The 54,562-nt window shown below is 70.1% G+C and carries 56 protein-coding genes and 1 pseudogene (2 of these 57 only partly in view); 35 read left to right on the forward strand and 22 right to left on the reverse strand.

The window, feature by feature from the left end; genetic code table 11:
- From prmC to ACZ39I_RS14785, 15 genes are all read left to right on the forward strand, one after another.
- Nucleotides 1–638, forward strand: the 3' portion of a protein-coding gene (gene prmC / locus ACZ39I_RS14715; RefSeq protein WP_007384714.1) for a peptide chain release factor N(5)-glutamine methyltransferase. Its footprint begins 208 nt before the window's first position; only the last 638 of its 846 coding nucleotides appear in the window; the start codon falls outside the window, past its left edge; the stop codon is at nt 636–638.
- 52 nt (nt 639–690) lie between these two features.
- Nucleotides 691–1,338 carry an L-threonylcarbamoyladenylate synthase gene (locus tag ACZ39I_RS14720; protein WP_352391220.1) on the forward strand — a complete coding sequence of 216 codons (648 nt, stop codon included), beginning with the start codon at nt 691–693 and terminating at the stop codon, nt 1,336–1,338.
- Nucleotides 1,335–2,006 carry an arsenate reductase/protein-tyrosine-phosphatase family protein gene (locus tag ACZ39I_RS14725; RefSeq protein WP_467244799.1) on the forward strand — a complete coding sequence of 224 codons (672 nt, stop codon included), beginning with the start codon at nt 1,335–1,337 and terminating at the stop codon, nt 2,004–2,006. Before ACZ39I_RS14720 ends, ACZ39I_RS14725 begins: the two co-directional genes overlap by 4 nt.
- 161 nt (nt 2,007–2,167) lie before the next feature.
- Nucleotides 2,168–3,409 (forward strand): serine hydroxymethyltransferase, encoded by a 1,242-nt coding sequence (locus tag ACZ39I_RS14730; protein ID WP_467245118.1) that lies wholly within the window; start codon nt 2,168–2,170, stop codon nt 3,407–3,409.
- Between the two features lie 129 nt (nt 3,410–3,538).
- Complete coding sequence (locus ACZ39I_RS14735) at nt 3,539–4,852, forward strand: MraY family glycosyltransferase (protein WP_467244800.1); 1,314 nt, start codon at nt 3,539–3,541, stop codon at nt 4,850–4,852.
- A 307-nt stretch (nt 4,853–5,159) separates the two neighbouring features.
- Nucleotides 5,160–5,591 (forward strand): hypothetical protein, encoded by a 432-nt coding sequence (locus ACZ39I_RS14740; protein WP_467244801.1) that lies wholly within the window; start codon nt 5,160–5,162, stop codon nt 5,589–5,591.
- 210 nt (nt 5,592–5,801) lie between these two features.
- Nucleotides 5,802–6,638 (forward strand): F0F1 ATP synthase subunit A, encoded by an 837-nt coding sequence (gene atpB / locus ACZ39I_RS14745; protein ID WP_079141321.1) that lies wholly within the window; start codon nt 5,802–5,804, stop codon nt 6,636–6,638.
- Nucleotides 6,639–6,712: 74 nt separating this feature from the next.
- On the forward strand, nt 6,713–6,949 hold the full coding sequence (locus ACZ39I_RS14750; protein WP_033285402.1) for an ATP synthase subunit c family protein: 237 nt from the start codon (nt 6,713–6,715) through the stop codon (nt 6,947–6,949).
- Nucleotides 6,950–6,990: 41 nt separating this feature from the next.
- Nucleotides 6,991–7,536: a F0F1 ATP synthase subunit B gene (locus ACZ39I_RS14755; RefSeq protein ID WP_390005528.1), complete on the forward strand. Its 546-nt coding sequence runs from the start codon at nt 6,991–6,993 to the stop codon at nt 7,534–7,536.
- Nucleotides 7,533–8,348, forward strand: a complete 816-nt coding sequence (locus ACZ39I_RS14760; RefSeq protein WP_467244802.1) for a F0F1 ATP synthase subunit delta — start codon at nt 7,533–7,535, stop codon at nt 8,346–8,348. The genes ACZ39I_RS14755 and ACZ39I_RS14760 overlap by 4 nt, the downstream gene beginning before the upstream one ends.
- A 125-nt stretch (nt 8,349–8,473) precedes the next feature.
- A complete protein-coding gene (gene atpA, locus ACZ39I_RS14765; protein WP_451475238.1) occupies nt 8,474–10,063 on the forward strand; it encodes a F0F1 ATP synthase subunit alpha in 1,590 nt (529 codons plus the stop codon).
- Nucleotides 10,064–10,084: 21 nt separating this feature from the next.
- Nucleotides 10,085–11,002: a F0F1 ATP synthase subunit gamma gene (locus tag ACZ39I_RS14770; protein ID WP_306976287.1), complete on the forward strand. Its 918-nt coding sequence runs from the start codon at nt 10,085–10,087 to the stop codon at nt 11,000–11,002.
- Complete coding sequence (gene atpD / locus ACZ39I_RS14775; RefSeq protein ID WP_352391230.1) at nt 11,002–12,438, forward strand: F0F1 ATP synthase subunit beta; 1,437 nt, start codon at nt 11,002–11,004, stop codon at nt 12,436–12,438. Before ACZ39I_RS14770 ends, atpD begins: the two co-directional genes overlap by 1 nt.
- Nucleotides 12,439–12,571: 133 nt before the next feature.
- On the forward strand, nt 12,572–12,946 hold the full coding sequence (locus ACZ39I_RS14780; RefSeq protein WP_037721615.1) for a F0F1 ATP synthase subunit epsilon: 375 nt from the start codon (nt 12,572–12,574) through the stop codon (nt 12,944–12,946).
- Nucleotides 12,947–13,088: 142 nt separating this feature from the next.
- Complete coding sequence (locus ACZ39I_RS14785) at nt 13,089–13,535, forward strand: DUF2550 domain-containing protein (RefSeq protein WP_352391231.1); 447 nt, start codon at nt 13,089–13,091, stop codon at nt 13,533–13,535.
- Nucleotides 13,536–13,541: 6 nt separating this feature from the next.
- Here ACZ39I_RS14785 and ACZ39I_RS14790 read toward each other — a convergent pair whose 3' ends face one another.
- From ACZ39I_RS14790 to ACZ39I_RS14800, 3 genes are all read right to left on the reverse strand, one after another.
- On the reverse strand, nt 13,542–15,365 hold the full coding sequence (locus ACZ39I_RS14790; protein ID WP_467244803.1) for a glycosyl hydrolase family 18 protein: 1,824 nt from the start codon (nt 15,363–15,365) through the stop codon (nt 13,542–13,544).
- Between the two features lie 118 nt (nt 15,366–15,483).
- On the reverse strand, nt 15,484–16,125 hold the full coding sequence (locus ACZ39I_RS14795; RefSeq protein WP_467244804.1) for a response regulator: 642 nt from the start codon (nt 16,123–16,125) through the stop codon (nt 15,484–15,486).
- Nucleotides 16,122–17,291 (reverse strand): sensor histidine kinase, encoded by a 1,170-nt coding sequence (locus tag ACZ39I_RS14800; RefSeq protein WP_467244805.1) that lies wholly within the window; start codon nt 17,289–17,291, stop codon nt 16,122–16,124. Before ACZ39I_RS14800 ends, ACZ39I_RS14795 begins: the two co-directional genes overlap by 4 nt.
- A 150-nt stretch (nt 17,292–17,441) precedes the next feature.
- On the opposite strand from ACZ39I_RS14800, the gene ACZ39I_RS14805 reads away from it, so the two are divergent.
- A complete protein-coding gene (locus tag ACZ39I_RS14805; protein WP_467244806.1) occupies nt 17,442–17,972 on the forward strand; it encodes a hypothetical protein in 531 nt (176 codons plus the stop codon).
- On the opposite strand, the pseudogene ACZ39I_RS14810 reads toward ACZ39I_RS14805, so the two are convergent.
- The 4 genes and pseudogenes from ACZ39I_RS14810 to ACZ39I_RS14825 all read right to left on the reverse strand — a co-directional run.
- A pseudogene (locus tag ACZ39I_RS14810) lies at nt 17,969–18,034 on the reverse strand (cob(I)yrinic acid a,c-diamide adenosyltransferase); the annotation flags it as partial. The gene ACZ39I_RS14805 and the pseudogene ACZ39I_RS14810 sit on opposite strands and share 4 nt — an antisense overlap.
- A 53-nt stretch (nt 18,035–18,087) precedes the next feature.
- Entirely contained in the window at nt 18,088–18,660 is a 573-nt protein-coding gene (locus ACZ39I_RS14815; RefSeq protein WP_467244808.1) for a cob(I)yrinic acid a,c-diamide adenosyltransferase, read from the reverse strand.
- A 13-nt stretch (nt 18,661–18,673) separates the two neighbouring features.
- The gene (locus ACZ39I_RS14820) at nt 18,674–19,423 is read right to left on the reverse strand and encodes an ABC transporter permease (RefSeq protein ID WP_467244809.1); all 750 of its coding nucleotides are present in this window, start codon (nt 19,421–19,423) and stop codon (nt 18,674–18,676) included.
- Between the two features lie 7 nt (nt 19,424–19,430).
- Nucleotides 19,431–20,216: an ABC transporter ATP-binding protein gene (locus tag ACZ39I_RS14825; protein WP_467244810.1), complete on the reverse strand. Its 786-nt coding sequence runs from the start codon at nt 20,214–20,216 to the stop codon at nt 19,431–19,433.
- 80 nt (nt 20,217–20,296) lie between these two features.
- On the opposite strand from ACZ39I_RS14825, the gene ACZ39I_RS14830 reads away from it, so the two are divergent.
- The 4 genes from ACZ39I_RS14830 (at nt 20,297) to ACZ39I_RS14845 (ending at nt 25,170) form a co-directional block, all read left to right on the forward strand.
- Nucleotides 20,297–20,938, forward strand: a complete 642-nt coding sequence (locus tag ACZ39I_RS14830; RefSeq protein WP_403660592.1) for a TetR/AcrR family transcriptional regulator — start codon at nt 20,297–20,299, stop codon at nt 20,936–20,938.
- A 137-nt stretch (nt 20,939–21,075) separates the two neighbouring features.
- Nucleotides 21,076–21,924 carry a 3-hydroxyacyl-CoA dehydrogenase family protein gene (locus tag ACZ39I_RS14835; protein ID WP_451475247.1) on the forward strand — a complete coding sequence of 283 codons (849 nt, stop codon included), beginning with the start codon at nt 21,076–21,078 and terminating at the stop codon, nt 21,922–21,924.
- A gap of 171 nt (nt 21,925–22,095) precedes the next feature.
- Nucleotides 22,096–22,419 carry an STAS domain-containing protein gene (locus tag ACZ39I_RS14840; RefSeq protein ID WP_352391241.1) on the forward strand — a complete coding sequence of 108 codons (324 nt, stop codon included), beginning with the start codon at nt 22,096–22,098 and terminating at the stop codon, nt 22,417–22,419.
- A gap of 228 nt (nt 22,420–22,647) precedes the next feature.
- Nucleotides 22,648–25,170 (forward strand): ATP-binding protein, encoded by a 2,523-nt coding sequence (locus tag ACZ39I_RS14845; protein ID WP_467244811.1) that lies wholly within the window; start codon nt 22,648–22,650, stop codon nt 25,168–25,170.
- 27 nt (nt 25,171–25,197) lie between these two features.
- On the opposite strand, the gene ACZ39I_RS14850 is transcribed toward ACZ39I_RS14845, so the two are convergent.
- Together ACZ39I_RS14850 and nucS are read right to left on the reverse strand one after the other, a co-directional pair.
- On the reverse strand, nt 25,198–26,751 hold the full coding sequence (locus tag ACZ39I_RS14850; protein WP_467244812.1) for an alpha/beta hydrolase: 1,554 nt from the start codon (nt 26,749–26,751) through the stop codon (nt 25,198–25,200).
- A 133-nt stretch (nt 26,752–26,884) separates the two neighbouring features.
- On the reverse strand, nt 26,885–27,556 hold the full coding sequence (nucS, locus tag ACZ39I_RS14855; protein WP_403660604.1) for an endonuclease NucS: 672 nt from the start codon (nt 27,554–27,556) through the stop codon (nt 26,885–26,887).
- 255 nt (nt 27,557–27,811) lie between these two features.
- On the opposite strand from nucS, the gene ACZ39I_RS14860 reads away from it, so the two are divergent.
- The gene (locus tag ACZ39I_RS14860) at nt 27,812–28,204 is read left to right on the forward strand and encodes an SCO5389 family protein (protein ID WP_007384741.1); all 393 of its coding nucleotides are present in this window, start codon (nt 27,812–27,814) and stop codon (nt 28,202–28,204) included.
- An 85-nt stretch (nt 28,205–28,289) separates the two neighbouring features.
- On the opposite strand, the gene ACZ39I_RS14865 is transcribed toward ACZ39I_RS14860, so the two are convergent.
- On the reverse strand, nt 28,290–29,318 hold the full coding sequence (locus ACZ39I_RS14865) for an LLM class flavin-dependent oxidoreductase (protein WP_403660607.1): 1,029 nt from the start codon (nt 29,316–29,318) through the stop codon (nt 28,290–28,292).
- 223 nt (nt 29,319–29,541) lie between these two features.
- Between ACZ39I_RS14865 and ACZ39I_RS14870 the strand changes: the two genes are divergently transcribed.
- Nucleotides 29,542–29,883, forward strand: a complete 342-nt coding sequence (locus tag ACZ39I_RS14870; protein WP_037721485.1) for a hypothetical protein — start codon at nt 29,542–29,544, stop codon at nt 29,881–29,883.
- Between the two features lie 6 nt (nt 29,884–29,889).
- On the opposite strand, the gene ACZ39I_RS14875 is transcribed toward ACZ39I_RS14870, so the two are convergent.
- The 7 genes from ACZ39I_RS14875 to mce all read right to left on the reverse strand — a co-directional run bounded on the left by ACZ39I_RS14875 (nt 29,890) and on the right by mce (nt 39,850).
- Complete coding sequence (locus ACZ39I_RS14875; protein WP_467244813.1) at nt 29,890–30,765, reverse strand: ABC transporter permease; 876 nt, start codon at nt 30,763–30,765, stop codon at nt 29,890–29,892.
- Nucleotides 30,762–31,961, reverse strand: coding sequence for an ABC transporter ATP-binding protein (locus tag ACZ39I_RS14880; RefSeq protein WP_467244815.1), 1,200 nt, complete (start codon nt 31,959–31,961; stop codon nt 30,762–30,764). The genes ACZ39I_RS14875 and ACZ39I_RS14880 overlap by 4 nt, the downstream gene beginning before the upstream one ends.
- A 112-nt stretch (nt 31,962–32,073) precedes the next feature.
- Nucleotides 32,074–32,844, reverse strand: coding sequence for an ABC transporter permease (locus ACZ39I_RS14885; RefSeq protein WP_467244816.1), 771 nt, complete (start codon nt 32,842–32,844; stop codon nt 32,074–32,076).
- A gap of 2 nt (nt 32,845–32,846) precedes the next feature.
- On the reverse strand, nt 32,847–33,809 hold the full coding sequence (locus ACZ39I_RS14890) for an ABC transporter ATP-binding protein (RefSeq protein ID WP_467244817.1): 963 nt from the start codon (nt 33,807–33,809) through the stop codon (nt 32,847–32,849).
- Between the two features lie 371 nt (nt 33,810–34,180).
- The gene (locus tag ACZ39I_RS14895) at nt 34,181–35,116 is read right to left on the reverse strand and encodes a coiled-coil domain-containing protein (protein WP_403660622.1); all 936 of its coding nucleotides are present in this window, start codon (nt 35,114–35,116) and stop codon (nt 34,181–34,183) included.
- A gap of 183 nt (nt 35,117–35,299) precedes the next feature.
- The gene (gene scy, locus ACZ39I_RS14900) at nt 35,300–39,178 is read right to left on the reverse strand and encodes a polarized growth protein Scy (RefSeq protein ID WP_467244819.1); all 3,879 of its coding nucleotides are present in this window, start codon (nt 39,176–39,178) and stop codon (nt 35,300–35,302) included.
- Between the two features lie 231 nt (nt 39,179–39,409).
- On the reverse strand, nt 39,410–39,850 hold the full coding sequence (gene mce / locus ACZ39I_RS14905) for a methylmalonyl-CoA epimerase (protein WP_007384751.1): 441 nt from the start codon (nt 39,848–39,850) through the stop codon (nt 39,410–39,412).
- A gap of 148 nt (nt 39,851–39,998) precedes the next feature.
- Here mce and ACZ39I_RS14910 point away from each other — a divergent pair, with 148 nt between their 5' ends.
- Together ACZ39I_RS14910 and meaB are read left to right on the forward strand one after the other, a co-directional pair.
- Nucleotides 39,999–41,201, forward strand: coding sequence for an acetyl-CoA C-acetyltransferase (locus tag ACZ39I_RS14910; protein ID WP_467244820.1), 1,203 nt, complete (start codon nt 39,999–40,001; stop codon nt 41,199–41,201).
- Between the two features lie 34 nt (nt 41,202–41,235).
- A complete protein-coding gene (meaB, locus tag ACZ39I_RS14915; RefSeq protein ID WP_467245119.1) occupies nt 41,236–42,192 on the forward strand; it encodes a methylmalonyl Co-A mutase-associated GTPase MeaB in 957 nt (318 codons plus the stop codon).
- Nucleotides 42,193–42,336: 144 nt separating this feature from the next.
- On the opposite strand, the gene ACZ39I_RS14920 is transcribed toward meaB, so the two are convergent.
- Complete coding sequence (locus tag ACZ39I_RS14920; protein ID WP_467244821.1) at nt 42,337–42,960, reverse strand: PepSY domain-containing protein; 624 nt, start codon at nt 42,958–42,960, stop codon at nt 42,337–42,339.
- Between the two features lie 125 nt (nt 42,961–43,085).
- On the opposite strand from ACZ39I_RS14920, the gene ACZ39I_RS14925 reads away from it, so the two are divergent.
- Complete coding sequence (locus ACZ39I_RS14925; RefSeq protein WP_352391255.1) at nt 43,086–43,754, forward strand: response regulator transcription factor; 669 nt, start codon at nt 43,086–43,088, stop codon at nt 43,752–43,754.
- On the forward strand, nt 43,751–45,145 hold the full coding sequence (locus ACZ39I_RS14930; protein ID WP_467244822.1) for a sensor histidine kinase: 1,395 nt from the start codon (nt 43,751–43,753) through the stop codon (nt 45,143–45,145). The genes ACZ39I_RS14925 and ACZ39I_RS14930 overlap by 4 nt, the downstream gene beginning before the upstream one ends.
- Nucleotides 45,146–45,159: 14 nt before the next feature.
- Here ACZ39I_RS14930 and ACZ39I_RS14935 read toward each other — a convergent pair whose 3' ends face one another.
- The 4 genes from ACZ39I_RS14935 to ACZ39I_RS14950 form a co-directional block, all read right to left on the reverse strand.
- Complete coding sequence (locus tag ACZ39I_RS14935; RefSeq protein ID WP_352391257.1) at nt 45,160–45,636, reverse strand: MarR family winged helix-turn-helix transcriptional regulator; 477 nt, start codon at nt 45,634–45,636, stop codon at nt 45,160–45,162.
- 96 nt (nt 45,637–45,732) lie between these two features.
- Nucleotides 45,733–46,530: an AIM24 family protein gene (locus ACZ39I_RS14940; protein WP_467244823.1), complete on the reverse strand. Its 798-nt coding sequence runs from the start codon at nt 46,528–46,530 to the stop codon at nt 45,733–45,735.
- A complete protein-coding gene (locus tag ACZ39I_RS14945) occupies nt 46,527–47,177 on the reverse strand; it encodes an AIM24 family protein (protein WP_467245120.1) in 651 nt (216 codons plus the stop codon). The genes ACZ39I_RS14940 and ACZ39I_RS14945 overlap by 4 nt, the downstream gene beginning before the upstream one ends.
- 1 nt (nt 47,178) lies before the next feature.
- Nucleotides 47,179–47,811, reverse strand: a complete 633-nt coding sequence (locus tag ACZ39I_RS14950; RefSeq protein WP_393600764.1) for an AIM24 family protein — start codon at nt 47,809–47,811, stop codon at nt 47,179–47,181.
- 529 nt (nt 47,812–48,340) lie between these two features.
- Here ACZ39I_RS14950 and ACZ39I_RS14955 point away from each other — a divergent pair.
- The 9 genes from ACZ39I_RS14955 to ACZ39I_RS14995 form a co-directional block, all read left to right on the forward strand.
- On the forward strand, nt 48,341–48,697 hold the full coding sequence (locus ACZ39I_RS14955; RefSeq protein ID WP_467244824.1) for a DUF3817 domain-containing protein: 357 nt from the start codon (nt 48,341–48,343) through the stop codon (nt 48,695–48,697).
- Entirely contained in the window at nt 48,694–48,987 is a 294-nt protein-coding gene (locus ACZ39I_RS14960; RefSeq protein WP_467244825.1) for an MTH1187 family thiamine-binding protein, read from the forward strand. The genes ACZ39I_RS14955 and ACZ39I_RS14960 overlap by 4 nt, the downstream gene beginning before the upstream one ends.
- Before the next feature lie 142 nt (nt 48,988–49,129).
- Nucleotides 49,130–49,882: a hypothetical protein gene (locus ACZ39I_RS14965; RefSeq protein WP_467244826.1), complete on the forward strand. Its 753-nt coding sequence runs from the start codon at nt 49,130–49,132 to the stop codon at nt 49,880–49,882.
- Entirely contained in the window at nt 49,879–50,559 is a 681-nt protein-coding gene (locus tag ACZ39I_RS14970; protein WP_467244827.1) for a DUF4166 domain-containing protein, read from the forward strand. Before ACZ39I_RS14965 ends, ACZ39I_RS14970 begins: the two co-directional genes overlap by 4 nt.
- Nucleotides 50,556–51,206 carry a TetR/AcrR family transcriptional regulator gene (locus tag ACZ39I_RS14975; protein WP_403671282.1) on the forward strand — a complete coding sequence of 217 codons (651 nt, stop codon included), beginning with the start codon at nt 50,556–50,558 and terminating at the stop codon, nt 51,204–51,206. The genes ACZ39I_RS14970 and ACZ39I_RS14975 overlap by 4 nt, the downstream gene beginning before the upstream one ends.
- Before the next feature lie 34 nt (nt 51,207–51,240).
- Nucleotides 51,241–52,146, forward strand: coding sequence for an SMP-30/gluconolactonase/LRE family protein (locus ACZ39I_RS14980; protein ID WP_467244828.1), 906 nt, complete (start codon nt 51,241–51,243; stop codon nt 52,144–52,146).
- A 581-nt stretch (nt 52,147–52,727) separates the two neighbouring features.
- Nucleotides 52,728–53,237 (forward strand): MarR family winged helix-turn-helix transcriptional regulator, encoded by a 510-nt coding sequence (locus ACZ39I_RS14985; RefSeq protein ID WP_352392151.1) that lies wholly within the window; start codon nt 52,728–52,730, stop codon nt 53,235–53,237.
- Nucleotides 53,238–53,293: 56 nt separating this feature from the next.
- Nucleotides 53,294–53,626 carry a DUF3817 domain-containing protein gene (locus ACZ39I_RS14990; protein WP_467244829.1) on the forward strand — a complete coding sequence of 111 codons (333 nt, stop codon included), beginning with the start codon at nt 53,294–53,296 and terminating at the stop codon, nt 53,624–53,626.
- Nucleotides 53,627–53,701: 75 nt separating this feature from the next.
- Nucleotides 53,702–54,562: the 5' portion of an acyl-CoA mutase large subunit family protein gene (locus ACZ39I_RS14995; RefSeq protein WP_467244830.1), read on the forward strand. It continues 840 nt past the right edge of the window; 861 of the gene's 1,701 nt are visible here — the first part of the coding sequence; it begins with the start codon at nt 53,702–53,704; its stop codon lies beyond the right edge, outside the window.

Consider the following 54,562-nt stretch of genomic DNA (forward strand, 5'->3'; position numbering starts at 1 on the left):
TCACCGGCCTCGCCTACTTCCGGTACCTCGAACTCCAGGTGGGGCCCGGTGTGTTCGTGCCGCGCCCCGAGACCGAGTCCGTGGTCGGCTGGGCCATAGACGCGGTGCGCGCGATGGACGTCGTCGAGCCGTGCATCGTCGACCTGTGCACAGGCTCCGGCGCCATCGCGCTCGCCCTCGCCCAGGAGGTCCCGCGCTCCCGCGTACACGCCGTGGAGCTGTCCGAGGAAGCCCTGCGGTGGACCCGCAAGAACGTCGAGGGGTCCCGGGTCGACCTGCGGCAGGGCAACGCCCTGGACGCCTTCCGCGACCTCGACGGCCATGTCGACCTGGTCATCTCCAACCCGCCGTACATCCCGCTCACCGAGTGGGAGTACGTCGCTCCCGAGGCGCGGGACTACGATCCCGAACTCGCCCTGTTCTCGGGGGAGGACGGCCTCGACCTCATCCGCGGTCTGGAACGGACCGCACACCGGCTGCTGCGCCCGGGCGGTGTCGTCGTCATCGAGCACGCCGACACCCAGGGCGGCCAGGTGCCGTGGATCTTCACCGAGGAGCGGGGCTGGGCCGACGCGGCCGACCACCCCGACCTCAACAACCGCCCCCGGTTCGCGACGGCCCGCAGGGCGATGCCGTGAGCCACACCCCCAAGACTCCAGAGCAGTACGTGTACGAGGAGGCCCGCTAGATATGGCACGGCGATACGACACCAACGACGCGACCGACCGCACGACCGGTCTGCGCGAAGCCGCGTCCGCCGTCCGCCGTGGCGAGCTCGTGGTCCTCCCGACCGACACGGTGTACGGCATCGGCGCCGACGCGTTCTCCTCCGAGGCCGTCTCCGACCTCCTGGAGGCCAAGGGCCGGGGCCGCAACATGCCCACCCCCGTGCTGATCGGCTCCCCGAACACCCTTCACGGTCTCGTCACCGACTTCTCCGAGCTGGCCTGGGAACTCGTCGACGCCTTCTGGCCGGGCGCGCTCACGCTCGTCGCCAGGCACCAGCCGTCCCTGCAGTGGGACCTGGGTGACACGAGGGGCACGGTGGCCGTCCGGATGCCGCTGCACCCGGTCGCCATCGAGCTGCTGACCGAGGTCGGCCCCATGGCCGTCTCCTCCGCCAACCTGACCGGTCACCCCTCGCCGGAGACCTGCGACGCCGCGCAGGAGATGCTCGGCGACTCGGTCTCCGTCTACCTCGACGGCGGCCCGACCCCGGGCAACGTCCCGTCCTCGATCGTCGACGTCACCCGCGAGGTGCCCCTGCTGCTGCGCGCGGGCGCGATCTCCGCGGACGAGCTCAGGAAGGTCGTACCCGACCTCGAGGTGGCGAATTGACGGCCCCTGACGCGGGGCGTGGCATATGGGACGGGGAAGAGACGCGGACCTTCACAGGGCTCCCGCGTGACAGCTTCCGCATCCTCCACGTCAGCACCGGCAACGTCTGCCGCTCGCCGATCACCGAGCGGCTGACCCGGCATGCCCTGGCGGACCGGCTGGGCGACCCGCTGTGGGGCGGCCTGGTCGTGGAGAGCGCGGGGACCTGGGGCCACGAGGGCGCGCCCATGGAGGCCAACGCGGAGGCAGTGCTGGCCGAGTTCGGCGCGGACGCCTCCGGCTTCACCGGGCGCGAGCTCCTCGACGAACACGTGATCATGGCCGACCTGGTCCTGACCGCCACCCGCGACCACCGCCAGCAGGTCATCTCGATGGGCCACTCGGCGGGCCTGCGCACCTTCACCCTGAAGGAGTTCACCCGTCTGGTGAAGGCGATAGACCCGGCGACCCTGCCTCCCCTGGAGGAGGGCCTGGTGATCCGCGCACGCGCCCTGGTCCGCGCCGCGGCGGCTCTACGCGGGTGGCTCCTGGCCCCGACCGCGGAGGCCGACGAGGTCTTCGACCCGTACGGGGCACCACTGCCCTTCTTCCGCTCGATCGGGGACGAAATACACGAGGCGCTGGACCCGGTGGTGACGGCGCTGACGGGGGTTCCCGCGCGCACGTAAACGCCGGGCGGGGGCGCGGCGCGTGGGGGATGGGGCTGCACGAGGCGCTGCCGGTCGTCACCGCGCTCACCGGTGTACCCGCAAGGACGCAACGACCGGGCACCCGGCGGGCCCCGGGCCTACATTGGACGTACGTCATCGTCGACGCCCCGGAGTCCACCATGTCGGTCACCCATGCGCACCGGACCGCAGACGTCCTCACGCGGCAGGACCCCGAGCTGGCCGAGATCCTGCTCGGGGAGCTCTACCGGCAGTCGTCGGCGCTTCAGCTCATCGCCGCCGAGAACTTCTGCTCGCCGGCCGTGCTGGCCGCGCTGGGCTCCGCGCTGGCCAACAAGTACGCCGAGGGTTATCCGGGGTCCCGGCACCACGGCGGCTGCGAGATCGTCGACGTCGCCGAGCGGCTCGCCGTGGACCGGGCGAAGTCCCTGTTCGGCGCCGAGCACGCCAACGTGCAGGCCCACTCCGGCTCTTCGGCGGTCCTGGCCGCCTACGCCGCGCTCCTGCGCCCCGGCGACACCGTCCTCGCCCTCGGCCTGCCCTACGGCGGCCACCTCACCCACGGCTCGCCCGCCAACTTCTCCGGCCGCTGGTTCGACTTCGTTCCCTACGGCGTCGACGCCGAGACCGGACTCATCGACCACGACCAGGTCCGGACACTGGCCCGCACCCACCGGCCCAAGGCCATCGTGTGCGGCTCCATCGCCTACCCCCGGCACATCGACTACGCCTTCTTCCGCGAGGTCGCCGACGAGGTGGGCGCCTATCTCATCGCCGACGCCGCCCACCCCATCGGGCTCGTCGCCGGGGGAGCGGCGCCCAGCCCGGTGCCGTACGCCGACATCGTCTGCGCCACCACCCACAAGGTGCTGCGCGGCCCCCGCGGGGGAATGATCCTCTGCGGGAGCGAACTGGCCGAGCGGGTCGACCGGGCCGTCTTCCCGTTCACGCAGGGCGGCGCGCAGATGCACACCATCGCCGCGAAGGCGGTCGCGTTCGGCGAGGCGGCGACACCGGCGTTCTCCGCGTACACCCATCAGGTGGTCGCCAACGCGCGGGTGCTGGCGGCCGTGCTGGCCGACGAGGGGCTCGTCGTCACCACCGGCGGGACCGACACCCACCTCGTGACGGCCGATCCGGCGCCGCTCGGCGTCGACGGGCGCGCGGCGCGGGGACGGCTCGCGGCCGCGGGGATGGTGCTCGACTGCTGTGCGCTGCCTCACGCGAACACCCGCGGACTGCGCCTGGGCACCGCCGCGGTGACCACCCAGGGCATGGCCGAGAAGGAGATGGCGAGGATCGCCGCCCTGCTCGCGGGGGTGGTGCGCGGCGAGGTCGAGAGCGCCGGGGCACGTGAAGAAGTGCGGGATCTGGTCGGCGGATTTCCGCCGTATCCGGCCTGAGCGAGGGTATTCGCACCTGGGTGCACAGCCGCACGTGCAACCATCGGCCATACCCGGAAGTCCACAACCATATGCGTGCGTCGCTAGGGTGTGGGGCTGAGATGGCCAGCGAGACCTGTGGGGAAGCCTGTGCGTGAATACCTGCTGACGCTCTGCATCACGGCCGCGGTGACGTATCTGCTGACAGGGCCGGTACGGAAGTTCGCGATCGTGGCCGGAGCGATGCCGGAGATCAGGGCCCGTGACGTGCACCGGGAACCGACTCCGCGGCTCGGCGGTATCGCCATGTTCTTCGGACTGTGCGCGGGCCTGCTGGTCGCCGACCACCTGACCAACCTCAGCGAGGTCTTCGAGAAGTCGAACGAACCGCGCGCCCTGCTCTCCGGAGCGGCCCTGATCTGGCTGATCGGTGTCCTGGACGACAAGTTCGAGATCGACGCCCTGATCAAGCTGGGCGGCCAGATGATCGCCGCGGGCGTGATGGTCATGCAGGGTCTGACGATCCTGTGGCTGCCCATCCCCAGCGTCGGTTCGGTCGCGCTGACCCAGTGGCAGAGCACCCTGCTGACGGTCGCGCTCGTCGTCATCACCATCAACGCGGTGAACTTCGTCGACGGCCTCGACGGTCTCGCGGCCGGCATGGTCTGCATCGCGGCGGCGGCGTTCTTCCTGTACGCCTACCGGATCTGGTACTCGTACGGCATCGAGGCGGCCGCCCCGGCCACGCTGTTCGCGGCGATCCTGATGGGCATGTGCCTGGGCTTCCTGCCGCACAACATGCACCCCGCGCGGATCTTCATGGGCGACTCCGGCTCGATGCTCATCGGCCTGGTGCTGGCCGCGGGCGCGATCTCCATCACCGGGCAGATCGACCCGGACGCGCTGAAGCTGTTCGCCGGGTCCGAGAAGGCGGCCGTGCACCAGACGGTCCCCGTCTACATCCCGCTGCTGCTGCCGCTGACCATCATCGCGGTGCCGGCCGCCGACCTGATCTCCGCCATCGTGCGCCGCACCTGGCGCGGCCAGTCGCCGTTCGCCGCCGACCGCGGGCACCTGCACCACCGGCTCCTGGAGATCGGGCACTCGCACAGCCGGGCAGTGTGGATCATGTACTTCTGGTCGGCGCTGATCGCGTTCGGCTCGCTCGCCTACTCGGTGAACTCCGCGTCCATGTGGATCGTGCTCGGTGTCGTGTTCCTCAGCGCGATCGGGCTCGTCCTGCTCCTGCTGCCGCGCTTCACCCCGCGCGTCCCGGTGTGGGCCCAGGCCGTCGTGCCGCCGCGCTACCGCCGCCGCAGGCGTGCCGTGGCCGCGGAGCCGGTGGAGGCGGAGGTGGAACAGCGCACTCCGGTGGCCGTGGGAGTGGCGGGTGTCAACGGCGCGACCGCGCTGAGCACCCGTCAGCACGTCCAGGAGAGGCGTACGGCGGAGACCTCGCGCTGACGCCCAAGGTAAGAATCTGACTAAAGCATTGCCAACGCGTGGGAGTTCGCCGGGGCGACAAATCGCCCTTACACCAGACAACTCGGCCGTGTTTCCGCACAGACGGGCAGCTTCACTCTCATGTGTGACAGTGGGCACACCTTCTAGGTAAAGACCGCATCAAATAGTTTGTGATACGGTTCACGAGAACCCAGGGCGGAGCCGAAGGGCCGTTAGTGCGACGGTCCACCGGCGTGAGGGTCACCCTCAGCCCGGGACTACGCTCGTCCATGACGACACACCCCCCCTTGAAAGCGGAGTTGCCGCCATGCCGTCCAACGACGTCCGGATCCTGGCTCAGGCCGCCGTGCCCACGGCTGCCGTCGGCGCGATCGCCGCCGTCGTCAGTGGTGTGGTCGCCGGTGGCAAGGGTGCGATCGGGGCGGGAGTGGCGACGGTGATCGTGATCCTCTTCATGGGTCTCGGTCTCTACATCTTGCAGCGCACTGCCAAATCGCTTCCGCACCTGTTCCAGGCGATGGGTCTGATGCTCTACACGACTCAGATCCTGCTGCTGTTCGTCTTCGTCGCGGTGTTCAAGAACACCACGCTGTTCCACCCCAAGGCTTTCGCTCTCACGCTCGTCGCCGGCACCCTCACCTGGATCGCCGCACAGACACGCGCCCACATGAAGTCCAAGATCCTCTACGTCGAACCCGATTCGGGCACCAAGCCCGAAAAAACGGGGCACTCGTCGTGAGAGGTAGGGCCGGGATAAATGCGACTGAGAGACCCTGCTATCGTCCGGTGCCAACTGCGGCATCGCGGGCGCGGGCATCCGAGCTGACGCCTGCTCGAACGCGAGGCTCGATGCCCCCCGGCCGCCCCCACATCCGTAACACCAGTCCAGTGCCGAACCGCGGCTGTGCGCCGCGCCGACACAACGAGGTTGCCGTACCTATGCGCCACGCTGAAGGAGCCCGCGGTGAGTGCTGACCCGACGCAGGTGCTCGCCTTCGAGACCGATTGCCACATCTTCGACGGTTGTGGCTTCCCGGCACCCGGCCTGCACTCGTTCCTGTTCGAGCCCCTCCTGGGGGATGGCGACAGCAACGTGTACTTCAACAAGCCGATGCTGCTGGCGCTGATCGGCTCGGTCATCGTTGTCGGCTTCTTCTGGGCCGCCTTCCGTAAGCCGAAGGTCGTCCCCGGCAAGCTGCAGATGGTCGCCGAGTCCGGCTACGACTTCATCCGCCGCGGTGTCGTCTACGAGACCATCGGAAAGAAGGAAGGCGAAAAGTACGTACCGCTGGTCGTCTCGCTCTTCTTCTTCATCTGGATGATGAACCTCTGGTCGATCGTCCCGGTGGCCCAGTTCCCGGTGACCTCGATCATCGCGTACCCGATCGTCCTCGCGGCGATCGTCTACATCCTCTGGGTCTCGCTGACGTTCAAGCGGCACGGATTCGTCGGCGCCTTCAAGAACTTCACCGGCTACGACAAGTCGCTCGGCCCGGTTCTCCCACTGGCCATGACGATCGAGTTCTTCTCGAACCTGCTCGTCCGGCCGTTCACCCACGCCGTGCGACTCTTCGCGAACATGTTCGCGGGACACACCCTGCTGCTGCTCTTCACGATCGCCAGCTGGTACCTGCTCAACGGTATCGGCATCGCCTACGCGGGTGTCTCGTTCATCATGGTCATCGTGATGACGGCCTTCGAGCTGTTCATCCAGGCCCTGCAGGCGTATGTGTTCGTGCTGCTGACCTGCACCTTCATCCAGGGCGCGCTCGCCGAGCATCACTGAGCACCGCCTCCCGAACCCCCCTTGGTGTCCGGCGGCCAACCCCCGCCGGTCCGTACAGATAAGGAAGAATCAGCATGGCTGCCACTGAGACCCTCGCTGCCGTCTCCGGTTCGCTCGGCTCCATCGGCTACGGCCTCGCCGCCATCGGTCCCGGCGTCGGCGTCGGCATCATCTTCGGCAACGGCACCCAGGCTCTTGCCCGTCAGCCCGAAGCTGCCGGCCTGATCCGTGCCAACCAGATCCTCGGCTTCGCCTTCTGTGAGGCGCTCGCCCTCATCGGTCTGGTCATGCCGTTCGTCTACGGCCAGTGATCTGCCGTTCAGCGACAGCCCACTAGACGAAAGGCACTGACATGAGCCAGATGCTCATTCTGGCGGCCGAGGCGAAGGAAAACCCCCTCGTCCCGCCGATCCCCGAGCTCGTCATCGGCCTGATCGCCTTCGTCATCGTCTTCGGCTTCCTCGCCAAGAAGCTCCTCCCGAACATCAACAAGGTTCTGGAAGAGCGTCGTGAGGCCATCGAGGGCGGTATCGAGAAGGCCGAGGCCGCGCAGACCGAGGCCCAGAGCGTCCTTGAGCAGTACAAGGCACAGCTCGCCGAGGCCCGCCACGAGGCCGCGCGCCTGCGCCAGGAGGCTCAGGAGCAGGGCGCCACGCTCATCGCCGAGATGCGCGCGGAAGGCCAGCGGCAGCGCGAGGAGATCGTCGCCGCCGGGCACGCGCAGATCGAGGCCGACCGCAAGGCCGCCGCGTCCGCGCTGCGCCAGGACGTCGGCAAGCTCGCCACCGACCTGGCCGGCAAGCTCGTCGGCGAGTCCCTCGAGGACCACGCCCGGCAGAGCCGCGTCATCGACCGCTTCCTCGACGACCTCGAGGAGAAGGCCGAGGCCGCGCGATGAACGGAGCGAGCCGCGAGGCCCTGGCAGCCGCACGCGAGCGTCTCGACGCGCTGACGGACAACACGTCCGTGGACGCCGGCTCGCTCGCCGACGAGCTGGCCGCCGTCACCGCGCTGCTCCACCGCGAGGTGTCCCTGCGTCGGGTCCTGACCGACCCGGCGCAGCCCGGCGAGGCCAAGGCCGAACTGGCCCAGCGCCTGATCGGCACCCAGGTCGGCGGCCCCGCCGTGGACCTGGTGTCCGGCATGGTGCGCTCGCGCTGGTCGCAGTCGCGCGACCTGGTGGACGCCATGGAGCAGCTGGCCGCCGTCGCCGACCTCACCGCCGCGCAGCGGCGGGGCAGGCTCGACAACGTCGAGGACGAGCTGTTCCGGTTCGGCCGGATCGTCGCCTCCAACACCGAGCTGCGTGCCGCGCTGACCAACCGCTCCGCGTCGGCCACGGCCAAGGGCGAGCTGCTCCGCAGCCTGCTCGGCGGTCGCGCCGACGCCGTGACCGAGCGTCTGGTGACGCGCCTTGTGGCCGCGCCCCGGGGACGTAGCCTGGAGACGGGACTGGAGTCCCTGTCCAAGCTCGCCGCCGAGAGCCGTGACCGCATGGTGGCCGTCGTCACCTCGGCGGTCCCGCTGAGCGACCAGCAGAAGCAGCGCCTGGGCGGTGCCCTGGCGAGGCTCTACGGCCGCCCGATGCACCTCAACCTCGACGTGGACCCCGAGGTCCTCGGCGGGATCCGGGTGCAGGTCGGCGACGAGGTCATCAACGGCTCGATCGCGGACCGCATCGAGGACGCCGGCCGCCGCCTGGCGGGCTAGCAGCAACTTCATAGCAGTACGTACGGACGACGGCCCTGGTTGGGCCGTACATGAAGAATCCTGGGGGTCGCCCCCAGACCCCCAAAGTGAAACTTCGGGCCCAACAAGGAGAGCAGGGAACCCAGATGGCGGAGCTCACGATCCGGCCGGAGGAGATCCGGGACGCGCTGGAGAACTTCGTCCAGTCGTACAAGCCGGACGCGGCCTCGCGCGAGGAGGTCGGTACGGTCACCCTTGCCGGCGACGGCATCGCGAAGGTCGAGGGTCTGCCCTCGGCCATGGCCAACGAACTGCTGAAGTTCGAGGACGGCACCCTCGGCCTCGCGCTCAACCTGGAAGAGCGCGAGATCGGCTGCGTCATCCTCGGTGAGTTCAGCGGCGTCGAGGAGGGTCAGCCGGTCACCCGTACCGGCGAGGTCCTCTCCGTGGCCGTCGGCGAGGGCTACCTCGGCCGCGTCGTCGACCCGCTCGGTGCCCCGATCGACGGCCTCGGCGAGATCGAGACCAGCGGTCGTCGCGCGCTTGAGCTGCAGGCTCCGGGCGTCATGGCCCGTAAGTCGGTGCACGAGCCGATGGAGACCGGCTACAAGGCCGTCGACGCGATGACCCCGATCGGCCGTGGCCAGCGTCAGCTGATCATCGGTGACCGTCAGACCGGCAAGACCGCCCTGGCCGTCGACACGATCATCAACCAGCGTGACAACTGGCGCTCCGGCGACCCGAAGAAGCAGGTCCGCTGCGTCTACGTCGCCATCGGCCAGAAGGGCTCGACCATCGCCTCCGTGCGTGGCGCCCTCGAAGAGGCCGGCGCGCTGGAGTACACGACCATCGTCGCCGCCCCGGCGTCCGACCCGGCCGGCTTCAAGTACCTGGCGCCGTACACCGGTTCGGCCATCGGCCAGCAGTGGATGTACGAGGGCAAGCACGTCCTCATCATCTTCGACGACCTCTCGAAGCAGGCCGACGCCTACCGCGCCGTGTCCCTGCTGCTGCGCCGCCCGCCGGGCCGTGAGGCCTACCCGGGTGACGTCTTCTACCTGCACTCCCGTCTGCTGGAGCGCTGCGCCAAGCTCTCCGACGACATGGGCGCCGGTTCGATGACGGGTCTGCCGATCGTCGAGACCAAGGCCAACGACGTCTCGGCGTTCATCCCGACCAACGTCATCTCCATCACCGACGGCCAGTGCTTCCTGGAGTCGGACCTGTTCAACGCCGGTCAGCGCCCCGCGCTGAACGTCGGTATCTCCGTCTCCCGAGTCGGTGGTTCCGCGCAGCACAAGGCGATGAAGCAGGTCTCGGGTCGTCTGCGCGTGGACCTCGCCCAGTTCCGTGAGCTGGAGGCGTTCGCCGCCTTCGGTTCCGACCTGGACGCCGCGTCGAAGGCGCAGCTGGAGCGCGGTCAGCGCATGGTCGAGCTGCTGAAGCAGGCCCAGTACCAGCCGATGGCGACCGAGGACCAGGTCGTCTCCGTCTGGGCCGGCACCACCGGCAAGATGGACGATGTCCCGGTCAACGACATCCGCCGCTTCGAGAAGGAGCTCCTGGAGTACCTGCACCGCAAGGAGCAGGGCCTCATGACCTCCATCAAGGAGGGCGGCAAGATGTCGGACGACACCCTCACCGCTGTTGCCGACGCGATCGCCGACTTCAAGAAGCAGTTCGAGACCTCGGACGGCAGGCTTCTCGGCGAGGACGCCCCGGCCGCGGCCAAGTGACGTAAGGAAGGGACCTGACTCATGGGAGCCCAGCTCCGGGTCTACAAGCGTCGCATCCGATCCGTCACCGCGACCAAGAAGATCACCAAGGCGATGGAGATGATCGCCGCCTCGCGCGTCATCAAGGCGCAGCGCAAGGTGGCGGCCTCCACGCCGTACGCGACCGAGCTCACCCGCGCGGTCACGGCGGTCGGCACCGGCTCGAACACGCGGCACCCGCTGACCACGCAGGCCGAGACGGTCACGCGGTCCGCGGTGCTGCTCCTGACGAGCGACCGCGGTCTCGCGGGCGCCTTCAACTCCAACGCCATCAAGCAGGCGGAGCGGCTCACCGAGCGGCTGGAGCGCGAGGGCCAGGAGGTCGACATCTATGTCGTCGGCCGCCGTGGTGTCGCCCACTACAACTTCCGTGAGCGCAAGATCTCGGAGTCGTGGACCGGGTTCACCGACGAGCCCACGTACGCGGACGCCAAGAAGGTCGCGGGTCCGCTGATCGAGGCCATCGAGAAGGACACGGCCGAGGGCGGCGTGGACGAGCTCCACATCGTCTTCACCGAGTTCGTCTCGATGATGACGCAGACGGCGCTCGACGACCGCCTGCTGCCGCTCAGCCTCGAAGAGGTGGCGAAGGAAGCGAAGCCGCAGGGCGAGATCCTCCCGCTCTACGACTTCGAGCCCTCGGCGGAGGACGTCCTCGACGCCCTGCTGCCGCGCTACGTGGAGAGCCGTATCTACAACGCGCTGCTCCAGTCGGCCGCCTCCAAGCACGCCGCCACGCGGCGCGCGATGAAGTCGGCCACCGACAACGCCGGAGAGCTCATCACCACGCTCTCCCGACTTGCCAACGCGGCCCGCCAGGCCGAAATCACCCAGGAAATCAGCGAGATCGTCGGTGGCTCCGCAGCCCTGGCCGACGCGTCCGCGGGGAGTGACAGGTAATGACGACGACAGTTGAGACGGCCGTTGCCACGGGCCGCGTCGCCCGGGTCATCGGCCCGGTCGTCGACGTGGAATTCCCCGTCGACGCCATGCCGGAGATCTACAACGCCCTTCACGTCGAGGTGGCCGACCCGGCCCTCGCCGGCGAGAAGAAGACGCTGACCCTGGAGGTCGCCCAGCACCTGGGTGACGGCCTGGTCCGCACCATCTCGATGCAGCCCACCGACGGTCTGGTCCGTCAGGCCGCCGTCACCGACACCGGCACGGGCATCACCGTCCCGGTCGGCGACTTCACCAAGGGCAAGGTGTTCAACACCCTCGGCGAGGTGCTGAACAGCGACGAGACCTACGACGGCGAGCGCTGGTCCATCCACCGCAAGGCCCCGAACTTCGACGAGCTCGAGTCGAAGACCGAGATGTTCGAGACCGGCGTCAAGGTCATCGACCTTCTCACCCCGTACGTCAAGGGTGGAAAGATCGGTCTGTTCGGTGGTGCCGGCGTCGGCAAGACGGTGCTCATCCAGGAGATGATCTACCGCGTCGCCAACAACCACGACGGTGTCTCCGTGTTCGCCGGTGTCGGTGAGCGCACCCGTGAGGGCAACGACCTCATCGAGGAGATGTCCGACTCGGGCGTCATCGACAAGACCGCGCTGGTCTTCGGCCAGATGGACGAGCCCCCGGGCACCCGTCTGCGCGTGGCCCTCGCGGGTCTGACCATGGCGGAGTACTTCCGCGATGTGCAGAAGCAGGACGTGCTGTTCTTCATCGACAACATCTTCCGCTTCACGCAGGCCGGCTCCGAGGTCTCGACCCTGCTCGGCCGTATGCCCTCCGCGGTGGGTTACCAGCCGAACCTGGCCGACGAGATGGGTCTCCTCCAGGAGCGCATCACCTCGACCCGTGGACACTCGATCACCTCGATGCAGGCGATCTACGTCCCCGCGGACGACCTGACCGACCCGGCCCCGGCCACCACCTTCGCCCACCTCGACGCGACGACGGTTCTGTCCCGTCCGATCTCCGAGAAGGGCATCTACCCGGCCGTGGACCCGCTGGACTCCACGTCCCGGATCCTGGACCCGCGCTACATCACGGCGGACCACTACAACACCGCCATGCGTGTCAAGGGGATCCTCCAGAAGTACAAGGACCTCCAGGACATCATCGCGATCCTCGGCATCGACGAGCTCAGCGAGGAGGACAAGCTGGTCGTCCAGCGTGCCCGCCGCGTCGAGCGCTTCCTGTCCCAGAACACCCACGTCGCCAAGCAGTTCACCGGCGTGGACGGTTCGGACGTGCCGCTGGACGAGTCGATCACCGCGTTCAACGCGATCTGTGACGGCGAGTTCGACCACTTCCCGGAGCAGGCGTTCTTCATGTGCGGTGGCCTGGAGGACCTCAAGGCCAACGCCAAGGAGCTCGGCGTCTCCTGAGCTCACTGAGTTCGAAGTGAATCCTGTGGTTCACACCTGAGGGGGCGGGGCAAGTCCCGCCCCCTCATCCACGCCTACTAGACTTGTAACCAACACCCGGCAGAACCGCCGGGTGGTGACCCGAGGAGCCACCTTGGCTGCTGAGCTGCACGTCGCGCTGGTCGCGGCCGACCGAGAGGTCTGGTCCGGCGAGGCCACCCTGGTCGTCGCGCGCACCACGTCCGGCGACATCGGCGTCATGCCCGGTCACCAGCCGCTGCTCGGTGTGCTGGAGTCGGGCCCGGTGACCATCCGTACGAGCGATGGCGGGACGGTCGTCGCCGCGGTGCACGGCGGTTTCATCTCGTTCGCCGACAACAAGCTGTCGCTGCTGGCCGAGATCGCCGAGCTGTCGGACGAGATCGACGTCCAGCGCGCGGAGCGGGAGCTGGAGCGCGCGAAGGCGGAGGGCGACGCCGCCGCCGAGCGTCGCGCGGACGTACGACTGCGCGCGGCGACTTCGCGCTGAACCAGCGCGGAGCCGTATGACGTCACTCAGCCGCGGCCGGCACCGGAGCGATCCGGAGCCGGTCGCGGCTGAGGCAGATCTGGATGTTTTTTCCGTTCCGTTACCTATTGAAGGTACCTAGGAGACGAGGAGGTCGGTGTCGATGGTCCTCGCTCTGACTGTGTGCGGAATCGTCGTGGCCCTGGTGGTACTGGGCCTGTTCGTCTTCGGCCTGCGCCGCAGGCTCATCCAGCGCTCCGGCGGCACCTTCGACTGTTCCCTGCGCTGGGACGTCCCGGAGAAATCCGACACCAGCGGCAAGGGCTGGAGCTACGGCGTCGCCCGCTACAACGGCGACCGCGTCGAGTGGTACCGCGTCTTCTCCTACGCCTATCGCCCGCGCCGGGTCCTGGAGCGTGCCGCGATCGAGGTCGCCGGCCGGCGTCTGCCCGACGGGGAGGAGGAGATGGCCCTGCTCTCCGACGCCGTGATCCTGACCTGTGTGCACCGGGGCACGCGTCTCGAACTCGCCATGAGCGACGACGCGCTGACCGGTTTCCTCGCGTGGCTGGAGGCAGCCCCGCCCGGACAGCGCGTCAATGTGGCGTAAGGGGATTTACTGGAGCCCGCTGTTGATGGCGCTCACCAGCTCTCCGTTGCCGGTGTCGCCGCTGAACTCCCAGAAGAACGCGCCGCCCAGGCCCTGGTTCTTGGCCCAGGTCATCTTTCCGGCGATCGTCGCGGGGGTGTCGTAGGACCACCAGTTGTTGCCGCAGTAGGCGTACGCCGTACCCGCGATGGTGCCGGTGGCCGGGCAGGACGTCTTGAGGATCTTGTAGTCCTCGATGCCCGCCTCGTAGGTGCCGGGTGCCGCTCCGGTCGCCGAGCCGCCGGGGGCGGCCTGGGTGACGCCGGTCCAGCCGCGGCCGTAGAAGCCGATGCCGAGCAGCAGCTTGTTGGAGGCCACGCCCTTCGACTTCAGCTTGGCGATCGCGTCGGCCGAGTTGAAGCCCGCCTGCGGGATGCCGGCGTACGACGTCAGCGGCGAGTGCGGGGCGGTCGGGCCCTGCGCGTTGAAGGCGCCGAAGTAGTCGTAGGTCATCACGTTGTACCAGTCGATGTACTGGGAGGCGCCGCCGTAGTCGGCCGCGTCGAGCTTGCCGCCGGAGGAGCCGTCGGCGGTGATGGCCGCGGTGACCAGGTAATTGGAGCCGAACTCCGAGCGCAGTGCGCCCATCAGGTTCTTGAAGGCCGCGGCCCCGCTGGTGTCGCAGGTCAGACCGCAGGCGTTCGGGTACTCCCAGTCGATGTCGATGCCGTCGAAGACATCCGCCCAGCGCGGGTCCTCGATGACCGACTTGCAGGAGGCGGCGAAGGCGGCGGGGTTGGCCGCGGCCTGCGCGAAGCCGCCGGAGTAGGTCCAGCCGCCGAAGGAGTACAGCACCTTGATGTTCGGGTACTTGGCCTTGAGCTCACGCAGCTGGTTGAAGTTGCCGCGCAGAGGCTGGTCCCAGGTGTCGGCGACGCCGCTGACGGACTGGTCGGCGGTGTACGCCTTGTCGTAGGCGGCGTAGGTGTCGTCGACGACGCACTTGCCGTCCTTGACGTTGCCGAACGCGTAGTTGATGTGGGTGATCTTCGAGGCGGAGCCCGAGGTCACCAGGTTCTTGACGTGGTAGTTGCGGCCGTAGACGCCCCACTCGGTGAAGTAGCCGAGCTTGACCTTGGAGCCGGTGGGCGGCGGGTCGGTGGTACCGCCGGTGGTGTGCACCGCGACCGCGCCGCTGGCCGGTCCGGTCTGGTCGGCGGTGTCACGGGCCTGCACGGTGTAGGAGTAGTCGGTGCCGGCACTCAGGCCGGTGTCCGTGTACGAGGTCGTCGTCACGGTCGCCACCTTGGCACCGTCGCGCAGCACGTCGTAGTTCTTGATGCCCTTGTCGTCGGTGGCGGCGCTCCAGGCCAGTTTCACCGAGGTGTTGGTGATACCCGAGGCGGTGGGGGTGCCGGGGGCGGACGGTGCCGCGTCCCCGGGAGTGGAGCCGCCGTCACAGCTGCCGCCGTTCAACTTGCAGTTGGCCGGGGAGCCCGCACCGGCGCCGTTGAAGCCGAAGGAGACGGAGGCGCCGGGGGCGAGGCTGCCGTTCCAGGACTTGTTCTTGGCGGTCCAGTGGGTGCCGGAGGAGGTGACGTCGGCGTCCCAGGCGGAGGTGACGGAGGTGCCGGAGGGGAAGTCCCACTCGACGGTCCAGGAACTGAGGCTGGTGGTACCGGTGTTCTTCACCGTCCACTTGCCTTCGAATCCGGTACCCCAGTCCTGGGTCTTGGCGTAGGTCGCCGTGGCGGAGGTCGCGGCCTGGGCGGGGCTCGCGAGGCCGACCAGACCGGCGAAGGGGAGCAACAGTGTCGCGAATCCTGCCGCGGCTCTGTGTCTGAAGCGCATCGTGCGCCTCCTAGGGGAGTTGGGGGCGTGACTGAGCCTTCACACCCACGGTGCCGCGAGAATAGAAAGGTCTGGACCACAGGTCAATAGGTCTGGACCACTCTGGTTCACGGCGCAACTAGACGCCCAACTCCTGTGCCAGTACGGCCGCTTGCACCCGGCTTCGCAGCTCCAGCTTTCCCAGCAACCGGCTGACGTGCGTCTTCACCGTGGCCTCCGCCATGTCGAGGCGGCCGGCGATGTCGGCGTTGGACAGGCCCTCCCCGAGACAGGAGAGCACCTCGCGTTCGCGGCGGGTGAGGGTGTCGAGGACGGCGGGATCGGTGCCCGCCCCGCGGACCGGCCGCGCGGCGAACTCGGCGATCAGACGACGGGTGACGGCGGGTGCGATCAGCCCCTCCCCGCGCGCCACGGTCCGCACCGCCTCCAGCAGATCCCTGGCCTCGGTGTTCTTGAGCAGGAACCCGGACGCGCCCGCGCGCAGCGCCCCGAACACGTACTCGTCGAGGTCGAACGTCGTCAGCACGAGGACATCGGCCAGCCCCTCCGAGACGACCTTCCGGGTCGCCGACACCCCGTCCAGGCGCGGCATCTGAATGTCCATCAACACCAGGTCGGGCCGCAGCTCCCGGGCGCGCTCCACCGCCTGCTCACCGTCGGCCGCCTCGCCGACCACCTCGATGTCGGGTGCACTGCGCAGGATGAGGACGAGCCCGGCGCGTACGGCGGACTGGTCCTCGGCGACGAGGACACGGATCATGCGGATTCTCCTTCCGACACGGGCAGCGTGGCGTGTACGACCCACAGCGCGTCCTGCGGTCCGGCCCGGAAGGTGCCGCCGAGCAGCGCGGCCCGCTCCCGCATGCCGGCCAGTCCGGCGCCGGATCCGGGGGCCCGCGGGCCGTCGCGATGGCCGTAGGGGCTGGTCACCCGGATGTCGAGCACACCGTCGCGTCGGCCGAGGGCGACGGTGACGCGGCCGGGGCAGGCGTGCTTGAGGGCGTTGGTCAGGGACTCCTGGACGATGCGGTAGGCGGCGAGCTCGACCGGTGCGGGAACCCTGCCGTGGTCGTCGGTGTCGAGGCGCACGTCGAGGCCGTTGGCGCGGGCGCCGTCGACCAGTGCGGTGAGGCCGTCCAGGGTGGGGGAGGCGGCGGGCTCGGTGTCGCCGCCGGCGTCGCGCAGGATGCCGATCAGCCGCCGCATCTCGGCGAGGCCCGCCACGCTGTTCTCCCTGATGACGGTCAGCGCCTGCCGTGAGGTGGCCGGTTCGTCGATGGACAGCGCGGCCGTGGAGTGGATGGCGATCGCGGACAGGTGGTTGGCGACCATGTCGTGCAACTCCCTTGCCATCCGGGCCCGTTCCGCGGTCACGGCCTGGGCGCGGTCCATCTCCGCGAGCAGCGCGGTCTGTTCGGCGCGCAGGCGGGCGGCCTCGGCGGCGTCACGATGGTCGCGCACGATCCACCCGGTGGCGGCGGGCCCGTACGCCACGACCCCCACGACCACGCCGATCAGCAGCGCCTCCGGCTCCCGCCACACCGCGAACGGCACCAGCGTCCCGGCCACCGTCAGCAGCCCGGTGATCCACTGGATGCGGCGGGCCGAGGCGAGCGGGCCGTAGAGCACGGCCGCGTAGACGACGTCGGTGAACATCAGGACGGTGGCGAGACTGCCCTGGGTCACGAGGTCGGCGCAGATCGCGGCGGTGGCGGTGAGCAGGGCCGCGCGCGGGGCCGTGCGGCGCAGCAGTTCGCAGCCGGCCAGCACGGTGAGCGGCACGAGGACCGGCCAGGGGCCGTCGAAGAGGGTGATCGGGTCGCTGGACGGCCGGGTGCCCAGGCCGATGCCCACCAGCAGCAGGCCGCCGAGCAGCCCGCCGGCCGCGATGTACACGTCGAAGCGGTGCGGGCGGGGGAGGGCCATGCCTCCATCCAACACGGTGGCCGCGCGCCACGCCTGACCCCCGGGAACGGTCCTGGACTGCATCTTTCGATGTACCGCGGTTTCGTCACCGACGACGACGAAAGCGGGCGCGCGCGTCGGGAGCCTTGAGGGGAGACGAAGGGAGTGGTCGTGGTCGTCGGACTGATCGTCGCCTGTGAGGTGGCCTTCTGGGTGCTGCTGGCAGCCGGACTGACCTTCCGGTACGGGCTGCGCATGCCGCGTGTCGGACTGGCCCTGCTGCTGTGCGAGCCGCTGCTGGAGCTCGTGCTGTTCACGGTCACCGCGATCGACCTGAAGAACGGTGCCGAGCCCGACTGGAAGCACGGCCTGGCCGCCGTCTACATCGGTTTCACCGTGGGCCTCGGCCACTCGACGATCAGGTGGGCGGATGCCCGGGTCGCCCACCGGTTCGCCGGCGGGCCGCCGCCGGTGAAGCCGCCGAAGTACGGCACGGCCCGCGCCCTCCACGAGTGGAGGGTCGCGGGCCGCTGGATCCTCGCCGCGGTGGTCGCGGTGGCGCTGCTCCAGGCCGCGGTCTGGTACGTCGGCGACGGCCAGGCCGACTCGTTGCGCGCCTGGCAGCAGCGCATGCTGTGGCTGATCGTCATCAACCTGGTCATCGCCGCCAGCTACACGCTGTTCCCCAAGCGCGAGCGCTAACGCTCCCCGCCCGGGACCCAGAGCACGTCCCCGACGTCCTTGTTGGCCGTGCGCGCCAGGATGCTGCATCCTCCGGGGGGCAACCCCCGGACCCCCGGCCGGGCAGGAGTCTTCGCTAGCGATCGCCGCCAGGCACCCACAAGACGTCCCCCACATCCTTGTTGGCCGTGCGCGCCAGGATGAACAGCAGGTCCGACAGGCGGTTCAGGTAGGTCGCGGTGAGTGCGTTCATCGTCTCGCCGTGGACCTCCAGCGCCGCCCACGTCGAGCGCTCGGCCCGGCGTACGACCGTGCAGGCCTGGTGGAGCAGGGCCGCGCCCGGAGTGCCGCCGGGGAGGATGAAGGAGCGGAGCTTCTCCAGCCGCTCGTTGAAGCGGTCGCAGTCCGCCTCCAGCTTGTCGATGTAGAACTGCTCGACCCTGAGGGGCGGGAACTGCGGGTTCTCGACCACGGGCGTGGACAGGTCGGCTCCGACGTCGAACAGGTCGTTCTGCACCCGGGTGAGGACCTTGACGACCTCCTCGTCGAGCCCGCCCAGGGCGATCGCCGTGCCGATCACCGCGTTCGCCTCGTTGGCGTCCGCGTACGCGGAGATCCGCAGATCGGTCTTGGCGACCCGGCTCATGTCGCCGAGGGCGGTGGTGCCCCGGTCGCCGGTCCTGGTGTAGATGCGCGTCAGATTGACCATGAGGCCAGCGTAGTTACGCCCCGGACGTCCGGAAGACCCGTGTGCCCACCGTCACGGCGAGTCCCGCGAGGGCCACGGCGACCAGGGCGCCGTACAGCATGTGAGGCGTCGTGTACGAGCCGATGTACGCGTCCCGCACGGCGTCCACCAGATAGCGCAGCGGCATGAGGTGGGAGAGGACGTCCAGCCAGGCCGGGCCGAGGGTCATCGGGAGCATGAGGCCGGACAGCAGCATCGACGGCATCGACACGGCGTTGATCAGCGGGCCGAACTCCTGGGGGGTCCGGACCTTCATCGCCAGCGCGTACGACAGCGAGGCCAGCGAGACGGTCAGCAGAGCGACGAACGCGAAGCCGATCAGGATGCCGGTCAACGGGGCCCGGAGCCCCATCGCCACCGCGGCGAGGACCAGCAGCACTGCCTGGAGGACGAACACCGTGGCGTCGCGCAGCACCCGGCCCAGCAGCAGGGCGAGCCGGCTGACGGGGGTGACCCGCATCCGCTCCACCACGCCCTGACTTTTCTCGATGATGATCAGGAAGCCGGCGAACAGCGCCCCGAACAGCCCCAGCTGGAGCAGCAGCCCGGGCACGAGGACCTGCCAGGAGCTGCCCTGTCCGCCGAGCGGCAGATCGGTGAGCAGCGGGCCGAAGAACAGCAGATACAGCAGCGGCGTCAGCACACCGAAGAGCAGGGCGATGCGGGAGCGCAGCGACTGGCGCAGGTAGCGGCCGTAGATGAGAGCGGTGTCCTGGAGAAGCATGGGGTTCCTATACGGCTACGGGGGCGGCGTCGGTCGGCGTGGCGCTGCGGCCGGTGATCGCGAGGAAGGTGTCCTGGAGCGAGGCATCGATGGAGCCCGCGAACTCCAGCTTCAGCGCGGCCGGTGTGCCCTCCGCCACGACCACGCCCTGATCGACGATCACCAGTCGGTCGGAGAGGGCGTCGGCCTCGTCGAGGTAGTGGGTGGTCAGGAAGACGGTCGTGCCGTACTCGTCGCGCAGACGGCGGATCAGGTCCCACAGGCCGGCGCGGCCGGCGGGGTCGAGTCCGGTGGTCGGCTCGTCCAGGAACAGCACCTTCGGCCGGTGCGTGAGCGCCATCGCGATGTCCAGGCGGCGGCGCCGGCCGCCGGAGAGCATGCCGCACCTGCGGTCGAGCAGTTCGGTGAGGCCGAGGTCGCGGGCCAACTCGGCGGTACGGGCGACGGCCTGGTTTTTCGTCAGCCGGTAGAGCCGCCCCTGCGTGACCAGCTCCTCCCGCACGGAGATCTGCGGATCCACCCCGCCCGACTGGGCCACGTACCCGCACGCCCGCCGTACCCCCGCGGCGTCGGTCGCGAGGTCGCAGCCGGCGACGGTGGCCGCGCCGCCGGTGGGTGCCAGGAGGGTCGTGAGCATCCGCAGGGTGGTCGTCTTCCCGGCGCCGTTCGGGCCCAGGAAGCCGAGGATCTCGCCCTCGCGGACGGCGAGATCGATTCCGCGGACGGCCTCGACGGGGCCGTGCTTGGTCTGGAAGGTGCGGGCCAGTCCGGCCGCGCTGATGACGGTTGCCATGGAGCCAGAAAAACAGAGTCACTGAAATTTTGCAATGGCCCCAAAATTTGAGGGAGCCCAAGAACGGATAGGATCGGGACATGGCAGAGGGGCTCAGGGAACGGAAGAAGCGGCAGACCCGGCAGTACATCTCGGACGTCGCGACGGGCCTGTTCATCGAGCGGGGATTCGACGCGGTGACGGTCGCCGAGGTCGCCGAGGCCGCGAACGTCTCCGTCAACACCGTCTACAACTACTTCCCGGCCAAGGAGGACCTCTTCCTCGACCGCAGCAAAGGCATCGTCGACCGGCTCTCGCGCTGGGTGCGCGGCCGGGACGTCGGCGAGTCGGCGGCCGCGGCCGTACTGAGGGAACTGCGCGGCGAGGTCGAGGCGGTCTCGCCGCGGGTCGGCCTGCTGGCGGGCTACGACCGCTTCATGCGGGTCGTCCAGGACGCACCCACGCTCCGCTCCCGGCTGTGGAGCATCCAGCAGGAGGTCCAGGAGAACCTGGAGGAGACTCTGCGCGAGGAGACCGGCGCCGCCCCCGGCGATCCGCTGCCCGCCCTGATCGCCGGTCAGATCAACTGGCTCCACCAGACGGTCATGGGCAGCATCGGACGCGAAATGGTCGCCGGGCGCAAACCGGACGAAGTGTCACGAGAGACGCTCGCGCTTCTCGACGACATGGAGGAGTTGTTGAGCGATAAGGTGCTCAACTACGCCGTACGAGACCACTCGTGACAGCTACCGGTGTGATGTCCGTCAGATGAGACGTGACGCGCATTACTAACCGGTCACACAGCCCTTCACGAGCGCTAGTGTCCGCCGCAGAGGCAACGTAAACAGGGCGTAAGGCGTTTCAAAGGGGAGTCGCAACAGTGGCACGGAAGCTTGCCGTCATCGGCGCCGGCTTGATGGGTTCCGGCATCGCCCAGGTCTCCGCCCAGGCGGGCTGGGACGTGGTCCTGAGGGATGTCACCGACGAAGCGCTGAAGCGCGGCACCGACGGAATCAAGGCTTCGTACGACAAGTTCGTGAGCAAGGGCAAGCTGGAGGCGCACGACGCCGACGCGGCCCTCGCCCGGATCACCGCGACCACCGACCTGGACGCGGCCGCCGACGCCGACATCGTCGTCGAGGCCGTCTTCGAGAAGCTCGAAGTCAAGCACGAGATCTTCCGCACGCTCGACAAGATCGTCCGCGCGGACACCGTACTGGCCTCCAACACCTCCGCGATCCCGATCACCAAGATCGCGGCGGCCACCGAGCGCCCGGAGCGGGTCGTCGGCGTGCACTTCTTCTCGCCGGTGCCGATGATGCAGCTCGTCGAGCTGGTCCGCGGCTACAAGACGAGCGACGAAACCCTCGCCACCGCGCGGGAGTTCGCCGAGTCCGTCGGCAAGACCTGCATCGTCGTCAACCGGGACGTGGCGGGGTTCGTGACCACCCGTCTCATCTCCGCCCTCGTCGTCGAGGCGACCAAGCTCTACGAGTCGGGCGTCGCGACCGCCGAGGACATCGACCTCGCCTGCAAGCTGGGCTTCGGCCACGCCATGGGCCCGCTCGCCACGGCGGACCTGACCGGCGTCGACATCCTGCTGCACGCCACCAGCAACATCTACACCGAGTCCCAGGACGAGAAGTTCGCCCCGCCGGAGCTGATGCGCCGGATGGTGGACGCCGGTGACATCGGACGCAAGAGCGGGCAGGGCTTCTACAAGCACTGACGGTTTTTTCCGCCACCGTAACCGCACAAGCCCCTCTGGTTTCACACCCGAGGGTGAATTCGGTATCGGTTCGCTTACAGACGGCAACCTCTGGCCGCCCTACGCAGTCAGAGGTGTCATCACTGGACATGCAAATTCGTGGAGTACTACACGCACTCACGGGGAGCGCATATGTACATCAGGGGCGACCACGCCGAGCTGGTCGTCGGGGGCCGCCTCGACGTCCGCAGCGCGGCGGACGCCCGTACGGTCCTGCACTCGGCCGTCGACGACGGAGCCGGCGACCTGGTGCTCGACCTGTCCGAGCTGGATTCCTGGGACGCCACCGGTCTCGGGGTGATCATGGGGGCCCACCGCCGGGCCGGCCGCTGCGGCCGCCGGCTGGTGCTGCGCCACGTACCGCCGCAGATGCAGCGCCTCCTGGTCGCCACCCGGCTGCACCGGATCCTGGCGATCGAGGGCGGCATCGGCGTGGAGTCCCTGCCCCGCGTCTGACCGGGCCGCCGTGGCGAAACGCATGTCACGCGCAATCCTCACGAGACTGTGACGTCTCGGACGGCGCGGTACCCCGGGCTGTCGTAGATACTGTGCGAAGGTTTAGGGTTCGGTCGCCCGCTGCCTCATTTCCTTCGAGCGGGCCCGGACCAGAAGCGACAGCGCGGTGAGCTGCAGGCCGGGAGGGCCACTGTCGGCACACGAGACGCTTTTGGGGGGCTTGAACCTATGGACCCGAACAACCGGGGACCCGAGGAGTACGGCCATCACGACGACGGCGGCTCGCCGCGTCAGCGGCCTCCCAGGGACTCCCTCACATCCGAATTCGGCCAGCACTCGCCCGCGCTCGCCCGCACCGTGCAGCTCGTCGCCGGCGACTTCCTGCTCACCGTCAACCCCGTCGACGGCAGCGAGATAGAGGCATGCCCGCCCGGCGAGCGGCCCGGCCGGCCCGAGAAGTACGGCATCGCCGAACGTGCCGAGGTGGACCGCGCGGCCCGCCCGCCCGTCCCACCGGGACCGACCCGCACCGCGCTGCACCTCCTGGCCCGCCAGGACGAACGCGAGCGACTCGTACGGCTGCTCGCCCGCGGCCGCTCGGTACGCCTGACCGGCCCCGCCGGCTCCGGCCGCACCAGCCTCCTCGACCTCGTCGCCGAGGACTGCTCGGACCTCGCCCCCGACGGCGTGGTCCGCCTCACCGGCTTCCACCGCACGGCCGGCGAGCTGCTGTACGACCTCTTCCACGCCGTCTTCGACTCGCCGCTGCACCGCCCCGACCGGGACGAACTGCTCTCCTGCGTCCGGGAGATCGGCGCCGTCGTCGTTCTCGACGACATCGAGTTCGGCGGCGCGGCCCTCGATGAACTGCTCGACGCCACCCCCGAGTGCGCCTTCGTGATCGGTGCCACTCCCGACGTGCCCGCGCCCTCGGCCGACTCCGCCGTCGAGGAGGTCTTCCTCAGCGGCCTGGAGCGCGCCGACGGCGTGGAGCTCCTGGAGCGTTCCGTCGGACGGGTGCTGACGGAGGAGGAGTCGAACTGGGCGGGCGACCTCTGGTTCGAGTCCGAGGGCCTGCCCCTGCGCTTCGTCCAGGCCGGCGCCCTGCTCAGGCAGCGCGACCGGCTGCGGGCCGGGGCGAGCGCCGTCGACGAGTTCGGTGTCTTCGCCGACGCGGTCCCGGTCGACGCCCCGCTCGCTGCCGACGAGGGCGAGGAGATCGCCCTGCCCGCGCTCGGCGAGGCCGCGGCACCCGCCCCGCTGCTCGCCTCCCGGCTGAGCGAGTCCGCCCGTGCCACCCTGCGGTTCGCCGTCGCGCTCGGCGGCGAGGTGCCCCACCAGGCGCACCTGCCCGCCCTGATCGGCGACACCCACGCGGACGCCGCCCTCGGTGAGCTCGCGGACTGCGGCCTGGTCTCCCCGGTCGGCTCCCGCTACCGACTCGCCGCCGGTGTCCTCGCCCAGCTGGAGGCCGCCGGATACGGCGACGACACCGAGAGCCGCGCCCACACCGCCGCCCAGCACTACGCCTGGTGGGCCGGACACCCCTCGGTCACCCCGGAGCGGGTGTGCGCGGAGGCCGACGCCCTGCTCGCCGCCCTCACCGTCCTGGTCCCGGCGACCACCGCGCCCGACGAGGGCGAGGAGGCCGTCACCGTGCAGCTGGCCCGCACGGCGGCGCCCGCGTTCGCCGCCGGCGGCCACTGGGGTGCCTGGGAGCGTTGCCTGCGAGCCGGTTCCGAGGCCTCCCGGCTGGCCGGCGAGGTGTCCGAACAGGCCTACTTCCACCACGAACTCGGCATCCTCGCGCTCTGCGGCGGACAGCTCGACCGGGCCCGCGCCGAACTCGAGGCATCCATCGGCCTGCGCGGCGCCCTCGCCGACAAGCGCGGCACCGTCGCCGGCCGCCGCGCCCTGACCCTGGTCTCCGACCGGGACGGCACCGCGCCCGGCCTGGCCGGTCTCGGTGCGACGGCGGGCGAGGAGGTGCCCGACGCCCGGTACGACGAGTCCGCCTCACCGCCCGGGGGAGTCCCCACGGCCTTCCCGCCGCTCCAGCCGCCGGCCGACTCGCAAACGATCGTCGTCCACCGCTCGCCGTCCACGCCCGCGCCCTCGCGCAAGGCCCGCGGCGGACTCAAGGGCCTCGCCAAGCGCAACCTCGTCGCGGCCGGCGCGGGTGCGCTGCTGGTCGCGGTCCTCGGCACGGTCGTGACGCTGGGCGCCACCTCCGGCAACGACCCGAACGCCCCGTCCAACGAGGTGGGCGTCAACCCCTCGGCCAGCGTCGGCATCGACGACGGCAACCTCGGCGCGGACGTCCCGAAGAGCGACGACGGCAAGGCTGACACGGGCACGGCCACGTCCCGCCCGACCGACCCGGGGCCCGACGGGACGTACGGGACCTCGGACGATCCGACGCCCACGGGGACGGCGGAGCCTTCGGACACGGCGAGTGGGACGAAGGGGCCGGGGAGCAGCGGTACGCCGACGTCCCCGAAGCCGACGACGCCCAAGCCCTCGTCGCCGACGCCGTCGACATCCACGGGCCCGGGTACACCGACATCGTCGGCGTCCGAGTCGCCCAAGCCTTCGGATACGCCGACGTCCACGCCCACCCCGACGGCCACGACCCCGAGCAACGCCACCTCGGCCAGCGGTCCCGCCTCCTCCGCCCCGGTGGAGACCAGCAGCTCGGCCGGCGCGCCGGAGAGCAGCACGGTGAGTTCACCGAGCGGGTCCGTCATCTAGTGCTCTGACCGCGGATCCGTACGGGCCTCAGGACATGCTGCCCCGGCACACCGTCCCCACGGCAGGAGTGCGGCCCGTGCGCAGGTAGGTATCGACCGCCTCCGCGACGCAGCGGTTCTGCGGGTAGGTGCCGTGGCCCTCTTCCTCGGCCGTCAGGAGAACGCCTACACCGTCGCCCAGGGCGCGGGCCATGTGGCGGGCGCCGGGATAGGGGGTGGTCGGGTCGCCGGTGCCGCCGACCACCAGGACGGGGGCCGCGCCGTCGGCGTTCACCTGGAGCGTGGCGCGCTCGCCGTCGAACGGCCAGTCGTAACAGAGGTAGACGCCGGTGGACCAGGTCTCGCCGAAGACGGGTGAGGCGGCTTTGATACGGGCCTCGTCCCTGCCGAGGCGTTCGAAGCCAGGACGCAGGCTGGAGTCCGCGCAGGTGATCGCGGTCCGGGCGGCGCGGCTGTTGTCGCGTGGGGGCGCCGCGCGGTCGGCGGAGCCGCTGTCGTCCGCGCCCTTGCTCAGCGGACCGCCGTCGTTGTGGTCGATCAGCGCGGTCAGCGCCTTGGCGAGCGGCGACCAGCCGTCTGTGCCGAGGTCGAGAAAGTCACTGACGGTGAGCGCGAGGGCGTCGGCGTCGAGGTTCCTTCCGCCGTCGGCCGGGGCGGGTGTCTTCTCCAGGCGGTCGGCCAGGCGTGCCATGCGTCGCGCGGCCTCCTCGGGCCCATCGCCGGTCGGGCAGTGGCGGATACGGGCCGCGCAGTGCGCGGCGAACCGGTCGAACGCCGCCTGGACCGCCTTGACCTGCGACACCTGCTCCTCGTTGAGGTCCTCGGTCGGATCGACGGACGCTTCGAGGACGAGCCGTCCGACGTGCGACGGGTACAGGTGGGCGTAGACCCCGCCGAGCGCCGTTCCGTACGAGACGCCGAAGTAGTGCAGCCGCTCGTCGCCGAGGAGGTAGCGCATCAGGTCGAGGTCGCGGGCGGTGTGCGAGGTACCGATGTACGGGAGGAGCGCCCCGGAGTGCTCTTTGCAGGCGTCGGCCCCGTCGTAGCCGGTGTCGTCCGCGTTCTTGCCGCAGCGCACGGGGATGGTCGCGCCGACGCCGCGCGGGTCGAAGGAGACCAGGTCGTAGCGGTCGAGGAGCGGCTCGTACTGGTTGAGGCGCGCGGGTAATCCGCGCACGCCGGACACGCCGGGGCCGCCGAAGTTGAGGACGAGCGAGCCGATGCGCCGGGCGTTCGGGCCGGTGGCCTTACGGCGGATCAGGGCGACGTCGATCGTCCTGCCGGTTGGTTTCCGGTAGTCGAGGGGGGCCTTCATGACGGCGCAGTCGTAGCCCGTGCGCGCGGTGGGCGGCGAGGTGCAGCGGGACCAGTGGAGGCGCTGGCCGGTGGTGAGCGCGGTGGGCAGACCGGCGGGCGGGTTGTTCGCGGTGAACTCCGTACGCGGCTCAGCACTCCGGCCGGGAGCGTCATGCTGAAGCCAGGCGCCGACGGCACCGATCGCGGCGAGGACGACCACGGCGAGAATCCGCACACCGACCGAAAGGCCCGTTCTGCGGCTTCGTATCGGATGTGCGTCACCCATCGAAATCCCCGTGTCGTCCGATCATCGAATGAATGCAGAGTACAAGCCGTCTCCGACAGCAGCTCAGGCACAGCACGAGGGCCGGGTCCGTGCCTCGGACCTGGCCCTCGTCGTCGTAGAAGAAGACGCGCTGTCAGAACAGCCGCAGCTTGTCGTCCTCGATGCCCCGCAGCGCGTTGTAGTCCAGGACCGTGCAGCCGATGCCGCGGTCGGTGGCGAGGACGCGGGCCTGGGGCTTGATCTCCTGGGCCGCGAAAATGCCGCGGACCGGGGCGAGATGGGGATCGCGGTTCAACAGGTCGAGATAGCGGGTGAGTTGCTCCACGCCGTCGATCTCGCCGCGCCGCTTGATCTCCACCGCGACCGTCTGGCCCTCGGCGTCCCGGCACAGGATGTCGACCGGGCCGATGGCCGTCATGTACTCGCGGCGGATCAACGTGTAGCCGTCGCCGAGCGTTTCGATGCGGTCGGCGAGCAGCTCCTGGAGGTGTGCTTCCACGCCGTCCTTGATCAGGCCCGGATCCACGCCCAGTTCGTGCGAGGAGTCGTGCAGGACTTCCTCCATCGTGATGATGAGCTTCTCGCCCGCCTTGTTGATGACGGTCCAGACGCCTTCGTCGTCGCCGGTCCCCTCCTTCAACGTGCAGGGCGGCGACATCCAGTTCAGGGGCTTGTAGGCCCGGTCGTCGGCGTGGATGGAGACGCTGCCGTCGGCCTTCACCAGGATCAGACGGGGGGCCGAGGGCAGGTGGGCGGTGAGCCGGCCCGCGTAGTCGACGGAACACCGGGCAATGACGAGACGCATGGTCGGCAACGCTACTCGACGGGCGCATGTCCACGCGATTCGGCCCGTAAGGCTGTGGAGAAACCCTGTTCACTTGTGGCCGATTGTGGGCCTGTTGGGAGTGCCCTTTGTTCGCATTCTCCTGGTGCCGTCACCGTCCGTTGCCTACCGTAGTGAACGGGAGGTCGCGAGGCGTGTACTGAGCGTGTCCGGTCGCGCGAACTCCCTCATCTGTCCGGCAACCCCTGAGGAATCGGGGGTGCGAGAGGAGAACCCATGTCGCTCGACGTCTCACCGGCCCTACTCGAGAAGGCCGAGCGAGGCGAGGTCGACGAAGCCGAATTCGTCGACTGCGTCCGGACCTCCCTGCCCTACGCATGGGAGATGATCAGCTCCCTGGTGGCCCAGCTGAAGGTCGACGGTGGCAACTTCGCCGACAACCAGACGCCCCCGCCGGACGAGCAGGCACGCGGTCAGCTGCTGCGTGCGCTTGCGAGTGACGCGATACGCGGCGCGCTTCAGCGGCACTTCGGTGTGCGGCTGGCCTTCCAGAACTGCCACCGGGTGGCGGTGTTCCCGTTGGACTCCTCCGTCGACGAGACGCTCGTCCGCTTCACCTCGGTGCGCAGTCAGCTGCTGAACCAGTCTCCGGAGTTCCGGGACTGCTGACGCGGCGCCGCTCGCTTGCCGCTCCGTACGCGGGAGGTGCATCAGTACGGGGCGGCAAGCTCCCGCCGGACAGGGTTGTTCCGATTCAGGTCAGATGCGGCAGCACTTCCGCACCCAGCCGCCGTACGTTCTCCTCGGTGGCCGCCAGGTCTCCCGAGCCCTCGACGAGCAGGGCGAAGCGGGTGACGCCCGTGCGTTCGCTGGTCGCCGCCAGGCGGTCGGCGGCGAGCCGCGGGGTGCCCACCGGGTGCAGCCCGCAGAGCAGTTCGGTGTATGCCACCGGATCGCGCATCTGCCGTGCGCGCCCGTCGACCGTGACATGGGCGCCGAGTCCCTGCCTGAGCCAGCCCGGCATCGCCTTCACCAGGGCCTCCACCGCGTCCGTGCGCCGGTCCGCGAGCTGGCAGACACCGGCCGAGACATGGGGCGCGTCCAGGACCTTCTCCGGCGCGTGGCCGGCGGCGCGCGCCTGCCTGCGCCACAGTGCGACCATCTCCGCCTTCTCCTCGTCCCCGACATGCATCCCGAGCAGCATCGGCAGCCCGCGCTCGGCCGCCAGCCGGACGCTCGCCGGGGAGGTGCAGGCGACGATGACCTCGGGACCCGCCACCTCCGTGAGCGCCTCCGACGGCCGCGGCACGACCGGCACTTCGCGGAAGCGGAAGCGCTCGCCGTCCGCCCCGACGGACGGCTCGCGCAGCCAGCGCACCAGCAGATCGAGTGATTCCGGGAAGCCCTTCTCGTACGCCTCGAGACCCGACCCGAACACCTCCAGGTCGACCCACGGGCCGCCGCGCCCCACTCCCAGCGAGAAGCGCCCGCCGCTCGTCATGTGCAGCAGCGCGGCCTGCTCCCCGAGGGCCACCGGGTGCACCGTGGGCAGCACGCTCACCGCGGTGCCGACCCGGATACGGCGGGTGCGGCCCAGCAGCAGGGCCGCCAGGGTGATCGCCGACGGACAGGTGCCGTACGGTACGAAGTGGTGTTCTGCCAGCCAGACCGCGTCGAGTCCGGCCTCTTCCGCGACCTCGGCCGAGCGGACCGCGCGGTGCAGCGCCTCCCCCTGGCCCTGCCCCGGGAACTGGGCCGCCAACACGAAACTTCCCACGTGCATGTGCTTTTCCTGCTTCCTTGGCTCCGACACGGAGCTCCCCCACGCGGCATAACCGCCCGACACGTGCCGAGGACACGGCCTCGCGAAAAGATTTGCCGATTGTCTTCAGAATGGGTCGCCCCGGAGGGGGACTTGTGGGGGTTGGTGCCCTACGCGTACCCCGCCGCGTCCCGCGTAGGCTGGACGCGGTCCCTGCTTCCTGTATAGCCCCGTGAGGTGTCCTGTGTCCCCGCGTCGCAACCGACCCAAGGGTTCCGGTTCGTCGGACTCGGCCGGCCGGAGTGCCGAGGACGACCGTTCCGGCCGGTACGGCGGCTTCCAGTCCTCGACGCACTGGCAGGGCGAGGACTGGAACGTCCGGCACGTGGCGGGGGCGAGCGCGCAGGGCAAGACGTACCGGTGCCCGGGCTGCGACCAGATGATCCCGGACGGCGTCCCGCACGTGGTGGCCTGGCCGGACCACTCGGGTGTCGACGAGCGCAGACACTGGCACAAGGCGTGCTGGAACGCGCGGGACCGCCGCACCACGCGGGTGCAGCGGTCCCGTAACGCGCCGAGGTTCTAGGGCTGTTTACACGTCCCGCTTCTCCAGCAGGACGAAGGCGCCGGCGAACGCGACGGCCGTCACGCCGGCGATGATCCACAGCGGGTCCCAGCCCGAAGGGCCGGAGTCGGTGAGGGAGTTGGCGTAGAACACGCTGAGCTGGTTCGGGATGGAGTACTCGAACAGCGCCTGGCGCAGGCCTTCCAGGGACTGCGAGACCATGAACAGCGCGATGACCAGCGGGGCCAGCACCAGACCGATCATGAGGGTGATCGCGCCCGCCGAGTGCCGGATGATCGAGCCGACGATCAGCGAGAGCAGGCCGAGCAGCGCGATGTAGAGCGAGATGCCGAGGGTGCCCTTCAGCCACTCCTGGCCGGTCGGGGTGCGGGCGCCGTCCAGCAGGGCCACGTCCACGAGGGCGACGACGATGACCGGGACGAGGGTGGCCACGAAGGCGACGGAGAAGAACACGATCGCCTTCGCCGCGAGGACACGGCCGCGCGAGGGGCAGGCGACCATCGTCGTACGGATCATTCCGGTGCCGTACTCCGAGGCCGTGGTCAGCACGCCGAGCGTGATGACGCACATGCTGCCGAGCAGCAGACCGAAGAAGCCCATGGGCAGCGGGCTCTCGCCCGCCATGCTCTCCTGCGAGGCATTGGCAGCGACCAGGGCGGCGGCCCCCAGCCCGATCCCGATCACGAGCAGCACGAACACGCCGAGCGTCCAGATCGTCGACCGCACCGAGCGGATCTTCGTCCACTCCGACGCGATGGCATTCCCGAGATGCGTGCGCACGACGGGGATCGGCGAGGTGTAGCCGGGGTACGACGGCCCGCCCGCCTGCCGGTTCGGCACGGCGGCCTGGGCCTGCTGCATCGAAGGCTGCGGGGTGCTCATCGGGCGTCCTCGGACTCGGTCGGGGTGGTGGCGGACGGTGCGGGTGCCTGCGGCGCGGGCGGGGCGGCCGGGGGCTGGGGATGGGCGTACGGGTTGGGCGCACCCGCGCCGGGAGCGCCGTACGGGCCCGTCTGCGCCTGGCCCTGCGGGGCCGCGAACGGCTGCCCGCCCTGCTGGGGCGGCGGCGGGGCGTACCAGTCCGGCTGTCCCTGGCCCGGGACGGGCATGGGGGGCTGCGCGCCCGGCGGGAGGGGCTGCATCAGGCCCGCCTTCTGGTCGATGGTCGAGCGGTAGTCCACCGCGCCCTGCGTCATCCGCATGTACGCCTCCTCCAGCGAGGCCTGGTGCGGTGACAGCTCCCACAGGCGTACGTCCGTGTCGTGCGCGATGTCGCTGATGCGGGGGAGCGGCAGCCCCGTCACCCGCAGCGCCCCGTCCTGCTCCGGCAGGACGTGCCCGCCCGCCTCGGTGATCGCGGCGGACAGCTTCTCGCGCAGCTGCGGCTCGGTGTCGGGCGTGCGCACGCGCGCGAAGCCCGCGGAGTTCGCGGCGATGAAGTCCTGGATGTTCATGTCGGCGAGCAGCTGCCCGCGCCCGATGACGATGAGATGGTCCGCGGTCAGCGCCATCTCGCTCATCAGGTGGGAGGAGACGAAGACCGTACGGCCCTCCGCGGCCAGCGCCTTCATCAGGTTGCGCACCCACAGGATGCCCTCGGGGTCGAGCCCGTTGACCGGCTCGTCGAAGAGCAGCACCTGCGGATCGCCGAGCAGCGCGGCCGCGATCCCGAGCCGCTGGCCCATGCCGAGCGAGAAGCCCTTGGAACGCTTCCTGGCCACGTCCTGGAGGCCGACCACGCCCAGGACCTCGTCCACCCGGCGGGCCGGGATCCCCGACAGCTGGGCCAGGCACAGCAGGTGGTTACGGGCCGCCCGTCCGCCGTGCACGGCCTTGGCGTCGATCAGCGCACCGACCTGCCGGGCCGCGTTCGGCAGCCTGCGATACGGGTGGCCGCCGATCGTCACCCGCCCCGAGGTGGGGTTGTCCAGGCCGAGGATCATCCGCATGGTCGTCGACTTGCCCGAGCCGTTGGGGCCCAGGAAGCCGGTGACGATACCGGGACGCACCTGGAAGGAAAGGTTGTACACAGCGGTCTTGTCGCCGTAGCGCTTGGTCAGGCCGACTGCCTCGATCATGCTCCGCACCCATCGCAAGGTTCAGGACAGCGGGGCACACGCCCCCCGTAAGGGTTAGGAGCTTATCGGGACGCTGACGGTTCCGCTCAAATGAAAGCAAAGGCTCGTCGCGTCACGCGTCCCGCTTCTTCAACAGGACATAACCGCCGATCAGCGCGACCGCCACCCACAGCGCCATGATCCCGAGCCCGCCCCAGGGGCCGTACGGAGTGTCGTCGTCGATCGGGGTGACCACCTGCATGATCCTGCTGCCGGCCTGGTCGGGCAGGAACCGGCCGATCTTCTTCGTCGCCGAGACATTGCCCAGGATGTTGGAGATCAGGAAGAAGAACGGCATCAGGATGCCCAGCGACAGCATCGGCGAGCGCAGCATCACGGCGACACCCATCGAGAACATCGCGATGAGGGTCATGTAGACGCCGCCGCCGATCACGGCCCGCAGCACGCCCGGGTCGCCGATCTCCGCCCGGTGCGAGCCGAGCATCGCCTGCCCGAGGAAGAACGTGACGAAGCTGGTGACGAGACCGACGGCCAGCGAGAGCCCGGTGGCCACCGCGATCTTGCTGACCAGGAAGGTGCCGCGCTGTGGCACGGCGGCCAGCGAGGTGCGGATCATGCCGGTGCTGTACTCGTTCGAGACGACGAGCACCCCGAACACGATCATCGCGAGCTGCCCGAGGCTCATCCCGGCGAAGCTGATGAAGGTCGGGTCGAAGGACAGCCTGTCCTCGCGGCTCATGTCGTCGAACTCGTTCTTCGACAGGGCCGAGATCAGGATGCCGAGCCCGATGGTGACGACCACGGCGAGGGAGAGCGTCCACACCGTGGAGGCCACCGACCGGATCTTGGTCCACTCGGAGCGGATGACCTGGGTCGCCGCCATGGTCAGTTCCCCTTCCAGCCGTTGCCCCACGGCTGCTGCTGCGGTGCCTCGACGGGTGTGTCGCTGTGGGCGTGGTACTCGACCGACTCCGCGGTCAGCTGCATGAACGCCTCCTCCAGGGAGGCCTGTTGCGGGCTCAGCTCGTGCAGCACGAGCTGGTGCTGCGCGGCCAGCTCGCCGATGTACTCGGACTTGCTGCCGTCGACCTCCAGCGTGCCGTTGCCGGTCTCCACGACGGTCACCCCGGCCCCGTGCAGCACGTCGAGCAACCGCTCGCGCTGCGGGGTGCGGATGCGGACGTAGGACCGCGAGTTCTGCGCGATGAAGTCGGCCATGGAAGTGTCGGCGAGCAGCCGCCCCTGGCCGATGACGACGAGGTGGTCGGCGGTCAGCGCCATCTCGCTCATGAGATGCGAGGAGACGAAGACCGTACGGCCCTGTGCGGCCAGGGACTTCATCAGGTTGCGGATCCAGTGGATGCCCTCGGGATCCAGCCCGTTGACCGGCTCGTCGAACATCAGGATCCGCGGATCACCGAGCAGCGCGCCCGCGATGCCGAGCCGCTGGCCCATGCCGAGCGAGAAACCCTTGGCCTTCTTCCTCGCGACGGCGGTGAGACCGACCGTGTCGAGAACCTCGTGCACCCGCTGCTTCGGGATGCCGTTGCTCTGCGCGAGACACAGCAGATGGTTGAAGGCGCTGCGCCCGCCGTGCGTGGCCTTGGCGTCCAGCAGCGCGCCGATGTACGTGAGCGGGTCCTTGAGCTGGTCGTAGTGCTTGCCGTCGATACGGACGTCCCCGGCGGTGGGCCGGTCGAGCCCCAGCATCATGCGCATGGTGGTCGACTTGCCGGCCCCATTGGGACCGAGGAAGCCCGTGACGATGCCGGGTCTGACGGTGAAGGTCAGGTTGTTGACCGCCACCTTCTCGCCGTACCGCTTCGTCAGGCCCGCTAGCTCGATCATGCGGACCACGCTAGGTGCGGGGTCCGGCAGATGCCAACCGTATGGGCAAACGGAGGCTGACGAGAGAGGTAAATAACGTGAGAGCCGTCGACCTCCGTCTCAGGGAGCGGGGGCCGTACGAGGGTTGTCGCCGGCCGGGTGCCGGACACGGGTCGCTGCGCGGGGACGTACTCGAGGTGCTGCGGCGTACTCGAGGTGCTGCGGGCCGGCGCCGAACGGCAGCGGCAGGCGGCCGAGCGCGGCGGGATCCCGACGGCCGGCCATATCGCCGACGACGTCTTCCCGCCTCTCGCGCACCAGTCGCCCCCGGACACGCCAAGGCCCGCACCTGTCGGGGGAGAAGGTGCGGGCCTTGGTGCCGTCAGGCGGTGTTACCGGGACTGCTGGGCCGGAACCCCACGGGAGATCGGCTCGTCGTCGGCCGGGGTGCTCGCGGCGGCCACCGCGGCGCCCGTCAGCGTGGCGAGCATCTCGCGGACGTTCGTCAGCTGGGCGTTGATCGAGTCGCGACGGTTCGTCAGAGCCGCCAGCTCGCGCTCGGATTCCGAACGGATCCGGTCGGCCTTGGCGTTGGCGTCGGCCACGATGTCCTCGGCCTGGCGCTGCGCGGTCTCCACCGTCTGGCGGGCGCGGCGCTCGGCGTCGGTGCGCAGCTTCTCGGCCTCCAGGCGCAGCTGCTCCGCGCGGTGCTCGATCTCCGCGAGACGCTTCTCCGCCTTCTGCTGACGCGACGCCAGGTCGCGCTCGGACTGCTCCCGGCGCTTGGCGAGGTTCGTCTCGAAGTCGGCGGCGGCCTGCGCGGCCTTGGCGCGGGTCTCCTCGAAGAGGGCGTCCGCCTCCTCACGCTTGGACTGCGCGTCCTTCTGGGCCTCGGAACGCAGCTGCGACGCGTCGCTCTTGGCCTTCTCGACGATCCGGACGCCCTCGTCCTCCGCCTTGGCCTTGCGCTCCGCAGCGAACGATTCTGCGTCGTTGCGGACCTGCTGGGCCGACGACTCGGCGAGTTCGCGGTGCTGCTCGGCCGCGCGACGGGCCTCCTCGCGCAGGTCCTTTGCCTCCTCCTCGGCGAGGCGGAGGATCTTCTCGACACGCGCGCCGAGACCGGCGTACGACGGCTCGGCGTCGGACACCTGGGCCTGGGCGTTCTGCGTCTCGAGGTGGAGCTCCTCGATGCGCTTTTCCAGGGCGGTGATGCGGGAGAGAGCGCTGTCACGGTCGGAGACGAGCTTGGAGATCCGTTCGTCCACCTGAGCGCGGTCGTACCCACGCCGCACAAGCTCGAAGCCGTAGGGGGAAGTGTCGCTCATGGGGTTCCTGTCAAATGAGACCGGTGAGGTGATAGGGGGAATCCTAGGGGCCGAAGCGGTGTGTCATCGAGCGGATACGTGTTTGATCTGGAGAATGACACCCCTTTTGAGTGGCTAACCCCGGGACGGCTTGCCAAAAACTTGGTCAAAGGCCCCAGACGGCACCGGATTCCGACCAGTCGGTCAGCTGTCCGAGGGCTTACCCGAACGAGGGGCGCCGACCGCGGCGCCCGCCTTGACGCCGCCGTCCTTGCCCGCCGAGGGGGCCTCGAAGGACTCCAACGCCTCCAGGACGTCCTGGACACGGGAGATCTCGGTGTTGATGTCCTCGCGGCGGCGCACGAGGACCTCGAGCTCGCGCTTGCCCTCCTCGACCGTGCGCTTCGCCTCGCGGATCGCCTCGGCCTTGAGCTCCTCGGCCTCCCGGACCAGCGTGGCCTTCTTCTGCTCGGCCTCCTTGAGGAGCGCCTCGGCCTTCTTGACCGCGGCGATGCGCACCTTGCCGGCCTCCGAATTGGCCTCCGAGACCAGCTCCTTGGCCTTCGCCTGCGCCTTGGCGAGCTGCTCCTCGGACGCCTTGATGAGCGCGTCGCAGCGGTCGCCGGTCGACTTCATGGTCTCCGCGGCCTCCCGGCGGGCCCGCTCGTGCAGCGCCTCGATCTCGCCGGTGATCCGGTCGCGCAGCTCCTCGGCGCGCTCCCTTATCGCGGTGGCGTCCCGGCGGGCACCGACGAGCAGCTCGTCCGCGTCCGTACGGGCCTTCTCCACACGCGCGTTGCCCTCGACCGTCGCCTCGGAGACCAGCCGGTCGGCCTCCTTGCGGGCCGCGCCGACCATGGTGTCGGCCTGCGCCTCCGCCTCCGCGGTGGTCTTGAGCGCCTGCTGCTGCGCCTCGCTGAGCAGCTTGTCCGCCTCGGCGGCGGTCTCCGTGATGAGCGTGTCGACCTGTTCGGCCGCCTCGGAACGCCGCTTGTTGGCTTCCTGGCGGGCCTCGTCGAGGGTGCGATCGGCCTCCGCGCGCGCGGAGTTGACCAGCTCCTCGGCCGCGGCCGCCGCGTCCGCCCTGACCCGCTCGGCCTCGCTGCGGATCCGCTCCGCGTGCTGCTGCGCCTGCCCGACCGTGTCGGCGGCCTGGGCCCGCAGCCGCTCCGCGTCCCCGGTGGCCTCCCCGATCAACTGCTCGGCCGTGGCGACCGATTCGGCCCGCACGCGCTCGGCCTCGGCGACCGTCTCCGTCCGCAGCCGGTCGGTGTCGGTGAGGGTCTCCTCGGTGAGCCGCTCGGCTTCGCTGCGCGCCTCGGTGATGAGGGTGTCGGCCTGCCGCGCCGCGTCCGAGCGGATGCGGTTGGCGTCCTCGCGGGCGTCCGCCCGGGTGCGCGAGGCGTCCTGCTCGGCCTGGGCGACGGCGTCCGAGGCCTCGGTGCGCGCCCGCTGGGCGTACTCGGCCGACTCCGACCTGAGCCGCTCCGCCTCCGCGATCGCCTCCGAGACGGTGCGCTCGGCAAGGGACTTGGCGGCGTCCGTCTCCGCGGTGGCCTCGCGACGGATCCGGGCCGCGTCCTCACTGGCCCGCTCCCGCTCGGCGTAGGCGTCCGAACGGACCCGGTCGGCCTCTTCCTGGGCCTCGCGCCGGGTGCGGTCCGCCACGTGCTCGGCGGCGGAGCGCAGCCCGGTGATCTCCTCCTGCGCCTGCTCGTGCAGCCCGACGACCGAGTCCCGCACCTGCTGGGCGTGCTGCTCGGCGGCCGACACCATCTCGGTGGCCCGCCGGTCCGCCTCCTCGACCAGCCGTACGGCCTCGGCCTGGGCCTCCTCGACCCGGTTGCGGGCGGAGGCGAGGAGCTCCTCGCTCTGCTCGCGGGCCCGCTGACGCTCCTGGTCGGCCTCCTGGCGCGCCGAACCGAGGTACTCCTCGGCCTCGCGGCGGCGCCGGTTGGCCTCCTCCTGGGCGGCGGCCAGCGTCTCGGACGCCTCGGTGGTGATCCGCTCGGCGGCGGTCTGCGCCTCCGCCCGGACCCGGTCCGCGGTCTCCTGGGCCTCGGACTTCAGCCGCTCCGCCTCGGTGGCGGCCTCGGTGCGCAGCCGTACGGCGACGGCCTCGCCCTCGGCGCGGGAGGCGGACGCGTCGGACGCGGCCTCGGTGCGCAGCCGGTCGGCCTCCGCCTCGGCCTGCTGCTGAAGGGTGCGGATCCGCTCGGCGGCCTCGGTGCGTAGCCGGTCGGTGTCCTCGGCGGCCTCGCGGCGGATCAGCTCGGCCTGCGCACGCGCCTCGGTCAGGGCCAGCTCGGCGGCGGCGAGACGCTCCTCGGCCTCGGTGCGCAGCCGGGCCAGTTCATCGGCGGCCTCGGCACGGCGTGCCTCTATGGCCCGCTCGGTCTCCTCGCGCAGCTCGCCCGCGGCCCGCTCGGCGGCGGCTGTGATCTCCTCGGACAGTTCGACGGCCTCGGCGCGCTGCCGCTCGGCCTCGTTGCGGGTGCGCTCCAGGGTCTCCTCGGCCTGCCGGCGCAGCGCGGTGGCGCGCTCGATGGCCTCGGTGCGGACCTTCTCGCTGTCCGTAGTGGCGCTCTGGCGCAGCTCGTCGGCGTCCGCCTTGGCCTTGGAGAGCAGCTCCTCGGCGGTCTTGGCCGCCTCCTCGATCTGCTGGACGGCCTCCTTGCGGGCCTCCGCGCGGATCTTCTCGCCCTCGGCGACCGCGTCGGAGCGCAGCTGCTCGGCGTCGCCGCGCAGCCGGCGGGCCTCCTCCTGCAGCTCGACCGTCTTGGCGCGGTACTCCTTGGTGTCGTCCTTCGCCGTGCCCTTGAGCTGCTCGGCGATGTCGTGCGCCTCGGCGCGCAGCCGGTCCGCCTCGGTCTCCGCCTCGCGGCGGATCCGCTCGGCCTCCTCGGCGGCGGCCCTGGTGGTCCGCTGCGCGTCCTCCTGGGCCTTGGTGAGGACGTCCTCGGCGGTCTTGGCCGCCTTGGACAGCTGGGTCGCGCTCTCCTCGGCGGTGAGCGTGCGGGCCTTCTCGGCGGCCTCGGCGACGATCTTCTCGGCCTCGGCGCGGGCGTCCGCGACGATCTGCTCGGCGGCCTCCTTGGTCGCCTCGGCCTCCTGGCTGGCCTCGGTGACCAGCCGGGCGACCTGCTCCTTGGCCGTACGCGTGCGCTGTTCGTTGGCCGACTCGGCGCTCGTGAGCGTCTTCTCGGCGGCCGACTTCGCCTCGGTGAGCACCTTCTCGGCCTCGGCCTGCGCCTTGCGCAGCGCCTCCTCGGCCTCCGCCATCCGCTGCTCGGCGGCCCGGCTCAGCTCGGTGGCCTGGCGGCGGGCGCTGTCCGACTCGGTCGCGGTGGAGGTACGCAGCTGCTCGGCGTGGTCGGTGGCCTCCTGGGCCTGCGTGGAGGCGGCGTCCAGCAGACGCTCGGCGTCCGCGCGGGCGCGGCGCAGCAGCTGTTCGGCCTCGGCGCGGGCCGCCTCGGCCTCGCTCTGCAGGCGCTGACGGGCCTCGGTGGTGACCCGCTCGGCCTCGGCACGGGCGGCCGCCATGGCCTGCTCGGCCTCCGCGCGGGACTCCTCCAGGAGCCGTCGGGCCTGCGACTCACTGCGGGCGCGCAGCTGCTCGGCCCACGCCACGTTCTCGTTGACGTGCGACTCGACGGTCTGCCGGCGCTCGGCCAGCTCCTGGTCGAGCTGCTGGCGGCGGGTGACGGCCTCCTGGTGGAGCTCCGCCTGCAGACGTGCGGCCTGCTCGGCGTGCTCCTGGAGGATGCGCTGGGTCTGGGCGCGGACCTGGCTCAGCTCGCGCTCGGCGTCCTGGCGCAACTGGTCGGCCTGGATCTGCGCGTTGCGCAGCAACTGCTCGGCCTGGTAGCCGATGTCGCCGCCGCCGAATTCGGGCCGGGACATGAGGGTGCGCCGCGCCTCGTGCAACTTGGCGCGCAGCACCTCGACCTGGTAGCCGAGGTCCTCGGCGTGCTGGATCGCCTTTTCCCGCTCGGTCTTCAGCCGATCCATCTCGGCCTCGAACCGAGAGAGGTGGTCGACGTCAGCCGCCGGCTCTCGCTCCTGGCGTTCGTAGCCCCGCACTGCGCGGTCCCATCCGTCCCCTGGTCGCAAGTCTCTCCAAACGAGCCCCGTCCATCCGCCGAACGGGGCCCCCGGGGAATGGTGTCAGATCAACGGAGGAGCATGCGCTGCTGCCCACTCTCGACCCCCGAAACCCGGACCCCGGCTCGGTTCTGCCGCCATGGGCAGGACCCGGTCGCCCTGGCAAGAGCGGCGACCGCCCCCAACCCTACCGGCCCATATGTACGAGGGTCAGTGCTCAGGTGACTCAACAGGCGCTGAAGTGACCAGTTCTGTCAGTACGCCATGGCAATCCTTCGGGTGCAGGAAGGTGATCCGTGACCCCATGGAGCCGCGTCGGGGCTCCTCGTACAGGACGCGTACGCCCTTGTCCTTGATGTCCGCCGCGTCCTGGTCGACGTCCGCCGTACCGAAAGCGATGTGGTGGACACCCTCGCCGTTCTTGTCCAGCCACTTGGCGACGGTCGAGTCGGGGCGGGTCGGCTCCAGAAGCTGCAGGTAGGAGGCGCCGCCGTCGGACGTCTCGTTGATCTTGAGCATGGCCTCGCGCACGCCCTGCTCCTCGTTGACCTCGGAGTGGAACACCTCGAAGCCGTACGTGGCCCGGTAGAACTCGACGGTCTTGTCGAGGTCGAAACAGGCGATCCCGATGTGGTCGATTCGCGTCAGCATGTTGTCAGTGCAGCGCTCCTGCGATGGTTACGCAACGTGCGCGCGATCACACCGACGGGACGATGACGGCACGGAGTGCCACTCAGTACCTTTGAAGTAAACCCTCGTTCACTCCTCGGCAGTGCAGCCGGTAAGGGGATCGCAGCTCATGTCTGGATCGAACAGCACGACCTCGGTGATCGTCGCGGGCGCCCGTACACCCATGGGGCGGTTGCTGGGCTCGCTGAAGACCTTCTCCGGAGCCGACCTCGGCGGCTTCGCGATCAAGGCCGCCCTCGACCGTGCGGGGATCGGCGGCGACCAGGTGCAGTACGTCATCATGGGCCAGGTGCTCCAGGCCGGGGCAGGGCAGATCCCGGCACGCCAGGCCGCGGTCAAGGCCGGCATCCCGATGAACGTCCCGGCGCTGACCATCAACAAGGTGTGTCTCTCGGGCCTCGACGCGATCGCGCTGGCCGACCAGCTGATCCGCGCCGGCGAGTTCGACGTGATCGTCGCGGGCGGCCAGGAGTCCATGACCAACGCCCCCCACCTGCTCCCGAAGTCCCGCGAGGGCTTCAAGTACGGGGCGATCGAGATGCTCGACGCCATGGCGTACGACGGCCTGACCGACCCCTGGGAGAACATCCCCATGGGCCAGTCGACGGAGACGCACAACACCCGCCTCGGCATCCGGCGCCCCGAGCAGGACGAGTTCTCCGCCCTGTCCCACCAGCGGGCCGCCGCCGCACAGAAGAACGGCATCTTCGAGGCCGAGATCACCCCGGTGGAGATCCCGCAGCGCAAGGGCGAGCCGGTCGTCTTCAGCAAGGACGAGGGCATCCGCGCGGACACCACCGCCGAGTCCCTCGGCAAGCTGCGCCCCGCGTTCACCAAGGACGGCACCATCACCGCCGGCAGCGCCTCGCAGATCTCCGACGGTGCGGCGGCCGTGGTCGTGATGAGCAAGGCCAAGGCGCAGGAGCTGGGCCTGGAGTGGATCGCCGAGATCGGCGCCCACGGCAATGTGGCGGGCCCGGACAACTCCCTGCAGTCCCAGCCGTCCAACGCGATCCTGCACGCCCTCAAGAAGGAGGGCCTGGAGGTCTCCGACCTCGACCTGATCGAGATCAACGAGGCCTTCGCCGCGGTCGCCGTCCAGTCGATGAAGGACCTCGGCGTGTCCACCGAAAAGGTGAACGTGAACGGCGGCGCGATCGCCCTCGGCCACCCCATCGGCATGTCCGGCGCCCGGCTCGTCCTGCACCTGGCCCTGGAGCTCAAGCGGCGCGGCGGCGGGGTCGGCGCGGCGGCGCTGTGCGGTGGTGGCGGTCAGGGTGACGCGCTCGTCGTGCGGGTACCAAAGGCCTGAGCACGCGTACGTCGTCCACGTGAACGGAGCTGTGATGCAGGACGTCTCCAGCCTGGTGGCCCAGGCCAGGGAGGGCCGGCCGCGGGCCGTGGCCCGGCTGATCTCCCTCGTGGAGGGGGCGTCCCCGCAGCTCAGGGAGGTCATGGCGGCGCTCGCCCCGCTGACGGGCAACGCGTACGTGGTGGGCCTGACGGGCTCGCCCGGAGTGGGCAAGTCGACGTCCACCTCGGCCCTCGTGACCGCCTACCGCAAGCAGGGCAGGCGGGTCGGCGTCCTGGCCGTCGACCCGTCCTCGCCGTTCTCCGGCGGAGCCCTGCTCGGCGACCGGGTGCGCATGTCGGACCACGCCTCCGACCCCGGCGTCTACATCCGCTCCATGGCCACCCGCGGCCACCTCGGCGGCCTCGCCTGGGCCGCCCCGCAGGCCATCCGGGTCCTGGACGCGGCCGGCTGCGAGGTGATCCTGGTCGAGACGGTCGGCGTCGGCCAGTCCGAGGTGGAGATCGCCTCCCAGGCGGACACCTCCGTGGTGTTGCTGGCCCCCGGGATGGGCGACGGCATCCAGGCCGCCAAGGCCGGAATCCTGGAGATCGGCGACGTCTACGTCGTCAACAAGGCCGACCGCGACGGCGCCGACGCGACCGCCCGCGAGCTCAACCACATGCTGGGCCTGGGCGAGTCCCGCAAGCCCGGCGACTGGCGCCCCCCGATCGTCAAGACGGTCGCCGCCCGCGCCGAGGGCATCGACGAGGTCGTGGAGGCCTTGGAGAAGCACCGCGCCTGGATGGAGGAGCACGGCGTCCTCGCCGAGCGCCGCCACACCCGCGCCGCCCACGAGGTCGAGACGATCGCCGTCACCGCCCTGCGCGAACGCATCGGCGACCTCAAGGGCGACCGGCGCCTGGACGCCCTCGCGGAGCGGATCGTCACCGGCGAACTGGACCCCTACCGGGCGGCGGACGAACTGGTGGAGGGCCTCACCCGGGGCTGAGCCGCATTCCGCATGCCCGCCGTCCCTTCGCCACCGCCCTGCTTCCGTGACGGCGGTGCTGGTCATGACGAAGGGCGCCCGGGGGAGGGGCGCCCTTCGCGGCGGTGCGGATCGGGAGGCCACGCCTGTCGCGTGACGGCTGGGTCAGGCGTCGTCGCCGTCGTCGTCGCGGTCCTGGGTGACCTTGCCGGTGTCGAGGGCGACGTTCCACTCGCCGTGGCTGTTGCCCTTCACGGTCTCCGCCGACCAGGCCACGGTGCCGTTGTCGTCGTCGATGCCGATCTCGGTCACCGTGCCCTTGTGCGCGGCGGCCAGTGCGGCCTCGCGGGCGTCCGTCTTCGCGCCCTTCACCGCGGCGAGCTCGGCACGGTCGTCGGCGTCGTTGTCGTCGTCGGTGTCGCGCTGGGCGCCGAGCACCTTGCCGGAGTCCGGGGCGATCCGTACGTCGTACTCGGTGCCGTCGCCCTTGACGACGCTCACCTTCCACGCGTCGGCGCCGTCGTCGTCCAGGTCGGCGGAGAGCGCGGTGCCCGGGGTGTGCTTCAGGGCCGCCGAGATCGCCTCGGCGGCGGTGAGGCTGCCGCTGGAGAGCGCCGTACGGTCCTCGGAGGTGTCGTCGTCCCGGTCGTCCGCGGCTGCCTGGGCGCTCGTGTCCGTCTGGCGCTGCGTCGTCGTCGGCTCGTCGTCGCCCGCCGCGGAGGCGGCGACGGTGCCGCCGGTGGCCAGCGCGGCGGCGGTGAGGGTGGCGATGACGATGTTGCGCTTCATGAGGATTCCTCCAGAGCCGTTCTGCTTCGTTCGCTTTGGACGACAACCACGCTGCCGGAAGGGAGCTGAAGCGGACCTGAAGCCTGCTGAAGGTGTCTTCAGGTTGGGTTTGCAAAGCTGTACGCATGCGCCTGTTGATCGTCGAGGACGAGAAACGACTCGCCCTGTCCCTCGCCAAGGGCCTCACCGCCGAGGGCTACGCCGTCGACGTCGTCCACGACGGCCGGGAGGGGCTGCACCGGGCCACCGAGGGGTCGTACGACCTGGTGATCCTCGACATCATGCTGCCCGGCCTCAACGGCTACCGGGTCTGCGCCGCCCTGCGCGCCGCGGGTCACGAGGTGCCGATCCTGATGCTCACCGCGAAGGACGGCGAGTACGACGAGGCGGAGGGCCTGGACACCGGCGCCGACGACTATCTGACCAAGCCGTTCTCCTACGTCGTCCTCGTGGCCCGCATCAAGGCCCTGCTGCGGCGGCGCGGGAACGGGGCCGGGGCCTCGCCGGTGCTCGAGACCGGGCCGTTGAGGATCGACACCGCCGCCCGCCGGGTCTTCCTCGACGACACCGAGGTCACTCTCACCGCCAAGGAGTTCTCGGTCCTGGAGCAGCTCGCGGTGCGGGCCGGCGAGGTGGTCTCCAAGGCGCAGATCCTGGAGCACGTCTGGGACTTCGCCTACGACGGCGACCCGAACATCGTCGAGGTGTACGTCAGCACCCTGCGCCGGAAGCTGGACGCCGGCCTCATCCGCACGGTCCGCGGCGCCGGGTACCGGCTGGAGGCCGGGAGATGAGGCGGCTGTTCGGTTCGGTCCGGGCGCGGGCCACGCTGGCCGCGACCGCGGTGGTGGCCGTGGCCCTGGTCGCCGCGGGCGCCGTCGTCCTGCTGTCGCTGCGCAGCAACCTCGCGGGCCAGGCGGACACGGCCGCCGACAGCGCCGCCCGCAACGTGGCGGCGCAGATCGCGCAGGGCGTGCCGTACCGGGAGCTGGACCTGGACGAGGACCACCCGGTCCAGGTGGTCGACCCGGACGGGCGGGTGCTCGCGGTGAGCGAGGACCTGGAGGCGATCAGCGGCACCGGCGCCCCCGATGTCACTCCCGTCTCGAGCCCTGACGCGACGCCGGACGACGAGGACGCCCCCGACTCCGGCGAGGTCGGCGAGGTCAACGAGATCACCTGGCACGGCCAGGGCCGGGCCACCATCGACGCGGAGAGCGTCGCGTACCGCTTCGCCCAGGTCCAGGTCACCGACCGCGGCGACAGGACGGTCCGGGTGTACGCCGGTGCCTCGCTGCAGGCCCAGCAGGACGCCGTGCACACCGCCGCCACGGTCATGCTCGTCGGCCTGCCCGTACTGCTCGCGGTGGTCGCCCGGGTGACCTGGGCGGTCACTCGTCGGGCCCTTCGCCCGGTCGAGGCCATCCGCCGGGAAATGGCCGCGATCACCGCCTCCGAGGACCTCGCCCGCCGCGTCCCCGAGCCGGACACCCACGACGAGGTGGCCCGCCTCGCCCGCACCACCAACGAGACACTCGCCGCGCTGGAGACCTCGGTGGAGCGCCAGCGCAGGTTCGTCGCCGACGCCTCCCACGAGCTGCGCAGTCCGATCGCCTCGCTGCGCACCCAGCTCGAAGTGGCCGCCGCGCATCCCGAGTTGCTGGACCTGGACGGGGCGGTCGAGGACACCGTACGACTGCAGCACCTCGCCGCGGACCTGCTGTTGCTGGCCCGCCTGGACGCGGGGGAGCGGGGCGCCGGCGCGCGGATCGAGCTGGCGGCGCTGGTGGGGGAGCGGGCTGCGGGGCGGCCCGGGGTGACGGTGCGGGCGGACGCCGTGGAGGTCATGGGGTCACGGGGGCAGCTGGAGCGCGTGCTCGACAACCTGCTGGACAACGCGCGGCGGCACGCGCGGTCGGCGGTGGTGGTGACCGTACGACGGGACGGTGGCCGGGATGCCGTGGTCGAGGTCGCCGACGACGGCGACGGCGTGCCGGCAGGGGACCGGGAGCGGATCTTCGAGCGGTTCGTACGGCTGGACGAGGCGCGGGCGCGGGACGACGGCGGGGCCGGGCTGGGTCTTGCCATCGCCCGGGATGTCGCCGCCCGGCACGGCGGCACGCTGACGGTGCGGGACGCGCCAGCAGGCGGAGCCCTGTTCGAACTCCGCCTGCCGATCGCCTGATTCGGGCCCCGGTGTCAGGGACGTCCCCGGTGTCCCCGCAGATGCTCCGCGATGGGCTTGAGGGCCTTGTCCAGCTCCGTCAGGGACTCGGGCGGCACGAGGTCGATGAAGTGCCTGCGCACCGACGCCACATGATGCGGCGCGACCTTCTGCATCGTCTCCATGCCGTGCTCGGTCAGGACCGCGTACAGGCCGCGGCGGTCGGACTCGCAGTTCTCACGCCGGACCAGGTCGGCGTTCTCCATACGGGTGATCTGGTGCGAGAGTCGGCTCTTGGACTGGAGGGTGGCGGCCGCGAGGTCGCTCATCCGCATCCGTACGCCCTCCGACTCGGAGAGATTGACCAGGATCTCGTAGTCGTTCATCGTCAGGCCGAACGGCTGAAGGTCCCTTTCGAGCTGATACGTCAACAGCCTGTTGACCTCCAGGTGGGTGCGCCAGGCGCACTGCTCCGCATCGGTCAGCCAGCGCGTGGCCGTCTCGGTCTCCATGAATGAAGTCTACCTAAAAGGTTGAAAGGCGAACTAGTGAGGGTGTCCGTGACGACGGCGCGCACACGTTCGACGTCACACTCCGCAGACTACCGCTCACAGCCCGAAGCGACGCTGGAGGTCCCCCAGCTGTCCGGGAAGGCGCGGTACCCCCGGTTGCTGCGGCTGGCCTGCGGGTGCCCCGTAACCGCCGGGTACTCCGGGCTCGGACGGAACCACCCCCGTGGCCTGCTCGGCCATCAGGACCTCGGTCGACTGGAGCAGTACGGTGCCGGCCCCCACGAACTCGAACTGGTGCTCTTCCCCGGAGGCCCCTACGAGGCCCGTCATCGCACGTAGACCGCCCATCAGACCCGCCATGTACCCGTGGTCGTAGTGGTGGCACGGCGAGGGGCAGTCCGCCCAGCCCACAAGCGCTTGCGGGTCCACCCGGATGGGGGGCTCCATGAACACCACCGGACCGTTCGAGGCCGCCACGAACTTTCCGGTTCCGATGAGGGTCAGGAAGCCGGGCACGATCGACTGCTTCAGCGCGAGACTTGGCTGAAAAGCGAGCAGGTTGCCCGAGCGAATGGTCAGGTTGCCCTCTTCGAGGTCGTACGAATTCACGTCGAAGGCCCGGTCGGCGAGGAGCATCTTCCCCGAACCCTGCGCCACGACCCAGTCGCTCGCGTGCAGAGGCGAATGGAAGGACGTACGGATGAGACCGTCGAGACGGCCGTGCCCGATGCCGTTGAAATCCATCTGCCCGTAGTACGCGATCATCTTCCCCTTCTGCAGGAACCACTGGCTCCCCTTGAGCTCCACGCAGAAGGTGTAGTTGTTGACGTTGTCGTCCGACGGCAGCGTCATCGGGTCGTACACGGTGGGGCCCGTGCCCGGATAGTGGCTCACAGCTTCTCCTCCGAGGCCTGGACGAACACCACGCCGTTCCCGCTGAGCTCCAGCTGGAAGGCCTCGCCGGAGCCGCGGCCCACCATGTCGCGCCAGCCGAGCGCCGTCGACAGCTTGTTGCGCACGTCGCCGTAGTGGGCGACGTAGGCCTGCGGGTCGACGTGGACCGGGCGCTGCGGGCTGATGGGGACCTCGAAGACCCCGCCGTGGGCCATCACGGCCACCGAGCCATGGCCCTTGAGTGTGGTCGTGAACAGGCCCTGGCCACTGATCTGGCCGCGCACCATGCCCATGACGCCGCCCTGCGAGCCCATGAACATGGTGCCCTGCTGGAGGGTGCCCTCGAAGGCGAGCAGACGGTCCGCCTCGACGAACAGGGTGTCGCCGGTGAGGTTGATGACCGTGACGTGGTGGCCGCCGTGCCCGAACAGGACGGTGCCGCTGCCCTCGACGGTCATCAAAGGCGTGTCCTCGTTGGCCACGCGGCGGCCGATCATCGACATGACGCCGCCCTGGCCGCCCTGGATGTTCGGGGTGAAGGACACCTCGCCCTTGTACGCCAGCATCGCGCCGCGCTGGCTGAACAGCCGCTGGCCCGGCAGGACGGTCGCCTCGACCATCTTGGAGTTGATCTCACGGAAGGGCACGTCACACATCTCCCGCGATCGTGTTCCGCTCGCTGGGCTGGACGTACACCAGGCCGTCGCCCTCGAAGCGGATCTGGAAGGCCTCGCCGCCGCCCTCGCCCATGAACGTGCGGAACGTCACACCGGACTGGAAGGACTGGTTCAGGTTCCCCTGGTGCGCGATGTACGCGCCGGGGTCGACGGTCAGGGGGTACTGGCGGCTGACCCGCAGCACGACCGCGGGGCCGTCCGACATGATCGCGGCCTGGCCGTGCCCCTCGACGGTCGTCGTGAACAGCCCGTTGCCCTGCGAGGCGCCGCGCATGCCGGTGAAACTGGTGCCGGTCCTGAGTCCGGCGTCGGTCGCGAGCAGGTTGCTCGACTCCACGTACAGCTTGTCCCCCTGGAGACTGACGAGGTTGATCTCGGAGGCCCGGTCCGCGAACCAGCACGTGCCGTGCCCCGACACCTCCATCACGGTCATCTGCTCGCCGGTGATGCGCCGGGTGACCATGCCCCGGATGCCCTCACCACCGCCGCTCATCTTCTTGAACGCCATCTGCCCGTCGTACGCGACCATGGAGCCGTTCTTCGCCTTCACGGCGTCCCCGGTCATGTCGACGGCGAGCACTTTGCTGCCTTGAAGTCGAAACATCGCCACGGAGTGAAGGTAGCTGGTGGTGAGTCCTTTCGGACAGGTTCTGGGGGGGGGTGTGGGTGCGGGTTCGGTGGGGGCGGGCGTCTTTGCGCAGTTCCCCGCGCCCCTGAGTGCCTGCGGCGGCCTGTTGCGGTCCGGTGGGGGCTTGGGTGGCGCGTGCGGTTCGGTGGGTGGGCAGGGGACGGGGTGGGGGGTGCCCGTCCTCGGTCCGGCGGCTCGGCTGCTTTGGCTGTGCTCGGTAACGGACGCCGGCCGCTGCGGGCGGACACCCCCCACCCCGTCCCCTGCCCGCCGTACGCGGCCAACCGCCCGATCATGGCGCGCGGTCCGGCGAACGGTCCGTCCTGGCGCAGGTGACTGCGACCCCCTAGGGGCGCGGGGAACTGCGCGACCAGCCCCCACCGGCCCGCACCTGCCCCACAACCTGACCCGACACCCCCCTCGCCCCAGGACCACCGAACCGTTTGTCACAATAGGGAGGACGCTTGTGCGTTCGTTCACAAACCGTTCCCACCGAAGGTGACCCGTGGACCTCAAGACAGCCTCCGCCCTCCGACGCCTCCGCCTGGTCTCCGTGCCGGAGGGGATTTCCTGGATCATCCTCGCCACCTGCACCGTCATCAAGTACACGGTCGCCTCTGGCTTCGACGCCGCCCCCGTGCTCGGCCCGATCCACGGTGTGCTGTTCGTTCTCTACGTGATCTTCTGGGCGGACGCCTGGAATCGCACCAAGTGGGCCAAGGGCAAGGCGGCGCTCTACTTCGCGTACTCGGTCATCCCGGGCGGCGGCTTCATCATCGAGCGTGCCCTGCGCCGCGAGGCCGAGGACGCCGTCATCGCCTCCCGTGCCCGCAAGGAAAAGGAAGGGACCGTGAACGCATGATCGTCGCCTTTTCCGTGACCCCGCTCGGGGTCGGCGAGGACGTGGGGGAGTACGTCGCCGACGCCGTGCGGGTCGTGCGTGAGTCGGGGCTGCCCAACCGCACCGACGCGATGTTCACCTCGATCGAAGGTGACTGGGACGAGGTCATGGACGTCGTGAAGCGTGCCGTGGCCGCCGTGGAGGCGCGGGCGCCGCGGGTGTCGTTGGTGCTCAAGGCCGACATCCGGCCCGCCGTCACGGACGGTCTGACCTCCAAGGTGGAGACGGTGGAGCGGCACCTCGCCGGCTGAACGAGCCCTGAGAGTCGAACCCCGGCCCGCGCGGGCCGGGGTTTTCTCGTACCCGATGTTTGAGCGATCGCTCAAAGGTGTGTATCTTCCTGCCCAGGTAGTTTGAGCGATCGCTCAAACAGTCAGCTCACCTGGGGGATTCATGGGGCTCTACATCGAGGCCCGCATCCGTGCCGATCTCGACGACCTCTGGAACCGGACACAGGAACCGTCCCAGCACCAGCGCTGGGACCTCCGCTTCACCCGGATCGCCTACCTCCCGCACGCGGAGGGCGAACCGCAGCGCTTCCGGTACGCCACGCGCGTGCTGCCCGGTCTCACCGTCGCCGGCACCGGCGTCTGCGCGGGCGAACGGGAACGCCCCGACGGCACCCGCACCTCCGCCCTGCGCTTCTCCTCACCCCACCCGCTCTCGCTCCTGGCGGAGGGCAGCGGCTACTGGCGCTACGTTCCCGATGGCGACGGAGTCCTGTTTCTGACCGGGTACGACTACCGTCCCCGCTGGGGCCGCGTCGGCGCCGTCGCCGACCGCCTGCTCTTCCGCCCACTCATCGGCTGGGCCACGGCCTGGTCCTTCGACCGGCTGCGGCTGTGGCTGGAGCGGGGGATCACCCCCGAGCGGGCCCTGTGGAACTGGCTCGCGGAGCTCCTGGCCCGAACCCTCGTCGTCCTCGTCGCCGGCACCGGACTCGGCCTGGAGCGTTCCCTGCACCTCTTCGGTCCGCTGGCCGCGTCGATGGCCTACGTCTCGCCCCTCCTCCTCGCCGTCGTCATCTCGGTGGCGTTGTTCACGTCACCCCTGCCCGGCACCCCGGCCGCCCGCCGCTGTCTGCGCCGGCCCGCCACACGCGTGCGTGCGCCGCGCGTCCTTCACACCCTGGAGACCCCGCGATGACCTCGATGTTCCGCACGGTGATGGGCGCCGACTTCGACCGTCTGCACCCTCAGCTCCAGCGCCGCTTCTCCGTCGGCCTGACGACCGGTGAGGCATGCACCGGCCGGGGCGTGATGGACCGCGTCTGGCACGGCGGGGCCTTCGTGAAGCCCTTCCTGGCCCTCGGCACGACCCGCAACATCCTGGTGCCGAGACCGGGGCGCAACGTGCCGTTCGTGATCGAGAACGTTCCCTACGTGGACACCTACGGCCGTGAGACGGTGACCTTCGTGCGCACCTTCCACCTGTCCGGCCGCCCCCGCCGCTTCGACGCCCAGATGGTGCTGAGCCCCAAGGGCGACCGCATCCTCGACTACCTCGGCACCCACCAGCACCTGGCCAGCGAACTCCACTTCCGCGCCGAGCCCGACGGCTCGCTGCTGATCCGCTCCGGGGAGCACCGGTTCCGGGAGGGCGTGGTGGACGTCCGGGTGCCCGAGCTGATCGGCGCGACGGCGGAGGTGCGGGAGTCGTACGACGACAAGGCGGGCCGTTTCCGCATCCGGGTCCGGGTCGTCAACCGCTACTTCGGCCCGCTCTTCGGCTACGAGGGCTCCTTCGAGGCGACGTACAGCGACATCGCGGCCTGCGGAGTCCGCCCCGGTCTCCGTCCCCTCCGCGAGGAGGTGCGCGCATGAGCCCCGAGTCCGCGAAGGCCCTGGAGACGAAGGCCAAACTCCTGGAGGGCGCCCTGCGTGTCCTCACCGAACAGGGCATCGCCAAAACCTCCGCCCGTACGGTCGCGGCGGCCGCCGGGGTCAACCAGGCCCTGGTCTTCTACCACTTCGGCTCCGTCGACGAACTCCTCGCCGCGGCCTGCCGTTACGGGGCGGAGCGCGCGGTGGCTCGCTACCGGGAGAGGCTGGCCGCCGTGACCTCGCTGTCCGAACTCCTCGCGGTGGGACGCAAGGTCCACGAGGAGGAGCGGGCCGGCGGACATGTGGCCCTCCTCGGCCAGCTGCTGGCCGGCGCCCAGACCCATGCCACCCTCGGCCCCGCCACCGCAGCGGGCCTGGAGCTGTGGATCGCCGAGATCGAGCAGGTCCTCACCAGAGTCCTCACGGCCACGCCCTTCGGCGAGTTCGCCGACCCCGCGGGCCTGGCCCGGGCGGTGGCCGCCTCCTTCGTGGGCATCGAACTGTACGAAGGAGTCGACGCGGCCGGCGCCACGTCGGCCCTGGACGCCCTGGAGCAGCTCGGCGTGCTCGTCGCCGCGCTGGAGGACCTGGGCCCGGTCGCCCAGCGCGCGGTGCGCCACCACCTCCGCAGGACCGGCCGCCGCTGACCCCGTCCCACCCCCCCCGACCCGAGAGGACACCATGCCCGGCTCCGACAGCCTCTACGAGATCCTGGACGACCGCTTCCGGCCCTGCACCAACGGCGACAGCAAGCTGGAGGTCCTGTACGACGGCTGCCGCTGGGCCGAGGGACCTGTCTACCTGCCCGCCTGGCGGCAGCTCATCTGGAGCGACATCCCGAACGACCGCCTCCTGCGCTGGGACGAGACCACCGGCACGGTCGGCGTCTTGCGCACCCCGGCCGGCAACACCAACGGCAACACCGTCGATCCCCAGGGCCGCCTCGTCAGCTGCGAACAGGGCAACCGCCGCGTCACCCGCACCGAGCCCGACGGCACGGTGACCGTGCTGGCCGAGCGCTATCAGGGCAAGCGCCTGAACAGCCCGAACGACTCCGTCGTACGCTCCGACGGCACGATCTGGTTCTCCGACCCGGACTTCGGCATCCTCAGCGACTACGAGGGACACCGGGCCGAGTCCGAGATCGGCGCGTGCCATCTGTACCGGATCGATCCGGCCACGGGCGAGGTGTCTCTCGCCGCGGACGGGCTGGACGGGCCCAACGGGGTGATCCTGTCCCCCGACGAGCGGCGACTGTACGTCTCCGACTCACGGGCGGCCCGGATCCACCAGTACGACGTCCACGCCGACGGAACGCTCTCCGGCGGCAAGGTCTTCGCCGAGGCCCGCAGGGGCGTCCACTTCGACAACATCCGCTTCGACGACGAGGGCCGACTGTGGGCTGCCGCCCTGGGCGACGGCATCCACTGCTACGACCCCGACGGCACGCTGATCGGCCGCATTCGTGTGCCCGAGCCGGTGGCCAACGTGACGTTCGGCGCCCCGAAGGGCAACCGGCTGTTCATCGCGGCCACGACTTCTCTGTACTCCCTGGTGATGTCGGTGACGGGGGCGCGGAGGGTGTAGCGGGTGTGGGGTGGGTGCGGGCCTGTGGGGGCTGGTCGCGCAGTTCCCCGCGGTGCCGCTGCGCTGGGCTTGAACCGGGCGCCTATGGGGGTGCCGGGTCAGGTTGTGGGGCGGGTGCGGATCGGTGGGGGCTGGTCGCGCAGTTCCCCGCGCCCCTAACGGGGTTGCAGTCACCTGCGCCGCGACGGGCCGTTCGCTACCTCGCGCGCCACGACGGACCGTTCGCCGGACCGCGCGCCACGTTCCGGCCGTTGGCCGCGTACGGCGGGAAGGGGACGGGGTGGGGGGTGTCCGCCCGCAGCGGCCGGCGTCCGTTACCGAGCACAGCTGAAGCAGCCGAGCCGCCGGACCGAGGACGGACACCCCCCCACCCCGGCACCGACCCCCAACACACCGCACGCGCTACACAAGCCCCCACCGGGGCCGCACGGGCCGCCGCAGGCATCCAGGGGCGCGGGGAACTGCGCAAAGACGCCCGCCCCCACCGAACCCGCACCCGAAACCGCACACCCAGCCCCAGACCCCGTCTGAAAGGCGAGACAGTGCTGACCACGATGTGACCGGCCGGTAAGGTCGTTGCCGTGCCGAAGCCGCTCAGCCTTCCCTTCGACCCCATCGCCCGCGCCGACGAACTCTGGAAGCAGCGCTGGGGAAACGTGCCGTCCATGGCCGCGATCACCTCGATCATGCGTGCGCACCAGATCCTGCTCGGCGAGGTCGACGCGGTGGTCAAGCCGTACGGGCTGACGTTCGCGCGGTACGAGGCGCTGGTGCTGCTCAACTTCTCCAAGGCCGGCGAGCTCCCGATGTCGAAGATCGGCGAGCGGCTCATGGTGCACCCCACGTCGGTCACCAACACCGTGGACCGCCTGGTCAGGTCCGGTCTGGTCGACAAGCGTCCCAACCCCAACGACGGCCGCGGCACCCTCGCCTCCATCACCGACAAGGGCCGCGAGGTCGTCGAGGCGGCCACGCGGGACCTCATGGCGATGGACTTCGGGCTCGGCGTGTACGACGCCGAGGAGTGCGCGGAGATCTTCGCGATGCTGCGGCCGCTGAGGATCGCCGCGCGGGACTTCGACGAGGACTGACCCTGGGGCATGACCCGGGGCAAGATCTCCCGGAACGGACGGTTACGCTCGACGCCATGAAGAAGAGCGTTCTCACCCGCTACCGGGTGATGGCCTACGTCACCGCCGTCATGCTGCTCGTGCTGTGCACCTGCATGGTGTTCAAGTACGGCTTCGACATGGGTGAGGACGTCACCTTGGTCGTCTCCCAGATTCACGGCCTCCTCTACATCATCTATCTGGTCTTCGCCTTCGATCTCGGCTCCAAGGCCAAGTGGCCGCTCGGCAAGCTGGCGTGGGTGCTGCTCTCCGGGACGATCCCGACCGCCGCGTTCTTCGTCGAGCGCAGGGTCAGCCACGAGCTGGAGAGCAAGGTCGTGGACGGGACTCCGGCGCCCGTCAAGGCGTAACCCCCACCGCCGTACGGCACGCGTACGGCGGTCGTTCTTCGACGTTTACTTGGACGTCCTAGTAACTTCGATGGTATGGACGCTGACGCCATCGAAGAGGGCCGCCGACGCTGGCAGGCCCGGTACGACGCCTCGCGGAAGCGCAAGGCGGACTTCAGCACGCTCTCCGGGGACCCCGTGGAGCCGGTGTACGGGCCGCGGCCGGGGGACAGGTACGAGGGCTTCGAGCGGATCGGGTGGCCGGGGGAGTACCCCTTCACGCGCGGGCTGTATCCGACCGGCTACCGGGGCCGGACCTGGACCATCCGGCAGTTCGCCGGGTTCGGGAACGCCGAGCAGACCAACGAGCGGTACAAGAAGATCCTCGCCAACGGGGGCGGTGGTCTGTCGGTCGCCTTCGACATGCCGACGCTCATGGGGCGGGACTCCGACGATCCGCGCTCGCTCGGCGAGGTCGGGCACTGCGGGGTCGCCATCGACTCGGCGGCCGACATGGAGGCCCTGTTCCGGGGCATCCCGCTGGGTGACGTGACGACGTCCATGACGATCAGCGGGCCCGCCGTCCCGGTCTTCTGCATGTACCTGGTCGCCGCCGAGCGGCAGGGTGTGGATCCGTCCGTCCTCAACGGCACGCTCCAGACGGACATCTTCAAGGAGTACATCGCGCAGAAGGAGTGGCTCTTCCAGCCCGAGCCGCACCTGCGCCTGATCGGCGACCTGATGGAGTACTGCACGACCGGCCTCCCCGCCTACAAGCCGCTGTCCGTCTCCGGGTACCACATCCGTGAGGCCGGTTCGACGGCCGCGCAAGAGCTGGCGTACACGCTCGCGGACGGGTTCGGGTACGTCGAGCTGGGGCTCAGCCGCGGGCTCGACGTCGACGTGTTCGCGCCCGGGCTGTCCTTCTTCTTCGACGCGCACGTCGACTTCTTCGAG

The organism is Streptomyces sp. NPDC024687, from assembly GCF_055559055.1.

What these genes read in the sequence shown, in the direction of transcription:
- ACZ39I_RS14720 (WP_352391220.1), top strand. Translation starts at nt 691, where the DNA reads ATGGCACGGCGATACGACACCAACGACGCGACCGACCGCACGACCGGT.
- ACZ39I_RS14730 (WP_467245118.1), top strand. Translation starts at nt 2,168, where the DNA reads ATGTCGGTCACCCATGCGCACCGGACCGCAGACGTCCTCACGCGGCAG.
- ACZ39I_RS14740 (WP_467244801.1), top strand. Translation starts at nt 5,160, where the DNA reads ATGCCGTCCAACGACGTCCGGATCCTGGCTCAGGCCGCCGTGCCCACG.
- ACZ39I_RS14750 (WP_033285402.1), top strand. Translation starts at nt 6,713, where the DNA reads ATGGCTGCCACTGAGACCCTCGCTGCCGTCTCCGGTTCGCTCGGCTCC.
- ACZ39I_RS14755 (WP_390005528.1), top strand. Translation starts at nt 6,991, where the DNA reads ATGAGCCAGATGCTCATTCTGGCGGCCGAGGCGAAGGAAAACCCCCTC.
- ACZ39I_RS14760 (WP_467244802.1), top strand. Translation starts at nt 7,533, where the DNA reads ATGAACGGAGCGAGCCGCGAGGCCCTGGCAGCCGCACGCGAGCGTCTC.
- atpA (WP_451475238.1), top strand. Translation starts at nt 8,474, where the DNA reads ATGGCGGAGCTCACGATCCGGCCGGAGGAGATCCGGGACGCGCTGGAG.
- ACZ39I_RS14770 (WP_306976287.1), top strand. Translation starts at nt 10,085, where the DNA reads ATGGGAGCCCAGCTCCGGGTCTACAAGCGTCGCATCCGATCCGTCACC.
- atpD (WP_352391230.1), top strand. Translation starts at nt 11,002, where the DNA reads ATGACGACGACAGTTGAGACGGCCGTTGCCACGGGCCGCGTCGCCCGG.
- ACZ39I_RS14785 (WP_352391231.1), top strand. Translation starts at nt 13,089, where the DNA reads ATGGTCCTCGCTCTGACTGTGTGCGGAATCGTCGTGGCCCTGGTGGTA.
- ACZ39I_RS14790 (WP_467244803.1), bottom strand. Translation starts at nt 15,365, where the DNA reads ATGCGCTTCAGACACAGAGCCGCGGCAGGATTCGCGACACTGTTGCTC.
- ACZ39I_RS14795 (WP_467244804.1), bottom strand. Translation starts at nt 16,125, where the DNA reads ATGATCCGTGTCCTCGTCGCCGAGGACCAGTCCGCCGTACGCGCCGGG.
- ACZ39I_RS14800 (WP_467244805.1), bottom strand. Translation starts at nt 17,291, where the DNA reads ATGGCCCTCCCCCGCCCGCACCGCTTCGACGTGTACATCGCGGCCGGC.
- ACZ39I_RS14815 (WP_467244808.1), bottom strand. Translation starts at nt 18,660, where the DNA reads ATGGTCAATCTGACGCGCATCTACACCAGGACCGGCGACCGGGGCACC.
- ACZ39I_RS14820 (WP_467244809.1), bottom strand. Translation starts at nt 19,423, where the DNA reads ATGCTTCTCCAGGACACCGCTCTCATCTACGGCCGCTACCTGCGCCAG.
- ACZ39I_RS14825 (WP_467244810.1), bottom strand. Translation starts at nt 20,216, where the DNA reads ATGGCAACCGTCATCAGCGCGGCCGGACTGGCCCGCACCTTCCAGACC.
- ACZ39I_RS14830 (WP_403660592.1), top strand. Translation starts at nt 20,297, where the DNA reads ATGGCAGAGGGGCTCAGGGAACGGAAGAAGCGGCAGACCCGGCAGTAC.
- ACZ39I_RS14840 (WP_352391241.1), top strand. Translation starts at nt 22,096, where the DNA reads ATGTACATCAGGGGCGACCACGCCGAGCTGGTCGTCGGGGGCCGCCTC.
- ACZ39I_RS14845 (WP_467244811.1), top strand. Translation starts at nt 22,648, where the DNA reads ATGGACCCGAACAACCGGGGACCCGAGGAGTACGGCCATCACGACGAC.
- ACZ39I_RS14850 (WP_467244812.1), bottom strand. Translation starts at nt 26,751, where the DNA reads ATGGGTGACGCACATCCGATACGAAGCCGCAGAACGGGCCTTTCGGTC.
- nucS (WP_403660604.1), bottom strand. Translation starts at nt 27,556, where the DNA reads ATGCGTCTCGTCATTGCCCGGTGTTCCGTCGACTACGCGGGCCGGCTC.
- ACZ39I_RS14860 (WP_007384741.1), top strand. Translation starts at nt 27,812, where the DNA reads ATGTCGCTCGACGTCTCACCGGCCCTACTCGAGAAGGCCGAGCGAGGC.
- ACZ39I_RS14865 (WP_403660607.1), bottom strand. Translation starts at nt 29,318, where the DNA reads ATGCACGTGGGAAGTTTCGTGTTGGCGGCCCAGTTCCCGGGGCAGGGC.
- ACZ39I_RS14875 (WP_467244813.1), bottom strand. Translation starts at nt 30,765, where the DNA reads ATGAGCACCCCGCAGCCTTCGATGCAGCAGGCCCAGGCCGCCGTGCCG.
- ACZ39I_RS14880 (WP_467244815.1), bottom strand. Translation starts at nt 31,961, where the DNA reads ATGATCGAGGCAGTCGGCCTGACCAAGCGCTACGGCGACAAGACCGCT.
- ACZ39I_RS14885 (WP_467244816.1), bottom strand. Translation starts at nt 32,844, where the DNA reads ATGGCGGCGACCCAGGTCATCCGCTCCGAGTGGACCAAGATCCGGTCG.
- ACZ39I_RS14890 (WP_467244817.1), bottom strand. Translation starts at nt 33,809, where the DNA reads ATGATCGAGCTAGCGGGCCTGACGAAGCGGTACGGCGAGAAGGTGGCG.
- ACZ39I_RS14895 (WP_403660622.1), bottom strand. Translation starts at nt 35,116, where the DNA reads ATGAGCGACACTTCCCCCTACGGCTTCGAGCTTGTGCGGCGTGGGTAC.
- mce (WP_007384751.1), bottom strand. Translation starts at nt 39,850, where the DNA reads ATGCTGACGCGAATCGACCACATCGGGATCGCCTGTTTCGACCTCGAC.
- ACZ39I_RS14910 (WP_467244820.1), top strand. Translation starts at nt 39,999, where the DNA reads ATGTCTGGATCGAACAGCACGACCTCGGTGATCGTCGCGGGCGCCCGT.
- meaB (WP_467245119.1), top strand. Translation starts at nt 41,236, where the DNA reads ATGCAGGACGTCTCCAGCCTGGTGGCCCAGGCCAGGGAGGGCCGGCCG.
- ACZ39I_RS14920 (WP_467244821.1), bottom strand. Translation starts at nt 42,960, where the DNA reads ATGAAGCGCAACATCGTCATCGCCACCCTCACCGCCGCCGCGCTGGCC.
- ACZ39I_RS14925 (WP_352391255.1), top strand. Translation starts at nt 43,086, where the DNA reads ATGCGCCTGTTGATCGTCGAGGACGAGAAACGACTCGCCCTGTCCCTC.
- ACZ39I_RS14930 (WP_467244822.1), top strand. Translation starts at nt 43,751, where the DNA reads ATGAGGCGGCTGTTCGGTTCGGTCCGGGCGCGGGCCACGCTGGCCGCG.
- ACZ39I_RS14935 (WP_352391257.1), bottom strand. Translation starts at nt 45,636, where the DNA reads ATGGAGACCGAGACGGCCACGCGCTGGCTGACCGATGCGGAGCAGTGC.
- ACZ39I_RS14950 (WP_393600764.1), bottom strand. Translation starts at nt 47,811, where the DNA reads ATGTTTCGACTTCAAGGCAGCAAAGTGCTCGCCGTCGACATGACCGGG.
- ACZ39I_RS14960 (WP_467244825.1), top strand. Translation starts at nt 48,694, where the DNA reads ATGATCGTCGCCTTTTCCGTGACCCCGCTCGGGGTCGGCGAGGACGTG.
- ACZ39I_RS14965 (WP_467244826.1), top strand. Translation starts at nt 49,130, where the DNA reads ATGGGGCTCTACATCGAGGCCCGCATCCGTGCCGATCTCGACGACCTC.
- ACZ39I_RS14970 (WP_467244827.1), top strand. Translation starts at nt 49,879, where the DNA reads ATGACCTCGATGTTCCGCACGGTGATGGGCGCCGACTTCGACCGTCTG.
- ACZ39I_RS14975 (WP_403671282.1), top strand. Translation starts at nt 50,556, where the DNA reads ATGAGCCCCGAGTCCGCGAAGGCCCTGGAGACGAAGGCCAAACTCCTG.
- ACZ39I_RS14980 (WP_467244828.1), top strand. Translation starts at nt 51,241, where the DNA reads ATGCCCGGCTCCGACAGCCTCTACGAGATCCTGGACGACCGCTTCCGG.
- ACZ39I_RS14990 (WP_467244829.1), top strand. Translation starts at nt 53,294, where the DNA reads ATGAAGAAGAGCGTTCTCACCCGCTACCGGGTGATGGCCTACGTCACC.